The following is a 57,671-nucleotide window of genomic DNA, read 5'->3' on the forward strand; positions in this document are numbered from 1 at the left end:
TAACTCTATTACACCGGACCTCTCTCTTCATCCTCTTATTTTGGCTAAGGTATTGAGTGGTAAATCTTATTTGGTAATTTACTGTTATAATAAAGACTATTTTAGTCAAAAAAAACTGTATATATACTGAATGTAAAAATTAGTTAAAACTTCAATAAATTGAAAACTGGAACAGCAAGTTTTGTTACTATGGCGGCGAATTGCGTTGTTAGGGTTCAGAAAATGCGTAAGTAAGTGTAGCCCGTCGTATATATCGCCATCTTTTGTATTAAATATTTAGCCTAAATATGTATAATTATGCGATTCCTTTACTCGAAATCAGTAGAGGTAAGAGTAGCAAAGCTGACACGGGCTGCCTTGCAATGGCTGAAATTCCTGCTAAAAAAGGATTATAAAAATAAAATTACTATTTGACCCACAATTACTTAAAAAAGCTTTTTTGGTGTGCCATTTAAAATGTACGACAAAAGTAGGATGAGACAACAAGAGTGTGGTGTGACAGTATGGTTCACTGGTCTCAGTGGTGCGGGTAAAACTACTATCTGTCAATTCGTGGAGAAAGAGCTGCGGATACAAGGATACAGAGTTGAAGTTCTGGATGGTGATGCGGTACGTCAAAACCTATGCAAAGGATTGGGTTTCAGTAAAGAGGATCGAGTGGAGAATATTCGGCGCATTGGTTTTGTAGCTCAACTTCTTGCCAGAAATAATGTGATTGTATTGGTTTCAGCTATTTCACCGTACCGTCAAATTCGGGAAGAAGTGCGCCAAATTACTCCATTTTTCATTGAAGTTTACGTCAACGCATCATTAGAAGTTTGTGAACAACGAGACGTAAAAGGGTTATATAAAAAAGCAAGAGCAGGGGAGATTAAGCACTTCACTGGTATTGATGATCCTTATGAAATACCACTCTGTCCAGAAGTCGAATGCAAAACGAATGAAGAAAGTGTTGCCCAAAGTGCAACTAAGGTCTTAAAAAAGCTGGAAGAGTTGGGTTATATAGTTGCTAGAATGAATGATTTATGAGTTAAAGAAAGTTTTTAACTCATAACTTTTACTAGGATGCCAATAATTGCCGAATTAATCTGGACGGCATTACCCCGCAATTTTTGGAGCAGCAAGCCGAGCCAGCAGAACATTGACGACAATCGCTGGAGTTGCAAAACCAAGACTTAGCGCAACGTTCCAAGGAACTTGGAAGCTTGTCATGAACAAATTCAAGCCTTAGAAGAAAGCCTTAAACTGGAGAAAAATGGTTATCCCCAAGATGAGGGATGAGAGGCTAGAAATTATTCTCCCCTACTCCTGTGCGCCCATTAACAGGAATCTTAAAACGAAACGGGATTAGTTAGTTGAGGGTTGATTTCAAATTCAGGATTAGTTAGTTGAGAGTTGATTTCAAATTGTACAAGTTCTGGTTTACTATCCTTCACCAACCAAAAAAAGTTTCCCGAACAGATGATTTAGAGAATACTGTCATCTAGCGAAGGAGAATGTACTTATCAGAGTCCTTGTCAGTAGGTTGTCCCCACCAATCAGTTATTTGAGGCGAGTTTACAGTTCCAATTTGCTGTTTTAGTCTTGCACAAACACTGAGCATTTCTGACTGACTTAAACTATTCTTAAACATCTCATTTGCTTGGTCATAAATATCTTGACATTTGCCTTGTCCTAGTTGGGTATGAAATTTTTGTACACCTTCCTCAGCGAGTTTCTTACTGGACTCCAAATCAGTTAAGTAGTTATTGATAATTTTTTTTTGATCAATTGGATTTTTACCTAGCACAAAACCAAAGCTACCAACCCTCATTAAAACTCCTCCGCCAAAGAACATTGAGTCAATAAAAGTCCAGAATATTAAAGTACCTAAACAACCAAGACAACCAGATCCTTTATTAGACATAATTGCTCCTAAGAATCACTGTTTTAAACTATTACTTGGTGCTGCTGAGTTATGCACAGGGCAATTCCCTTCTCGTAGTAAGCCGCTTCGTTAATAAAAACCGGATAGATTGTTGAGGTTCCTTCATAGGCGATCGCTTCCCCTTCAAATGTTAAAAATATCGGTTCGCCGGGAGGAAGTGGTTGATAATCTTTAAACTGAAGTTGGGGATGAATCATTGCTTGAATCTCACCAGACTCATTTCTGGGATAATCAATCGTTCCACTATGCCGATAAAAGGTTAGTTTGTTATCGAATAATAGAATTTCTCCCCGATTATATTGCTCAAAATAATTCAAAGCAGTGTCAATCAACGCTTCAGTTTCCTGAAAGAGATCGGCTTGCAAAACCCCTTGAGGTACTCCTCCCACCTCAATCGTGCAGCCTAATTCACAAATCGATGGCAAACTAGAAGATTCTTTCGATTTTGGGATAATATAAACTTTTACTAAGGGATTTACGCTCTGAAGATAAGTAACTAATTGCAAATTAAAAGGATGCTCATTGGTCATTACAGTTAAACCCATATTTGCAGTAGTACTATGGATATCTACAATCACATCAACTGGAGTTTTACCATTTGCACCAAATAAATTATTGATTTCTCTAGCTCGAATATCTTCGTAACTAGAACGCGTCAAATCTTGCAGATCCACTTGTCGAAAAGAACGGTTGAGGTCTTGATCAATGTATCGACGCACTACTGCAAATGCTTTCGGATTTGCCAGCAAAGTTACAGTTTCAAAGTTTGCGCGACGCACCAGATTAGGATGCCGTTCAAGTTTTTTGATGATATAAGCACCAGTGAACTCATTCCCATGAGTTCCTCCAACAAGCAAAACTCGTTGAACTGGAGGTATTGAATTTGTAATCAAGTCTCTTGCTCCTAATGATTGATATAACGAATCTTAGGAGATCACAGACTATAACTCAATGATCAAATTAGACATCGTACTATATGTAAATACATATAATAAATCTGTTCTATTATGAATCTGGAACGTTTAGCCCGTTTTGTTTTTTTAGCTACACTCAAGAATGATACTGGACAAAAAGATATCAATGTAAGTCGTGCTGCGGAAAAACTGCATATTCCTCAGCCGCATCTCAGCAATCAAATTAAACAACTAGAAGAAGAATTAGGAGTAGAACTGTTTGTGCGTAAGCCTCGCTTGGAACTCACACCATACGGCAAGGTTTTTCTCCAAGAAGCACAACACCTTCTCGAACAAGTCGAGCGAATTCATATATCTGCAAAACAAGCAAGTCAGGGCGAGATTGGACGGTTAATTGTCGGCATTAATACTTCAATTTCTAACAGCTTGCTGCCAAATATCCTACGCGTTTTTCGCCAGAAATACCCGAATGTAGATCTAGTATTACAAGAGCTTTTGTTTGAAGATAGTCGCCAAAAACTTCAAGCTCGCACACTAGATGTAGATTTTGAAAATTTTTACAATCTCCAAGACGTAGATGATCGCCATTTTCTCACCTACGAAGTTATCAACCAACAGCCTCTGGTGATGGTACTTCCCAAAGAACATCCCCTAATCCATTACCCACAAGTTCAACTTCAAGACTTTAAGGCTGAACCATTCGTACTTCCTTGCTATGAGAGAGTATCAGGATTACATACACTAATTCGTATGGCTTGTTTGTCAGCAGGATTTCACCCCAAGGTGGTACAGGAAGCCGCCTGGATGACAACAATTCTGGGTTTGGTTGCAGGTGAAATTGGAGTAGCATTACTACCTGCGAATGTGATGAATCTTCAACGCACAGGAGTTGTTTATCGAAAAATCCAAGGACAATTACCTGTATTTAAAATAGCGATCGCTTGGCGACGAGATAATCAATCGAAAATCTTGTCTAACTTTCTCAACGTGGTCAGAGAAGTTTCCCGCAGTTAGCTTCAGTAGTGTTGAGTGCATAGTTAAAAAACTCTTAACTCCTAGCCTTTTCAAGGTGGGTAAACTTTTTTGACAATAATTTTTATTATCTCTGTAGAAAGTAAAGTAGATGTAAGTTGGGTTGAAAAACGAAACCCAACCTACTAAACTAATCCGCCTTTAAGTTGCGTAATCTTTAGTCTTAGAAAGACGCAAGAATGCAATTTGAATGATTATTACCTTATTCAGGGTAACTGAACCGTATTGACTCCTAACTCTTACTACGATGCCAACAATTGCCGAATTAACCTGGCTACAGCCTTTTGCGTGAAGCGGTTGGCAATTTGTTGACCCAAACGCTGTACATCAGAATTTACCAATAACTGGGCAATTTGGGATGCAAGTTGCACTGGATCAAAGCCTCTTGTTTCTCGGAGAATACCTAATATACGTTTGATATGCTCCAAGGTTTGTTGTTGTTCAACTGTGGCTGCTGGAGTTTTATTCACTGCTGTCAATCCTACCCGTTCTCGCAATAAGGAGGTAAAGTTATGCAAAACATTTTTACCTAAAGCATCAAGTCCGTTAACAGATTCATCTACTAGTTTGTCACGAATAAAAGCACCGCGTTCAGATGACAGAAATTCTATTCCCTGATTTAGCACTAAATTAAAGTCGTAGTCTTGACTATTGCGCGCATTTTTTAACAAGTTTTCTAAGCGATTCCAGCGAAATCTGCCATCTTTAAATAACAAATCTTGCAATGATGCTCTTAATTGCGGTGCTGGATCTGTTAACAGGCGTTTAGAAACGTAGGGATAAGCTTCGCTGAGAACTTTAAAGTTTGGATCTATATATATTGCAATACCTTCAAGCGTCACAAGGGAGCGAATAATTAAGGCGTAATAGGGTGGTACGCGGAAAGGATACTCATACATCAAAGCTGATAGTTCATCGGTGATGCTTTTAATGTTAAGTTCGGCAACACTGGCTCCTTGGGCATCAGCAAAAACTCTCGCAAAAGCTGGGATAATTGGTGTTAAATCGGTTTCTGGTGATAAGAAATCTAACTTAACATAGTCTTTTGCCAATCCTTCAAAGTCGCGGTTGACGACGTGGACGATCGCTTCAATCAAACCATAACGCTGAGGTGGCTTAATCTCGCTCATCATCCCAAAGTCAAGATAAGCTAATTTGCCATCAGTTGTTGCTAACAAATTACCAGGGTGGGGATCTGCATGAAAAAATCCATGTTCTAGCAGCTGGCGCAGGGAACACTGCACACCCACTTCAATTAAATAACGAGCATCTATCCCTTGGGCGCTAATTTCTTCTGTCTGGGTTAATTTAGTGCCGTTAATCCACTCCATCGTCAAGACGCGACGATTGGTATATTCCCAGTAAATCTTCGGTACATATACGTCTTTTATATGACCGTATAACTCAAAAAATCGCTCGGCATTTTCACCTTCATGGATGTAATCCATCTCTTCAAAGATGCGATCGCCTAATTCATCGAGAATCCCAACTAAGTCACTTCTTACCCGTTTAACCTTTTTCTGCACCCAGGCGGCGAGGTTACGCAAGATATACAAGTCAATAGTAATCCCCTCTCTTAAGTCGGGGCGTTGAACTTTAATCGCGACTTCTTCGCCAGTTTTTAGCTTACCTTTATACACTTGCCCCAATGAAGCCGCAGCAATTGGCTGGGCCGAGAGTTCGGCGTAAACCTCTTCTGGAGGTGCGCCTAATTCTTCTTTGATAAACTGGTAAGCAATTTCGTTGGCAAAAGGCGGTAATTGGTCTTGTAGTTTAGTTAATTCTTCTAGGTATACAGGAGGAACTAGATCCGGTCTGGTGGATAAAGCTTGTCCAATTTTGATGTAAGCAGGCCCCAGTTTAGTCAGTAATACTCGTAGCTGGGTAGCTCGGCGGCGGTCGTTTTTGACGACAATTCCCCGTTTACTATCCGACCACAACCCAAAAACAAAGGATAGAACTGGCTGCAACACGGCGAAAATCCGCCGTAGAACTTGCACTTTTCTGTTTTGGTAATGCGCCGCTATGCCCACGGGATCGTAAAGCGTCTCAGGTTGGGCTGTTGTCCTCATCTTTTGGGCTGCTAAGAGCCTTGGCGAGCGCACAACTAAGTTTGATGTACCATCTTCTGGTACTACATCAATAACGTCCAGTTCGCCTCGGCTATTTGTGCCGTTGCGACTGTCCTCCTGAATTGGTCGGGAACTAGGGGGAAGTGTCTTAACAATCATGAAGAATGACCACCAGTCAGAACGATCACATTAAGTATTGTAACAATATGTTTAGAAATTGGGAATTTGGAATGGGGCATTGGGCAAAACAGTTCCGTTAGCGTCAGCGGGGCGTTTAGCCCGTTTCGAGTTCCTCGGCAAGCGAGTAAAGAAGTGAGATTCCCCACTCAACACTCCTGAAGGGCATTGGGCATTGGTTATTTCTTCCTGATCTTTCCCTGCTCCACCTACTCCTTAGTACTAATAGGTCTGCTACACTTAAACGGGCATACTAGTTCAATAGTAGTAGGTATTGCTAGTTGCTGAAAGATCATATTTATTGTCTTGTAAATTAGAAGTATCTGGCATCTGCCCTCATGGAGAATTTGGCTTGATGTTGCTTTGCCTGCGAATCGAAAACTTTGCCCTAATTGACCAATTGGAATTGGAATTTGGTGCGGGACTAAATGTGTTGACAGGTGAAACCGGCGCTGGAAAATCTATTATCTTGGATGCCATTGATGCCGCTTTGGGCGGTAAAGTCTCTAGTCGAGTCATTCGCACGGGGACAAGTCGGGCGATGGTAGAAGCTACTTTCACTTCAAACGCCCCCCTAGCAGCTTGGTTGACCGAACAAGAAATAGATTTGCTTGATGAAAATTCTGTAGTCATTAGCCGAGAAATCACAGCCACTGCTAGTAATGTCCGCAGTCGATCGCGGGTGAATGGTGTGTTGGTAAATCGGCAGATTATGGGAGGAATGCGCGATCGCTTGGTGGAAATTACCGCCCAAGGTCAAACGGTACAAGTTGGACAATCTGCCCAAGTTCGGGACTGGTTAGATTTGTATGGCGGCGACTCGTTGATGCAGCAGCGCCATAAAGTCGCTACGAGCTTTAGTTCTTACCAACAGGCGCATTTAGCATTAGAAAAACGCCGGACATCAGAACGGGAACGATTGCAACAACTCGATTTGCTTGCTTATCAAGTACAAGAATTGGGAGCAGCCAATCTCAGCGAACCTAATGAGTTGGAACAGTTGGGACAAGAACAAGAACGCCTGAATCATGTCGTTGATTTGCAACAAATGAGTTACAAAGTTTATCAGGCTTTATATCAAAACGATAATGAAACTCCCGCCGCAGCAGATTTATTGGGAGACAGTGAGGCGACATTAAATGACATGGTGGAATACGATACCCAACTACAACATTTATTGGAATTGGTGCGGGACGCGCAAGCTGCGGTAATGGAAGTGGGAAGGCAGATTAATGCTTATGGAGATGGTTTGGAAGCCGATCCGCAACGGTTGGAAGAAGTGGAAGAACGGATTCAGGAATTAAAGCAAATTTGTCGTAAGTATGGGCCGACACTAAAAGAAGCGATCGCTTATTTCCAAAGTATCCAAGCAGAATTAGCCCAACTTAATGACAGCGAACAATCTATCGAAAGTCTGGAACAGCAAGAAAAGGCGTGTTTTGAGAAACTTACCCAAGCAAGTAATCAGTTAACTCAATTGCGGAGTAAGGCGGCTGCTAATTTAGAATCACGTTTGATAGCTGAACTCAAGCCCCTAGCGATGGAAAAGGTGAAATTTCTGGTTGAAATATTACCAGCTTTCCCAACTGCGATGGGAGCAGATAAAATTACCTTTACATTTAGTTCCAATCCCGGAGAACCACTGCAACCTTTAACAGAAGTTGCCTCTGGTGGAGAAATGAGCCGTTTTTTACTAGCGCTGAAAGCTTGTTTTTCTCAGGTTGATGTTGCTGGAACTATGGTATTTGATGAAATTGATGTCGGGGTTTCGGGAAAGGTAGCCCAAGCGATCGCGGAAAAATTATACCAGCTAAGTCAACGCAACCAGGTGTTATGTGTTACGCATCAACCTTTAGTTGCGGCAATGGCGGATCGGCATTTTCGCGTAGATAAGCAAATTATCAATCAAGGTAAAGGTAAAAAATTTAACGATGACAATGCCGAACAGCGTACCGTTGTTAGAGTTACTACCTTGGATAATTTAAACACCCGTCGGGAAGAACTAGCGCAGTTGGCTGGTGGTAAATCTGCAACTGATGCGATCGCTTTTGCAGAATCTCTGTTATTACAAGCTGCTAACCACCGCAGTGGTAACCAAAGTTGATTAGTAGTATTATTAAATACTTAACCACAGATTTTCTGTAAACTATTTTTTTAAGTAAGTAGTGATGTAAGTAATTATATTATATTTGTTATATCCAGCTAATCTTTAAGATTCTATATTGTACTGTACCAGTGCAATTTTTGGTAAACCGCTACTTGCTTTGAGTCTTAACTTATCAATCAGAGCGATCGCATAGAAATTAGATGCCAAGAAAATATGGCGTGATCGCTTGTGCAAATACTTATGCGATCACAGGCTTGTGATTAACCTTCGTAAATAGTGATTTCTACTCCAGAAACTGTATACGTAATTTGTGCAAATTCACTCACGTCCAAGAATTCTTTCATTGTGGAACTCAGATACAACTTACCAAATTGCCCTTTGTCTTGAGCCATTTTGGAAGCAACGTTCACCGGGTTCCCAGCAATATCTTTACCGCCAACGGACAAATCGAAAATTAAAACTTCACCAGCGTCAATACCTATACGAGAGGCAACGTCTTGTGCGGCTAACTCCTGACGAAATGCTTGAGCAAAGTTGAGAGCTGTGGTAGCCTCATCAAAAGCATAAATTCCTATAGTACCAACTACCTTGATTTCTGCACCATTGTTTTGCTTAAGGAGGCGCTGTCCCATGTCTTTCAACCTAGCAGAAAGGGCGAAGTTAGTGAACATAGCAGTCTCATGAGCTTCGGCCTTTTGACTTTGCCGCTCAATTAGGACAATCACCTTGTTCTGTAAGTACTTATCTGTTAGCTGTTTACCTAATTCAGCATCAGTTAGTCGGTTTTCATAAACAACTAAGTCAGCATAAAAAATTTCGGAATAAGGAATAGGATAATTCGTATTCAAAGGCGGCACTTCAGATAAACTTGGCCCGTCTAACACCCGGAAAATATTGCCAATCTTTGTAGTTATTTCGCCTTTTTTCTCAATAGTAAAATTGTGGTTAGCTGGTAATAACTCATAAATGTCTTGGCTAATAACTATCTCACCGCCTTCTGTATCATTTTCAGCAATTTCTTCGATAACATCGGCTTCCAATCCATACAAACCACCGTTAATGTAGTAGAATTCGCCTAAGTGTGCGCCGAGGCCAATTTTAATCTGGCAACGTTTACTGATTTCACGTTGGATTGTTAGCAGCGCAGACACAAGAGTTTCGGAACTAACTGATGCCGGATAAAACATTTGCGTATTGTCAGCAGCCCAAATACCAACTCCCTGTCCGCCAATGGCAGTACCAAAGCTATAGACAATTTCTTTTGGCTGGTTAATAATTGCCAAAATTTCCAGCAAGCCTTTTTGCTTTGTTAGCTTGGTTAGTCCAGCAGAATCAGAAGATACGCTATAACCTTTGACTTTATACGGTTCCAGTAACTGCAAGGTCACTTCTTGGGTTTGCTCACTATCCAGCCACTGTTTTATTAGTCTTAGTGGCAACGACCCAATGATGTCCTGGGTAATGTCAAATAAGGTTGGGGAGTATTGATTTATGCTATATTTATTAGTCATCTTCTATAAGGTAGACTTTTAACTAAAGTATGAATAATCTACCATTTACTATCTATTTACAAAAGAGGTTTCACTATAAAAATTAATAGTATATAAGAGGATGTTTTAAAAGTGTTTGGCTGTGATTTTAGACACTTATTTATCCCCCCTAACCCCCCTTAAAAAGGGGGGAACCGGAATCAAAGTCCCCCAATTTATCGGGGGATTTAGGAGAATCTAGAACGTTTTGATACCGACAATAGGACTTTTAAAACATCCTCTAAGTAAGTAGGCGTGAATAATTAAAGATTTGTAATAAGCGGCTCTAGCCCTAAAAAAAGGGATAGAGCCGTTACATTGCGTAACATAGTTTTATTTATCGTAAACAAAAGGGTTTGAGACCCCTTTATCTATACGTAGATTCAGTTTCAGTCCTTCGACAGGCTCAGGTATTTCTAGTAGGGGTAATTCATGGATTGTCCCTACAATGTTCTGGACTTCACTAATTGAAAACTATTATCAGCCTACAACAAAGGCGATCACTGCTATTTACAGTGACTAATCATCAGCAAAAAATTAAAGGTAAATCTACACTGTTGATGCTTCTAGTAATGACTGACCGAGATAACCTCCTTCAGCTTTGACACCAGGTAAAGCGAAGAAATATCCACCACCAATGGGCCGAATGTACTCCTCCAAAGGTTCTCCTTTCAAACGATTTTGCACTGTCACAAACCCTTTCTCTAAATCAGCTTGAAAACAGACAAACAACAAACCCATATCTAACTGTCCAGATTTGTCAAACCCACGTGAATAATTGAAACCACGCCGCAGAATCAAACTCGACTCTGATTTTCGTGGATTAGCAAGGCGGATATGAGCATTTAGGGGAATTTGTTGACCTTTAGGGTCCCGATCGTAATTGGGAATATCTTTCTCGTGCTTCATCCCCAAAGGTGCGCCAGAGTCCTTATTGCGCCCAATAATTGTTTCTTGCTCCTGTAGTGGTGTACGATCCCAGCGTTCGACTAAGTTGCGGATCACTCGTACCACTTGATAGCTTCCTCCTACTGTCCAAGCGGGTTCACCATTATTTGGCTGTACCCAGACAATCCGGTTCATCAATTTGTCGTCACTAGCATTTAGATTTGCCGTCCCATCTTTAAAACCAAGCAGGTTACGCACCGTAGATTTGCCTTGTTTTTTGTGGGTATTCGGCGGCAGAAACCCCGCTATTTGCCAACGCAAAGTTATCAAGTCTGGCAAGTTCTTAATGATGTCGCGTAAAGCATGGAGATTCGATTCCTCAGTATTCGCACAGAATTGCAACAGTATATCCCCATGACATAAATCTGGGTCAAGCTGGTCATTGGGAAAATTGGCCATCGTATCTAACCGCTTGGGTTTCAAGTTACCGAGTCCAAAGCGGTTATCAAACAGTGAGTTACCCACAGCTAGGGTAATTGTCAGGTTATTGGGAGCGATCTCCGGGCCCATAATCCCCGAATCACTAGGGGAAAATTTGGGGTCGCGCGGCTTGGGTGTTCCCCCTGCCATGAGAAACTGGATGCGCTCAGTTAAAGTTTTGAACAACCGCACTAAATCTGCTTTATTTGTAGCAGTTGTATCAAATGCAACCATCAAACCAGCAGCCGGAGTCGGGGTAAGAATACCTGCTTGGTGAAGCCCAAAGAACGGCACGACCTCTTCAGATGGGTCAAGAGGTCTTCCCAGAAGAGTACGATAACCCAAAGTCGTCAAAGCTGCTATTCCACCTGCTGCTGCCATGCCGATTAACAAATCACGACGGCTGATGCGGGGAGTAATGCGTAAACTTGGTTGCTTTGTGATAGACATAATTTACTCCTCTAGGAATTCTTCATCAATTAGTTAACGCCCAGAGTGCCGCGTAACTGAGACAAATCTTCAGAAAGGGCGGCTATTGCTGTTTTCATGTCTTTTTTGTCTGCTTCACTCACCTTGTCGTAGGTAGCAAAACCACCATCAGGGGTTTTGTATTTAGCAAGTTTTTGGTTAACTTTGGTGAAATTTGTATCCACACGCGTCAGCAAATCTGGGTTGGCTTTTTGGATGACGGGGCGCAATAACTCCACAATCTTTTGGGAACCATCCACATTAGCGCTGAAGTCCCAGAGGTCAGTATGGCTGTAACGATCTTCTTCCCCAGAAATTTTGGTAGCAGCCACTTCTTCAATCAAGCCAGCAGCACCGCCAACCATATTTTTCGGTTCAATGGTCAAGGTGGCAATGCGCTTTTGCAGTTCCAGACCATCTTTCTGTAGCTTTTCGGCAAAGGGTTTCATGCCTTTTGTAGTTTTGTCTTGGAATAAAGCTTTCTCTATGCGATGGTATCCAGTGAATTGTGGGTCAGCCTCTTTTTTAGCAAAGTCATCAGCACGGGAATCCATCGTTTTATCGAGATCGGAGAAAAGTTCAGCTATCGGTTCTGCACGTTCCCAGTGGGCATGAGTAGGGGCATAGAGTTTCTGAGCTTTAGCAAGGTCTCCAGCACTCACGGCATCCGTAAAGGTCTTGTTGTCTGCCACTAGTTGGTCAGTTTCTTTAGTGACGTAGACTTTGTATTCTGCGATCGCACCGACTAATTGGCCTTGATCTACGGTTGTCTTGGCTTGAGAATCTCCTTGTCCAGGTTTTACACTGAGTTTCCCTTTGGGATTGCTGCGTAAACCGCAACCCATGTCATACTCACCTGGTTCTAGATTAATTTTGACTTTCTGAACAAAGCCAGGAGCAATATTTTCTCGTTCCTCTACGACTTTCACCCCAGACAAAATTTCCCACTCCAAAGGTTGGCTGCTTTTATTGGTAATTACAAAACTGTTTTGCCCAGATGCTACTGTCAGCTGATTGGGTTCGCAACCTTTATCTGTCACAGTCAAAGCAGTTTCCGTAGAATTGGTAGCAGAGGTATCGTTAGCTACAGTTTTAGCTTCTGGAGAATTACTTCCGGAAGTGTCACTTGATTTATTAGATTCACAGGCAGCTACTGTCAAGGCAATCAGACAGATAATTGTTGAGTGCTTTAAAAAATTTTTCATTGTTGTATTTTCCTAAAAATTATTGAAGTTGCTAGGAATGACTTGCGGTAGTCTTCTGTCTAGCGTTACCGCCTAACAAGAACAGCAGCATGGTAGGAATTAGGTAGCCAAAATAAACGATCACCTCACTTACAGTAGGGGCATCGTTATAGCCAAAAAATCCTGCCAAAAGTGAACCAACAAACCCGTTATTGGGAAGTATCCCACTAGCATCAAATACTACTGTTTGCAATGAATTCCACACTCCCGCTTCATGAAAAGCTCTCACCCCACTGGCTAAGAGTCCAGCAGCAACCAGGATAATGAAGGCTCCTGTCCATTTAAAAAATCGCCTCAAGTTGATGCGGATACCACCTTGATAAATGCCTACACCGACGGCTACTGCGGCTGCATATCCAAACAATGCCCCCACAGGAGCTTGAATTCCCAAATTTTGCTGAAACGTGGCCAGCAGAAACACTACTGTTTCCAGACCTTCCCGCAGTACTGCAAAGAATGCCATCCCCACTAGTGCTATGCCTCCCTTATCACCCGATTGAATGGCAGCTTCAACTTGGGACTGTAACTCACCTTTAATCGAACGAGCAGCACGACGCATCCAGAAAACCATCCAGGTGAGAACCCCAACCGCCACGATGGAAATTACACCTGCAAATAATTCCTGTTCTTGTTGGGGAAAATCTTGACTGGTTATTTGCAAGAAGATCGCCGCTGCTAGACATACAAAAGTCGCTAGTACAATTCCGATCCAGACTGACTTCATCAAATGGGTACGACCAGTTTGCTTGAGATAACTGGCAATGATACCCACGACAAGCGCAGCTTCAACGCCCTCTCGGAACATGATCAAAAAGGGAAAAAGCATGAATAAACTTATTAACTATAATTACTATCAAATCATCATGAGAATAATAACTTACTTGAGAACATTTGTATATAACTGCAAGTAAAAAATCTCTAAAATTCTGGAGGAATAAATTTTCGGCTGGAAGAACTCCTACAACGCATTGCTAGGAGTTGTTTATAGCCTATTTTGTCGCTAGTCAGAATCTTCTATATCCTAATCAGCAGCATAATATATGTGCGATCGCCTGGATGTAACTCTTGAAGTTGAGTTTGAGTAACAATAGTAGCGATAAGCATTTCAGTAAATGATGTTCTCTAACTAAAATGAATGGAATAAATGGTTGGTAAGACTTTTGGAAAACTTTTCGATTTAGTGAGAGTAGTGTTCTTTGTACAACTTTCGCTAAACAAAAATCCCACCCATGTAAAAGCTATAAGATTGTGATTATTATCTCTTGCTAGGGTGGGATTTTTATTATCTGATGTCTAATAGATAAGTACTTCTATTTATACTCTTGCAAAGCCCCTAACTTGCGAATTCCTGGCCAAATCATAGCTGTAGCAATCACTACTACAATTGTGCCGATTCCACCACCTACAACGGAAATTACCGGGCCAAATAAAGCAGCAGTCAAGCCTGATTCAAAGCCCCCTAATTCATTCGAGGCACTAATAAACACGCTATTAATAGCAGCAACCCGACCACGCAAATGATCCGGTGTTCTGATTTGAACTAATGTATGGCGAATCACAACACTAATACTATCTAGTGCGCCACCAAGGATCAGCATCAACATAGACAGCCAAAAGGAATGAGAAAGTCCAAAGATAATTGTGACAACCCCAAAGCCAACCACTGACCACAATAAGGCTGGGCCTGCTTTGCGTAGTGGTGGTAAATACGCCAGGGTAATCGCCATAGTCAAAGCACCGATGGAGTGGGCTGCTTGTAAGTATCCCAACTCCACTGGCCCCACATGTAAAATATCTTTGGCAAAAATCGGGAGGAGCGCGATCGCACCACCCAACAATACAGCAAACATATCCAATGTAATCGCTGCTAAAATCAACTGATTCTGCCAGATAAATTTAGCACCAGCTGCAAGTGCTTTAAATGAAATTGGTTCGGTTGAGCGAATACTTTTTCGCTCTTTGATTGCCAGCGTTAAAATAAAACACAGCAAGGCTGCGATCGCTGCTGCTATATACACTCCTGTAGCACTTCCCAACAGCGCAATCCCAAATCCTCCCAAAGCTGGGCCGATGACTGCGGCTAACTGAAAGCTACTACTATTCCAGGTGGCTGCATTGGTAAAAGCACTAACAGGTATTAATTGCCACATCAGAGCATCACTCGCTGGTTTGAGGAATGCTCTAGCGACACCTGTTAATACCAAAGAGGCGTAAATTAGAAAAACTGCACCATGAGTATAGGAAAGCAGTGCTAAAGCTAGCGAGCAGAGAGCTAGCAGCATCACTGACAGTAACATAGTGAGTTTGCGATCGCGACGATCAGCAACATCTCCAGCAATTAAGGTGAGAACAATCATCGGCAAGACTTGCGCCAGTCCTACACCACCTAAAGCGATCGCTGAGTTAGTCCGCTCATAGAGTTCCCAGCCGATAGCTACAGTTTGCATTTGCGATCCTACGAACAGCACCAGCCGTCCAATGGTAAATAGCCGATAGTCTCGAAACTTAAAGGCTGCAAAGGGATCGTGCTGTGCAACCTCAGAGTTATGGGGCTTTGAGTTCTGTTTTCTCGAAGACATTTTTTAGTAGAGTTAAGCCTTCTTCAATATTGGAAATTTGGTCTTCTGTAAGACCTTTCAGCAAGTCGGTAATATGAGCGCGAGTTTGATCTTGGGATTGCTTGAGATGGTGCTTTCCATCTTCAGTTAAATTGAGCAGCACCCGCCGCCGCTCTTGAGGATGAGCGATGCGTTGCACGAAGTCACGTTGTACCAAGCGTTCTATGGTTGCTGATGCCGTGGCAGAGGTGACACCTAAATGCTCTGCCAAATCAGATAATGAAGCACCAGGATTGCGATTGATAAATGCTAGCGATCGCAACTGAGGTATAGATAAAAAGGCGGCACTATGGGCACGCATATCCGCTCGGATAAACCGCATCACTAATGGAACTGTGTCCATTACTCTAGCGGCACATTCTTCGGAAGTTGCACCTTGATTAGGCTTATCCAAGGTCATGGGCTTGTTGTTCTCCTGATTACATGGCCACCCGTGGATAAAGTTTTCCACCAATGATCGCCAAAATTATTAATGTTAATAAGAGAATTGTACAATCCAGACCAAAGCCATAGATGCTAGTGCCGTTTAACAGCATGGTGCCGCGTAAGGCATCAACCTCATAAGTCAAGGGATTTAAATGGGAAATGAACTTTAACCAACTGGGCATCAACGAAATCGGATAGATGGCATTGCTCGCAAAAAATAACGGCATGGTTAACAATTGTCCAATACCCGTCATCCTTTCTCGGCTTTTTACCAAACAGCCAATAATTAATGAAAAAATACAAAATGAACCTGCCCCTAGCATGACTACCAATAGTACTTGGAGGATAGCTAAGGGATGAAGATTTAGTTTGACACCCAATAGAAATGTCAATCCGTAAATGAATACTACCTGAGATAAGCATCGCACCCCACATGCCAGGGCTTTGCCCAACACCATTGCCATCCGGGGTGTGGGACTAGCTAAAAATTTATGTACGATCCCTAAATCTCGCTCCCAGATTAGCGTCATTCCACCACTAAAAATTGCCACAAACAAAATACTCTGAGCCAAGATACCAGCAGAAATGAAGTCCAAATAGTGTAAGTTTCCTGTAGGAATCATGCGAGTGCGGGCAAAAACTTGCCCAAAGATCAGCAGCCATAAGGTTGGTTGCACAGCTCGAACTACTAAATCAGTAGGATCGTGGCGGAGTTTACGTATTTCCAATTCTGCGATCGCCAGGGTTTTTGTAACTAGCTCTTTAATTGCAGAGATTAAATTTACTCGGACAGTGGGTGGTGCTTTAACCTAACCGTTGAGCAGTACGTCTGGTTCTTGCCGTGTCACGGTAGTTGACTCCTGATGTTAACTGGTCGCCTGTATAGTGAATAAAGACATCATCCAAAGTTGCATTTGGGTTAGATAAAGAAGCTTTTAAGTCGCTTGGTGTACCTGTGGTAACGACTTCACCTTGCTGCATAATTGCCACTCGGTTACATAAGCTATCGGCTTCTTCTAAAAAGTGGGTTGTTAAAAATATAGTTGTGCCGTAATCAGCACAGAGTTGTAGTACAAGCTGCCATACTTGAGTTCGAGCGATGGGATCTAGTCCGACAGTCGGCTCATCAAGAAACAGAATTTGGGGTTGATGTAGAACTGATATGCCAATTTCCAGCTTGCGGATCATCCCACCAGAGTAGTTTCGTACCAAGCGCTTCGCCGCATCTTGCAAACCCATGTATTCTAGAATTTCATAGATGCGGCGATCGCGTCCTTTGGCAGGTATTCCATACAGCTTGGCGAAGATTAACAGGTTTTCGTAACCCGTAAGACTACCATCAGCAGAAAGCGCCTGGGGGACATAGCCGATAGCCCTTCTCACAGGATTAGATTGACGAGTCACGTCATAACCAGCTAAGGTTGCTTTCCCTGCACTGATAGGCAGCAAGGTTGTCAACATTTTAATAACTGTACTTTTCCCTGCGCCATTGGGGCCAAGCAGTCCAAATACTTCGCCCTGTTTCACAGATATGCTCAGGTTATTAACAGCAGTTAACTTCCCAAAACGGCGTGTGAGTCCCTGAGTTTCCAAAATCAACAGTTTTGGTTCGCTAGGAGGTTGCAATCGATTTATTTTTCCCGTCAGTATTGTCACAAATTTGATGCACCAGTATTAATTAGTAAAACTAACTATTAGCTTCTCAATATAAGTGTCAGAAGTCAATAGACTCTGGCATAAATTTGAATCAGAGTAAAAGGAAACTCAGTAGAGTGGCGACGAGGTTATTGATGGGCGAAGTATCACTGACAACGATCGCAGTCTACCCAGCGGCCGCAAGTTCTTTATATCTTGTTCAAAATCCTCGACCCTGTAATGCACTGAAATTTGACGACTTACGAGTAGATGCTGAAATGATATGCGATTCATTCCTGCAAATCGGCTAGCTTGAGCAAGGGTTAACTTTTCTTTTTAAAAGAGCATCACCGCAATTTCCTGCTTCATTCATTATCCTGAGTTCTTCCATTACCAGAGCCGTTTTTCCTGGTAATTCTTGGTTGGTGATTTTTGCTTCACCAAAAAGGTATCAGTGTGAATACTGTGGCAAGTTTATTGATGGGGTAATTACCATAAATTAAATCTACCATCCAGTATTATTTTAACAACTAGGATAAATAGCTAATGGATATTCAGGAGTACTTTAATGGGGTAATTAATAATCAGCAATTGAATGAGATGCTCAATCAGCAGCACTATACCTTTGCCCATAAAATAATGCCTTATATTGTAGAAAATAACTTTCAAGAGTTAGTCAGTAAAGTTATCGATAAATCCGCTCAAGACTGGATTTTACAACTTTGGAATAAATGTTCTGGCATCCAAAATTATAATTATACATCATTGATTTATCCGATATGTAATTTTACTAGGCATTCTGAGGATATTGGATTAATTTACATTGCTATGCCAGCACCTAGAGTAAGTCCTGAAGCAGCATATATAGCAGTTATATTTTTAATTGATGATGATTTACCATCTGATTGGTTACGAAGCTACTTCACTCTTGAATTAGGACTGGCTGCATCTGCATATTGGACACTTGGAGAGTGGGATAATTCCAATCATATTAATTTAGGAAACTTTAAAGCTCAACCCAATTTAAATAATTTCCTTACAACAGTTATTGCAGAAATTCAAAGCAGATGGTGCTAATTTTAAATATTAAGATAATACAAAAAAATGTAACAATAAATATGTTTAAAAACTAATTTATTGTTCAATTAGTTTTTACTGAGATTAAATTTGAATCAACTGAATTTATTTATCCTAATTTAAAGATATTGAGAGGAAGTATCACATCGTCCTGTCCTATTCAGAAGGAGTATGGCATCAAAGAAATACTACGCCGTTTTTAAAGGTCGAAAAACAGGTATATTCACAAGTTGGGACGAATGTGAAGAACATATCACAGGTTTTAGTGGTGCGTTGTACAAATCTTTTAAGACTAGAGAAGAAGCAGAAGCAGCATTGGAGGTTGCAGAGCAGAATTTTATCATTACAACTGAGCATAAAGAAGTAAACCAGCAGGAAGCAAAAACCAAAATATTTCCTGCAAAAGAGTTAATAATGGATAGCGTTTCTGTTGACGCTTCATGTTTAGGTAATCCTGGGTACGTTGAATATAGAGGTATTAATACAACAACACGGAAAGTGATTTTCCATAAAAGCCCAATGCCAAACGGAACGAATAATCTTGGAGAGTTTTTAGCTATTGTTCATGCTCTTGCATACCTCAATAAACAAGGTATGGATATACCTATTTATTCTGATTCGGAGACAGCTATTATTTGGGTAATAAATAAGAGAACCAGAACAAAGTTAACCCGAAGTATGGACAATGAAGAAATATTTAATTTGGTAGATAGAGCATTGAAGTGGTTGGAAAATAATGAGTATACCAATCCTATCCTCAAATGGAATACTGTCTCTTGGGGCGAAATTCCAGCAGATTTCGGTCGTAAATGATACAATTTTTACCGTGGTCAATTTGGCACAGTAGTAGAATTATTAGCTGGTGGCGCTGCATTTGAGGTTAAATTTAGCGATGCCTCCGGCGGACTACGCCTACACAATGGCCGCACTTATGAATCTGTCGGTTTACGCCCAGAGCAAATTATGGTGTTACATTTTGAGCCAGCATTCCCTGATCCAGTTCTGGAAATGATGCCAGTGTAATCGAGATAAAAACGCAGATACTAATCATATTTATGATGGTCTATCCTTATGCACATAAATATAGAGAATCTGGCGATCGCTTATTGTATATTATAGTTTTGAGAGCGATGCCAATATAGATAGAAATTACAGAGTGAAATAATGTTAAAAACATTCAGAGCTTGGTTGAAAGGAAGTCGTTTAGAGTGGATTGATGATGTACCTTTATTGGGAGAGCAACAAATCCCGGTTCATGTTACATTACTGGAAAATGAATCAGTCATAGATAAACAAGCACGGGGAAGAAGAATGGCTGAAATATTAGAAAAACTTGCTGTGAGTGAAGCTTTGACTGATGTTGATCCCGTTATTTGGCAGCAAGAAACTCGTCAAGACCGTTCACTTCCGGGACGATAAAACGTGCTGCTTGATAGCAATATTATTATATATTCTGCTCAACCAGAAAACGTCCAATTGAGAGAGTTAATTGCTAAATATGCACCTGCGGTATCAGCACTCAGTTATTTGGAAGTGTTAGGCTATCATCTGCTTAAAGAGGAACAACGCCAGTATTTTGAGGAGTTTTTTCAAGTTGCTCAGGTTTTACCAATCTCTGAAGATGTGTTAAATCAAGCGGTAATTCTGCGACAACAGAAACGAATGACTTTAGGTGATGCAATTATTGCCGGCACTGCTTTGGTGTATGGACTAACTTTGATAACAAGAAATACTGATGATTTCCGTTGGATTCCACAAGTGAAATTGTGGAATCCGTTTGAGTCTGATAAACCCAGTTAAGAGAAAAGTGCGTAGGCGTAGCCCGTCGTAGACATTGCATCTGGTAGTTGTGAGAGCGATCGCAGCACGAAAATTAGAAAAAAATGATATATAAGCTAAAATTTGTTTCTTTATGCAATGCAGCCAGTTTGATTATAGTGCGTAAATATTGGTTGTTTTACAATGGTCTTATGTATATTTTATAAGCATTTAAAAATTACGAATTACGAATTATATTAACATCTTTGGTTATCTTCAACATTTTATTTCCACCAGGCTGTAGTTCGTATTCAACCTTTTGAATATCTATGTTATAACCCTTTGAAGTGTAATATTTAACTACTTCATCTAAATGTTGTGAATGTTTCCACATTAAAGTTATCAGGGGAAATATTCTAACTTCTTTAGCAATACGCAACATCTCACCTACTGAATTTAAGTGAAAATCGTAATCGAGATGGTCTGAATATAAAAATAATAAATGCGAACAAAGAGCTATATCAAACTCTTGATTATCATAAGCTAATTTTGGCAATTCACCGACTCTGTATCTGTTGCTCTTTTTGCCAGTCTCATAATCAGACAAAAATTCTCGAATAACTTTGACTCGATTGTGCCTCAAATCATCCGGGGATTTATGATAGCTCCATACCCAATCATTTGATGTAGCCTTAACTTGGTTAATGATGTTATCTACCACTTCATTAAATCTTTTCAATATTTCATCACTGGAAAATTGGTACAGTGGATCAATAGAAACAACACTTTTACCCTGACGCGTCATTTCTGCATTAAAGCTTGCTGGACCATCCCCAATCCCAATGATGCTTTTATTTAAATCCGCATTTGTTAAATTGAATATTTTTATATATTCATCCATTCACCTCCCAAAAAGAACTACTTTCTCTAGAATCATTGCCATAGGATTCACCTCGTAACTGATTAAGTAGGATAATAGTAAACTCAAAATATTTGATGGATTGCTAAACGGCAATCATTTAGAAGCACGTCAAGTTCTTTTACAACTGTCAAGGGATTTCTACCTCTAAAGGTAGCAGCGATCGCAGCTTCATAAGGATTTCTACCTGTTCTCTTGACAGCATTTATTGCAGCTTGATTTGATAATCCTCGGGCATTAACTAGCCACGCCGCTAACACATGTCCAGTACGTCCAATTCCACCAGAACAGTGTACAACTACTTTCTCATTTTGTTTATCAGCTTCTATTAAGAAAGGAAGTATTTTCTGTGTGAGGGTTTCTAAATCGGATAAATGAAAATCTATAATTGGTGCCCAACAAACTAGCTGATTCCCAAATTTCTGTTTGTATATGTTTAGAAGATCGGAGTAAGAAGCTAGCTGTTGTTCAGCAAGAAGACAGCAAACACGCTTGATATCTTGGCGCTTCATGAATTCTATCCAATCCTGAACGTTCTTGTCAGTGTATCCAGGTCGCGCAGCACCAAAAACTATTTGCTCTTTCTCCCAAGCCGGTGCAAACTTGTACATATTTAAGAGTCTATAGTCGAGGTTGGTAAATCTCACCAATGGCAAAAAATGGCGATCGCAGCGCCAACGCTTTCAGCGAACGCAGTTTAAAAATCCCTTTACACCCAATGCTAGCTAAAGTCACTAATGGCTACGTAAGTATACCCCAGTATCTTGCTGTAGGGTGACACTACGCTCTGGAAAATCCTAATATAATAAGCTAAATGGAATGGTAAGAATAAAGTTTTTCAATAAATTTTAGATTTTTGTGAATTATCTTGCTGGCCATACCACCTCTAATGCTTATTTTTAGGACTTTTGCAGCTTACTTAGCAAGCTTCAGTAGTTACCTTGACTAATCAATGAGGTTAAGAGAAACTAACTAAATATTGATGTGTATGCTTATAATAATAATAAGTTTTGTAAAGATTCTGAGATATATATGTTGAAATATGGAACATTAGTTAACTAAAGTGGCAAGTTTGTATCTAAAAATGTTCCTACGGCTATATTTGTAGCCTTCTGCTAAGGCAGTAAAATTTAAGCGTACTTTTCCTGGTTGGCCAAAAGAATGGAGACATTAGAGTTCATAATCTATCCAGACGGTCGGGTACAAGAGAAAGTCACTGGCATTGTGGGTGCTTCTTGTGCTGAAGTTACAGCAGCAATAGAGGCACAGTTGGGGCAAGTACTTAATCATGAGCCAACCTCAGAATATTTCGCCGCGAAGGTGCAGCAATCTAATGTGGCGAATACACACACCACTTACAGCGATTGGTAAGTTTTCACAGTAGTTTAATGTTATTAATTCACAACCACCATGTCACACTTTAGCCAAATTAAGACTCAAATCCGTAACCTTGATTCTTTGAAAGATGCTTTGACTGAATTGGGCGTCGACTGGAAACCCGGCCCACGCGAAGTCCGTGGCTATCGCGGTCAAACCCATCCTGCGGAAGTTAGTATTGAGCAGGAAAATGGCTATGACATCGGTTTTAGATGGAATGGCAAAGAATATGAACTGGTGGCTGACTTGCAATATTGGCAGCAAGGCCTGTCTGTAGACGGATTTTTGCGCCAGGTAACACAGCGTTATGCTTATCAAACAGTTGTGAAAGAAACCGCTCGTGTTGGTTTTCAAGTATCTGAACAACAAAAAAATGAAGATGGTTCAATTCGCCTGGTAGTACAGCGCTGGAGTGCCTAATGGCTGATTTTCTGCCGTCGCCGGAAGAACAAGAAGATAACCGTTCCGGTTTGGAACCAGAATTAGGGGGTTTTTTACGGGATGCCCCAGAACGTTCTGGTTTAGAACCGGAATTGGGTGGTGTATTTCGCCAAAATGGTGTTTATGTTGACGAAATCACCTGTATAGGTTGCAAGCATTGCGCTCATGTTGCGCGTAACACCTTTTATATTGAACCAGATTACGGGCGATCGCGCGTAGTTCGGCAAGATGGGGACGCTGAAGAAATTATCCAAGAGGCAATTGACACTTGTCCGGTTGATTGCATTCACTGGGTTGATTACACTGAACTGAAAAAGTTAGAAGACGAGCGCAAATATCAGGTAATTCCTTTAATAGGTTATCCGGTAGAACAGGCAGTTGTTGCTAGCGAACGTCGGCGTAAAAAGCAAAAGTTAAAAACCAAAAAATCCCGTTATTAAGATAAAAACGTTAAATCAATATAATAAAGGACTGGTATATCCAGTCCTTTTGTTTTTCGTTATGTAGTTAATTTCTGATGCAGGGATAATTTGGAATTCCCTGTAAGGGTTAACTTCCTTCATTTTAAATTTAGAGGATCGTGTTGTGAAAGTAATTTTTCTACTTTTGCCTCGTCTAACCTAGCAGTTAATCTTCTAGTTTCATGCAAGTCTCTAGTAGTTTTTGCCAAAGTAAAAGTTGAACCAACAGAGAAAGCCATACCCATACCCATAAAGCCTTTCACCCAGCCATTTACAGGTAAGTTTACAATGCCGAAGGTGGTCATAGAAATAGAAATCACAAAAGCTGCCCAAGTTTGAATAACCCAAGCTGCACTGTCTTTTTGGCTATTAATTGTTTGCATATTTCCTACCTTTGATATGACTTATTAATATCAATTCTTGATTTGTAATTAAAAAGCGTAAGATTTCATCTGGGTTTCCAAACTTGTATCTATAGTTTAGTTTTGGAGAATTGATGTTAACAGTAATTATATTTATTGGTAGGTTTACTAGTATCAATAATAAGACCAGTTTTAGAACTGGACTGCAACAGGTGAGCTTAAGAGCAATGTAGTCAGTAGAAACTGGCACAAGATTTGTACCAGTTTTATAAGTGGCATTAAAAGGATGAGTTTACTTATTGATCTGGAAAGGTCTGTACCTTGCCATCAGGGCTGAGAACAACTCGAATTCTGACATTTTGTCCATTTTTATTGGCGGAAACAAAAGGTTTACCAACTTCAGGCATCCCAGCGTTATCAACGAATTCTCTTGCTGCCTTATTAAGGGGGAAAATTCGTTCAATTGTGCCGTCAACACCAACTATCAAACTGTACTCTAATGTTTGTCCCAGTCCAGTAGGTGGTTGCCAACGCTTTGTTAGGTATTCTCTAGCTTCTGCTATTTGAGGTGTATCAAATAATGTGCCAGTAGCTACTTCTCTGGATGTGGGGTTTTTACCTGCGTCCCCTAATTGATCGATAAAGGGATTATTCTCCGCAGTCCTAGAGGAGGGAAGTTGTGAAGCAGGTTTTTCTCCAGCAGAAGATTGCTGTAAGGAGCGGATTCTTTCGTCTAGCTGTTGTGAGGTTAGTGGGGAGGGTTGGGTTGGAGTATTGACACGATTATTATTGGGTATGGTGTCAAGAGATGGAGGCAGGACTGGTGAGATATTAGTTGGTAAGCTATTGGCGTCAGAAGATAGTCTGGGTGGTAAATTCCGCAGTTTAGGGATAGTACCTACTTGGGGACTTGACCCGGTTGGATTCTGTCCCAGATTTGGTAATATGGCAATTTCCTGGCCTGGGATTTTGCTGGATGGTGCAATCGCTCGATTACTAGGAAGGGTTGCAGTCGTCCCTTGAGGTATTGTCAATGTATTTGGTGGCGGTGCAGAGAAACTACTAGAACTAGGAGCTGTTAGAGGTGCTTGGGGTAAAGTGGATGTGGAAAGTGGAGGAGTAGAACCTAGCAAATTATTTGATGGAGAGGTTAGCCCAGGTTCAGGCGTGGGAAAGTTTAGTGAGGATGAAGGTTCTAGAGCAGTCTTTACTGTTGCTGAATCTGATGTTTTGGCTGTCTGCTGTTGCTTTTCTCTAATATTGTTAGCATATTGCCAAGTAACTGGTAAAAAACCTATACCTAATACTAAGACTGCGGCAACAGGTGCCCAAGCAGGGAATCTCAGAGTCAAACCTGTGCTGTTGAGAGTTGGAAGTGCCATGACATCAGTTGAGTATTCATCTAAAGCACTTGCCAAATCAAATAGTTGTAGCAAACTGAGTTGAATTACAGGGCCAGATGAATGGTTGGCAAGAGAACCAAGAAATAGGTTGTGAGTTAAATAGCTGCTTGGTTCTAAGTGGATATTTGCCCCTGGAATCTGGTTACTAAAGGCATTTAATGTTTTTGTTGAAGACTTTAATTCCGGCTCATCCAGTGCTGTGCTTGACTCTTGGGTACTGGAGAAACTGACCCAAAAGTTTTCTGGAGACTGTTGGAGGAATTGCTGTACATAGTTGGTGACAGCATCACATAAAGCTTCGAGTTGCTCGCGATCGCCCCGAATTGGAACTCTGTATTCTTCTGGTAGTCGAGGATCGTCAAAACGTAGCTCAAAACTCAGATGTTTGAGGACAGTTTTCCCCATCCAACGAGACAGAGGTGAGCTTTGCGCGAATACTTCTAGCGTGCAAGTCGGTGGTGTGTAGCAACGAATAACTGAATTTGATAGAGGCATGACAGGAACTACGAAGAAGACTATATTGGGATTTTGCAAAAATTGAGCCAGTTGCTTGCAAAGAAAAGTTGGAACGGTGGATTTTTCCACTCAGAAATTTGTCAGGTTCCTTCCGTTATTCAAACTGGCGTGCAAGGAGGAAGCATTGCTGATAGTGCATCGCCCAAGAGCTACTGACCATCAAAAAGGAATCCTTACCTAGCAAACTTTCACGAGCAAATTTTGGTTGAAGAATTTCAAATCTAAAATTTAAAATTTTGTTGAACGGTCTATAAGTGCTAGCCAGAGACGGCGATGCCCACCAGGAGCGCTGTAAAAAAGTAAATCTACAAGCAGTTTTAGGGCCAAGTTGGTTAGTAAATCCGTTGAGATTTGCTCGTCCTCTTCCATCCGCTCTTGGTAGGTGTTGCAAAAAGCATCAATATAGTCTCCAAGTAAAGCAGCCTGGTGAGGTTCTCGGTTATTTTCTGCCATTTGTTCTAACAGACCGACAGCGCGGCGAATCAATTCCTGGTGCTGTTTGGCTAAGTAGCAGATGATCAAAACAAGCGATCGCGCTTCTTCGACATCTAGCTTTTTTCGCCCTCCTTGACCTTTGCGTAGAGGATTTGATTGGCGCAATCGCCATAAAGCTACGCGGTCTGGCACTCTTGACTCTAAATTCAGATCGGTTGCCGCCGAAAGCATTGCCTCTGAACCAATCCCAGTTAAGGTTTCTAGCGCCAACAGCACCAAGTCTAATTGGGTTTTGATATTGTCCCATTGAACTGTGTTTGGGGCTGGAAGCTTGATTAAGTCCTCCCACTGGGAATTAGGAGTGGCTGAGTTGGCGGCCGAGTGCATAACTTTTAGCATAGGTGATCGAGCTGATAGGGGATGTTGCTGTTACCCATTTTGAAACCAGACTCTTAAGAATCAAGCTTGGTTTCCCATAGCTATGAGCCAGAGGCTTCAGCTAGCTTTTTTGTATGTGGTAAACAGTAGGTATCTTTGTCCTACTCTAGATGAAAATTTATTTTCGACAAAGTAAAAAATTATCAATTCTAATTAAGGTTTAGCCGAGTTTCGCTGCTAGCTCCGTATCAGAGTATAAATAAACTATTGTTTTGAATGCTAACCGCTAGGGATCGCTAAGTAATTATGTAGAATACCTCCTAATTTGTTTGTGGTTTAAAATTTTGAAATTTCTTGATATTTATTACTTGGTCTTAATGTATACATAATTACTCTACAAATATTTTACCTGTTTGCTCAAGGCACTTTTTGCTGCTGGAGATTATCTCAACTTAGTTTTACTTGTGTGCAGCCTGTTATTTAGTATAGGCTGGGCAACATCAGGACGATTGACGCCTCCATGAATAAAACTGATCACAAACTTAAAAATTTGATAAAGTCAGCGTTTGAAGATGTTGGCGATTGATTTATTCCAACTTAGTTGGTACTATAACTCTAACCACAAACCACGCACATATCAGAACTCATTTATAAAGTTAATGAGCAGAGTTAATACTTTAGATACTTACCAAAACCCATGCTTTAGTATGGGTTACAGGTCATTCACTCAGTAAGAATAGCAACGCAATAATATAACAACTATGAAAAAGCATTTTTTTGCCTTTTCACTGATAGCTTGTGCTATCAGTGTGACTCTGCCAACTCAGGCATTTGCACTTAAGCTATACGGTGCTGGAAGTTTGCGCGATAGTCTCACAGAAGTAGCTGAATCTTTTAACGAAAAATATGGAATTCCAGTAGAAACGCGATTTGGCCCGTCTGGTTTAACACGAGAATTTATAGAACAAGAATTCTCTGAAACTGGAAAATCCGCAGATGTTTTTGCCAGTGCAGATATTGATAACCCTCAAACATTGTTTGAAGAAGGTTTGAGTGAACCTGTAGTCAACTTCACTAGCAACCGTATGACTGCTGTTGTTAGATCGGGACTTGGGATCACATCAGATAATTTGTTGGATTTTTTGCTAAAACCCGAAATCAAGGTGGGAACCTCTACACCTGTAGCAGATCCATCTGGTAACTATGCATGGGAGATATTTGACAAGTCCGATCAAGTTACACCTGGTAGCTCTCAAATTCTGAAGAATAAAGCTTTACAGTTAGTAGGTGGTAATCCTAATGCTCCGATAGTTCCTAATGGCAAAAATAATTTAGTCTACTTTTTAGAAGAAACAAAACAGGCAGATATATTTTTAGCTTATTACACCAGTGGCAAGACTGCCCAAGCAACAGAAGGTGGTGACAATCTGCAAATAGTAGAGTTACCTGACTATTTAGCAACGAAAGCTGATTATGGATTGACTACACTGAAAAACGCCGATCCTGATAGTGAAAAGTTGGCCGAATATATCCTGTCACAAAAAGGGCAAGAAATTTTAGCAAAGTATGGATTTAGCTCACCCTCTACTTCTGTTCCCGAACATCAAGGGGCGGGTGGAATTTTGCTGGCGGTAGGGGTAGCTTTTATCTTGAATAAAAAGCAACTAATTAAATTAGACTACCACAGGTAGAAAACTTCCTAATTTATTTCCTCAATCAAGATGGTCAATCTTTGGACACAGCATTGATTACTTCTCGCACTCCAGACGAAAGAAATAACACAATAGGTTGATTATTCAAGTCCACGAAGGGCTTTGTTCCCGTCGGTGCAAGACAAATTAATGTTGCTCTAGATATGAACTATGTTCGCAGGCGCGTGAATGATGGCTATACCGATAACCTCTCGTTAGTAATCACCAAAGTTCCAGAACCAAGAATCTCATGTTTCTTGTTAGTTAGCTCATCTTGTCTGATGGTATATAAATTACGTAGAAACCGCCAATTATTGCCGTAGATTTGATTATCTTCATCCTAACTTTGGGTGATTAAATCATAAATGCGTGACAAGGAATAAGAAAAGACATTGACGTTGTGTTGAAGAAGCAGCTAATAATACTTTTATCCCACTACCCATAACCTTTTTGAGTAGCCATTTCTGACAATTTCAACTAAATCTGGCTACTAATTTGCTGTCTTATCCATCCACGAAATGCTTTCATTGTCGCATTTCTGCCATTGGTTTTACTCAGTATTAAGTATTCGGGAATTAGTTGGGAAATTGAGAAGTTGGGGAAAATAGAACTGGTATTTGATTCTATATATTTACCATTAAAAAGCACGTTTATTTCCAGCTTTATTCCATTCCATCGCCACAGTTCCGGTACTTTCAACGCTTGATAATTATTGAAACGAGTGCGGGAGGTAATATCAATTTCAATAGCCAAATCTGGAGGCGGGTCAGTATCTAAATTTATTCTATCTTTGCCCCTAATTTTAGCTTCATTTTGGATATAGAAACAATCATCGGGTTCTACTCCAGCATCCATACTTTCCTTATCAAAAGTTGTGGAACCTAAACTCCAAAATTCCAGCTCGAGTTCTTCTAATAAAACTTTTAGCAAGTCCCCAATAATAACTTTAGCTACTTCATGCTCTGGTAATGGAGCCATTATTTCCAACACCCCTTGACTGTAACCTATCCGAGAGCTGCGATTGTCTCCCAATTCTGCTAAAATGCGTTTATATGCCGACCAGGAGACATCTTTAATCAACAACTGATGACCAGATCTAACAATTAGTTGATTGAGTTCAAGTAACATCGCAAATTTCCTTCTCTTTATTAATAGCAATACGCTTGGTGTTAGTGATATTTTGCTCCCGAAGATTCCCCTAACACAATACAGTTTACTCTTAAGGCTTAAGTCTTTGTGGAAGTCAATTTTTTTAACGAACCGCCTTCACGCAGCGTCTCTTAGACAAGGACGCAAAGGAAGACAAGGAAGAAATGCTTAATTGAACTGTATTAGATTGTAGATAATTCACTGAGTACAATACCTTCGCCAAAAAAAGCACCTATATACTCAGCACAAGCTGGGCTATTAGTAGAAAAACTAAAAGCTGCAATGAAAGGTAAAATCTTAGTCTTCATACTGTTTTTATTCTGTAACTTCTGCTTCATCCTAACTTTGGGCGATGAAATATAGTAGTTTTCATTTGAATGCAACACATGGTTAGGGCACAGCATTCCTGTGCCCTTACAGTGGTCTGTATTCCATGCAATTCAGAACCGCTATAGTTACTATTGCTACTTTATTTTATATGAACAACGGTAACACCACTGCCACCATCTGCTTGTTCTGCTGGTTCATAATTGTTCACTCTGGAATGCTGTTGCAAAAAGGCGTGAACTCCTTGTCGTAGCTTACCAGTACCGTACCCGTGAATAATCCAGATTGGGCCTGTAGCTTCCGAAATGGCTTTGTCTAAAATGTATTCAGCATCAGCCACCCGTTTACCACGCAAATCGATCGTATTTTGGGAAGTCCGAATTTCTGGGACAATTTGCGGTGGCGGGGTTACTGCTGCTGGGGCTGGTTTGGGTTTGACAACTGGTTCGGCTTTTTGACCATCTAGAGATTCTACGTCTTCCAACTTCACAGTCATCTTCATTAGCCCAAAGCGAACGCTTAACTCGCCATCTTCATTAGGGGCGGTGATTACTTCCGCTGTCTGTCCCAATTTGGGAACGCGGAGGCGATCGCCTATCTTGGGCATAAACCCAACTTTTGGTTTTGCTGGCGTTACTGGCTGATATTGCTGGGCAATTTGATTCAAAGCATTGGTGGCTAGCTGGGCCTCTTGGGCTGTGGGCGTACCTTTCTGCAAACGGCGGATAACTTGGGCAATTTCACCTTTTGCTTGGGCGATCGCTTGCTGCACTGCTACTTCCTGTGAAGCCCGCAAACTGCTTTCCCTTTCCTCTAAACTTGTGGCTTTTGCAGATACTTCTTTATATAAACGTTCCGCTTGCTGCAACAAAACTTGGGCTTCCGCAGCTTTGGTTTCTTGGCGGCGACGTTGCGCTTCTAAACCAGCAATCACCTGGTTAACTTCATCTGTGGCTTCTCCAACTTGGGTTTTTGCCTGTTGTACCACTTCTGGTTTTAATCCCAAGCGCAGGGCAATGGTTAGGGCATTAGAACGTCCAGGTATGCCCCACAGCAGACGGTAAGTAGGCGACAAAGTACTTTCGTCAAATTCTACAGAGGCATTTTCAAACCGATCGTCTTCGTATTTCAGGGCTTTTAGTTCGCCGAAGTGAGTGGTAGCGATCGCTAGTTGGGCATGGTTGGCGAGATATTGCAACAAGGCGATCGCTAAAGCACTACCTTCTACTGGATCGGTTCCTGCGCCGACTTCATCGAGTAAAACTAGAGAATTGGGCATAGGGCATGGGGCATTGGAATCTCTCTCATCTCTTTGTACTTCCCCAGTTCCCAATGCTTCTAAAATCCGACTAATCCGGCGGATGTGTCCAGAGAAGGTAGACAAACTTTGCTGTAAGGATTGTTCATCGCCAATATCTGCCAGCACCTTATCAAACCAAGGCATTTCCACTGGTTCGCGGGCGGGGACAAATAAACCCACTTTGGCCATTAATGCTGCTAAACCCAAAGTTTTTAAGGTTACAGTTTTACCGCCAGTATTTGGCCCGGTAATTGTTACTACTCGAATTTGCGGACTAATCAGTAAATCTACAGGAACTACTGGTTGCCCTTGTTCGTGCTGTTGCTGCCACACTAACAGAGGGTGTCTTAAGTTCCGTAAGGTAATGATTTCCCTATCTTGTCGCTGGATAAATCGCGGCGGATTCGCTCCTAACCAGTAGCTATATCGCGATCTAGCGGTTGCCAGATCCAAAGTGGTAGCGATCGCTAACAACCTTTCCAAATCTGGTTTGACTGCGGCTACTTGTTCTGTCAAAATGCGGCGAATCGTTTCTTCTTCGGCTTGTTCTCTTCTAATTATCTGCCGCAGCTGGTTGCCTAGAGGTACTACTGAATTCGGTTCCACATACAGGGTGGCACCACTCGTAGAGGTATCGTGGACAATACCGGGGATGGCATCTTTTTGGGGTGCTTTTACAGGGATAACAAAGCGATCGCTCCGTTGCGTAATTAGCTGTTCTTGAACTGCGCCGGATTTTGCCTGTAAGATATTTTGCAGCTTTTGAGTAATTTGGCTGCGTAATCGCCGTAAGTCTGTGCGAATTTCTCCCAGTTTTTGACTCGCGCGGTCAGTTACCTGGGCCCGTTCATCAATACAGCGGTGAATTTCCTGTTCTAGTTCGGGATAAGTCCGCAAATCGGCAACCAAATCAGTCAATACCGGCAAATCTTCTTGATTGTCGATCACACGGCGCAAATTTCTGGCACCAGCGAGGGTGGTGGCGATCGCTAACAGTTCCTCCCCTGCCAAAACTCCACTACGTTCTGCCCGTTCTAAGGAATCGCCAATATCTTGAATTCCTTCAAATGACAGTCCTGTGGTCAGGCGAGTTTCCAGTTGGTAGATTTCTTTGGTTTGCTCTAATAACTGTTCGCTTTGGGTCTGAGAATCAGGTATTTTCAGATGACGCGCAGCTGTCGCCCCCAGTTTCGTTGCCGCAAAGGTGGCAAGATGCTGGCAGAGGCGAGGCCATTCTAATAATTCTAAGGTTTCAGATTGGATCAAGGTTTCAACATCTAATCTGAAATTATGGTAACAATTCTAGCTCCTAGATGGCTAAATATTAAAGGAGAAAATTTTGCTTTAGTCAATAGTCAATCCATTTTGGATTTTAGTCTGATACCTGCGCCGACACCTTAAGCCGACGCACCCTCCGGATCTTGGAACAGACTTTCAGATATAAAAGTTCATGTTGAAGATGAGTTAGTCGAAAGTGTTCGGTGCGACTTGTTTAGTGTAAGGCTAGATCACAAAATGAAAATGTACTCTCAACGACTCTGTTTAGAACCGCTAGAACCGTATCATGCCGAACTGCTTTTTGATGGATTACAGAGTGCCAGTATATACGACTTTATCGAAGATGTGCCGCCACAAAGTGTTGAATCGCTCCGCGAACGCTACATGGTACTGACGCGTCGTCAATCACCAGATGGAACGGAGATTTGGTTGAATTGGGCTGTCTGGTCACTTGTAGAGAAATACTACGTTGGATACGTTCAAGCAACAATTACTCTAAATAAAAGCGCAATCGTTGCCTATGTGTTTTTCCCTAATTCATGGGGAAAAGGTTATGCACGCGAAGCTGTGACGTGTATGATTAATTATTTAGTTGAGACATACCAAATTCTGGATTTTTGTGCTTACGTTAATGTCCAAAATCATCGTTCTATTGCTTTATTGCATAACTTGGGATTTGTCAGCTCGACTTTTTTTCAAAATGTTGAGTCTAACCAAAATGAATTTAATCACGAAGTACAGTATCGAAAACAACACATAAACTAATTAAGTGGCGGCTATTTCTTGTACCAAAACGTAAGGTTGAACGATGAGAGTATTAAATCGCTTACTGCGATCGCCATTCTATTCTCCCACCTGTACTATCGTGGGTTTGGTAATCAATTGTTTATCAATCCACTGTTCCACTGATCGAATGTTATCACTGGCGATCGCTACTCCAACATCCACCAAGTCTAGCTCAAGCGCCACCAAAATTACTGCATCTCGTTGTACATGAGGAATTAACCATTCCCACTCTGCCTCATCCAAAATTTCTGTTAATTCCGCTCTTAAATCCGACATTACTTCCCAATGTTTATTTGTAAATGGCTATTTTTACATTATTCACTAGTTCCGAGTTCCTGACAAATGACCAATGACAAATGACTAAACTTCAGATTTCATTTCATCAATTTCAAATAAAGACACAATTACTCCAGCGATGGGAATAGATATAAAAACACCTAATAATCCTGCTACTCTAGCCCCTACTAGTAAAGCAAAAAATACCACTACAGGATTAAGATTCAGCGCGCCCTGCATAATTCGAGGCGCAATCAAGTTGTCTTGTATCTGCTGGAGGACAATACAAGCCATTAATACTTTTACTGCTAACCAAACACCTTGAGACAACATAAATAAAGTAACTGTGCTTACTGCTAATGTCGCGCCTATACCAGGGATTATATCAACAATTCCGATTATTATTGACAAGCTCAAAGCAAAAGGTACTTTTAATAGTACAAACACTAAGAATGTTGAAATTGTTAAAAATGCACTTAATAGTAATTGACCTCTAAAAAATCCTAAAAAAGAATTTTTTATTATATTTGTAAATCTATTGCGACGCTGTTTGGGGACTATTTTCAAAATAAAATTCCACAGGTTCTCTCCATTTAACAGCATAAAAAAAGCCACCACTGCAATCAAGATAAAAGTTACAAAGTTCGTCATAAAACCTTGTAAAATAGCTAAACTATTAACAAGAGTTGATACAGCCTGATTCCGCAATTGTTCTTCAATAAAACTTAAATCTATCTGTAAATTACGATTTTTTAACAAACCTTCTAGTCCCTCTAATAAAGGCACTAAAGAATTTAAAAATGCAGTGATACTATCGATTAATTGTTGTCCTTGAGATAAAACCGTTAAACTCACAGTAATTATCAAACCGCCTATAATCACAATACTGAGCAAGAAAACCACACCAACAGCTATACCGTGAGGCAAAAAACGCCGCAACCCTTGTACAGGATAACTGAGCAAAAAAGCTAAAATTGCCGCAAATGTAAAAATAACAATGACCGATTCAAAATAAGCTAAAAGTTGTACAATTGCCCAGCCAGAAGCAACTAAAAGCAAAAATCGAACTAATGCCAGATTATTTAGTCGCTCCCAAAAATTCTTGGCTTCAAAGCCGCTCATAATAATTTGTAATACTCGCCAAAGGCGAGAAGCAAGTTACGTAATTCGTAATTCATAATGAGGAAATTATCCACCCCGGAAGATGGATGATTTATTTGTTAGAAGTCCCTTAGTTAATTCCTAAAATGAATTGACTTTAAGATTAGATCAACCTAATAGCGATCGCTATCTCTTTAAAGCATACATCTCTTGCGTGTCTAACTCATCTTCCTAAATCATGCATTTCGTTTATTACTTTGGTACACTTTTGTGTTAACCCTTCCAATTCCTCTTTCTTAGTAGAACTGGGAGCATCAATCAAGTTACCAATTCTTACTGTAATCGGAACTGCGTGAGGTAGGGACGATCCTTTTTGTAAAATCTTCTCAGTACCCCAGACACTCACCGGCAATATTGGGGCTTTTGCTTTCGCCGCTAGTAGCAATGCGCCTCTTTTGGGGTCTGTAATTCGACCATCTGGGGTGCGAGTACCTTGCAAGAAAACACCGACAGCCCAACCATTATCGAGATATTGTAGAGCGGCACGGATGGCATTGCGATCGGTATTTCCCCGACTTACCGGGTAAGCACCATACAATCTAATCGCTTGCGCCAAAATGGGGATATTAAATAACTCTTCCTTAGCCATGTACGCCACTGGACGACGTACACAATTAGAGACAATGGGCGGATCGAAGTAACTAGCGTGATTACTCACTACTAGTAGCGGCCCTGAGTTGGGGACATTTTCCGCACCATAAATCTGGCCCCGAAAGTAAGCGTGAAGCATGGGGCTGACGACTGACCATTTAAAGGCGTGATAAAGTGCCAGACTGATCGACGGTTCGCGGTTTTTATCCACAGAAGATAATGCAAATCAAACTGAATTTAGCATACGCGATCGCAACACCCAGATCAAACGCAAAAAAGCTATATAGATGAATTGCTTCACCCATCTGGGAACACTAAATCTGGAAATCTTTAGGATTTAGCAGTATGGTTAACACTACAGTCAGTATTCCTGGATACAAGGTTAGCGAACAACTCTATAACGGTTCTCGAACAATGGTTTATCGCGGTTATCGAGAAACCGATCAAAAACCTGTAGTGATTAAATTACTGAAAAATCCTTATCCGAGTTTCAGCGAACTCTTGTCGTTTCGTAATCAATATACCATAGCTAAAAATCTCAACTCACCTCTGATAATTCAAACTTACAGCCTCCAAGCGTATCAAAATAGCTATGCATTGGTGATGGAAGATTTTGGAGGGATTTCTCTTAAAAATTATTTCACCTCTGTAGAGAGGGGATATATTACCTCTTTTCAAGAGTTTTTAGAAATTGCGATCGCACTATGCAATATCTTAGATATACTATACCGCGATCGGATTATTCATAAAGATATTAAACCTGCAAATATTTTAATTAATCCAGAAACAAAACAAGTAAAATTAATTGACTTTAGTATTGCATCTCTACTACCACGAGAAACTCAAACGCTGATCAGTCCCAATGTGTTAGAAGGGACACTCGCATATATTTCTCCAGAACAAACAGGAAGGATGAATCGGGGGATTGATTACCGCACAGATTTTTATTCTTTAGGTGTAACTTTTTATGAGTTAATCACAGGAGATTTACCCTTTAAATCAAATGATGTGATGGAGATCGTGCATTGTCATATTGCAAAACAAGCCGCTCCTTTAGAGGAATTCCAAACTCCGCAATTCATTTCAGATATCGTCAGAAAATTGATGGCGAAAAATGCTGAAGACCGCTATCAAAGTGCATTAGGACTGAAATTTGATTTAGAAAATTGTTTACGTCAGCTAAAAGAAACTGGCAGAATTGAGAGTTTTCCAATTGCCCAAAGGGATGTATGCGATCGCTTTATTATCCCCGATAAACTCTATGGACGAGAAACCGAAGTAGAAATTATACTGCAAGCATTTGAGCGAGTCAGCCTTGGTGCAACAGAAATGATGCTAGTTGCGGGTTTTTCCGGTATTGGTAAAACTGTTGTAGTTAACGAAGTTTATAAACCGATTGTCCGTCAACGCGGTTATTTTATCAAAGGGAAATTTGACCAATTTCAGAAAAATATTCCTTTTTTGGCATTTGTACAAGCGTTTCGGAATTTGATGGGGCAATTGTTAACTCTAAGCGATGCAGAAATTCAACAATGGAAAAGTAAGATTTTAGAGGCTGTAGGTGAGAACGGACAAGTAATTATTGAAGTAATTCCCGAATTATCAAGAATTATTGGTGAACAATCACCTGCTCCAGAATTATCAGGAAGTGCGGCACAAAATAGATTTAATTTATTCTTCCAAAAGTTTACCCAAGTCTTTACTAGTAAAGAACATCCATTAGTGATGTTTTTGGATGATTTGCAATGGGCAGATTCGGCATCGCTGAAATTACTACAATTGTTGATGGAACAGGCTGGACATTTATTAATCTTGGGTGCGTATCGGGATAATGAAGTATCATCGGCTCACCCGTTCATCCTAACCGTAGATGAGATCGTCAAAACTGGGGCAGTGGTCAATACCATTACGTTGCAATCGTTAAGTCTAGTTGATATGAATCAGTTGGTGGCAGATACGTTAAATTGCGATCGCTCCCTGGCTCAACCGTTGACCGAACTGGTATACCAAAAAACCAAGGGTAATCCCTTTTTTGCGACTCAGTTTCTCAAGGCACTCTATGAAGAGGAACAAATTACTTTTGACTGGGAAGTACGGCATTGGCAGTGTGATATTGCCCAAGTTAGAGCTTTAGCGATCACCGATGATGTTGTCGAGTTTATGGCACTGCAATTGCAGAAGCTGCCGACACAAACTCAGGATGTGTTGAAGTTGGCAGCTTGTATTGGAGCAGAGTTTGATTTGGCGACATTGGCGATTGTGTCCCAGCAGTTTCCTGAAGATACGGCTGCGGCACTGTGGAAAGCATTACAAGAAGGTTTAATTATTCCGAATACGGAAATCTATAAGTTTTTTATTCAGTCTGACAGTGCGTCGGTTTGTGATGCCGCAGCTAATCCAACTTATCGCTTTTTGCATGATCGTGTTCAGCAAGCAGCGTATTCTCTGATTCCAGAAGAGCAAAAGCAAATCACCCACCTCAATATTGGACGTTTGCTGCAACAAGCAACCAGTGGGAGTGAACAGGATAAGCAGATTTTTGCGATCGTTAACCACCTTAACAAGGGGATATCTCTAATTGAGGATGAGACGGAGCAACAAGAACTCGTGCAGTTAAACTTGATGGCTGGACAGAAAGCTAAGGGTGCAACAGCTTATGGAGCGGCTTTAAACTATTTCAACACGGGCATTTCTTTGTTGAGGGGCAATTGCTGGCAGAACCACTACACTCTCGCCCTCGTTCTGTATGAAGGTGCAGCTAATTCTGCTTTCCTCAGTGCTAACTTTGAACAAATGGAGCAGTTCGCTGAGGTTATACTCACTCATGCCCGCTCTTGGCTCGATCGGGTTAATGTTTATGACACGAAGATTCGGGCTTGCATGGCTCAAAACCAGCTTTTAGAAGCGTTGCAGTTGGCACGGTTCGTGCTGGAACCTCTAGGGGTGCATTTGCCAGAGCAGCCTACCCCAGCAGACATTGGGCAGGCACTCCAGCACACCCAAATCCAACTTAGTAACAGATCGATGGAATCTTTGCTGCATTTACCCGAAATGACTGCGCCGGACAAAAAAGCCGCAATGATGATTCTGTCCACCATAATGTCGCCTGCCTATCAAGCTGCCCCAAACCTGATGCCCCTGGTCGTCTTTGCCCAGTTTGATCTATCGGTGCAGTACGGAAATGCACCAGAATCGATTCATGGCTACGGTCTGTATGGGTTAATGTTGATTGCCATATTGGGTGATATTGAAGCGGGCTATTGCTTTGGACAACTGGAGATAAACCTCTTGCAACACCTTCAGTCACCCAAGCTTGCTGGTGCAGCCCTTTTTGACTTTAACTGCTTCTTCAAACACTGGAAAGAACCTGCAAAAACGTCCCTGGCAGGACTACTGCAAGCCTATGCCGGTGGATTAGAAGTTGGTGATTTCAATCTTGCAGCACTCAGCCTGCTCGTGTATGACCATAATACTTATTTTACTGGTCACGAACTGTCTTCCTTCAAGCTAGTGCTAGAAGACCATCGCAAAGTGATGCAGCAACTGCGCCAGCATACCTATCTCTACACGCAAAGTCTTTACCATCAGGTAGTCGTGAATCTGTTAGGAGCGTCAACAGAGCCAGATCAGTTGGTTGGTGAATACTGCGATGAGCGTGAAATGATTCAGCTTTACCAGAAAACGGGTGAAGTAACCGCACTGCACCAAGTTTATTTAAATAAGCTGATACTTTGCTACTTGTTCCAACACTATGAACAAGCGTTGGAAAACGCGAATAAAGCAGCTCAGTATTTGCGTGGAATGGCAGGACTGATGAGTGTTCCGCTTTTCCACTTCTACGATGCGCTAGTGCAATTAGCGCTTTATCCAGATGCCAGCGAAACAGATCAATCAAGCATTCTAGAACGGGTAGCTACCAACCTGGAAAAACTCACTGGCTGGGCAGCTTATGCACCGAGTAATCAGGCTCACCGTTGCACCTTGATTGTCGCAGAACGGTGTCGGGTCTTGGGGGCTAGAGGCGAAGCAATAGAAAACTATGATCGCGCGATCGCCCTTGCCAAGGAACACGAATACCTCAACGAAGAAGCTCTCGCCAACGAACTCGCCACAAAATTCTATCTCGAATGGGGCAAAGAACGCATTGCCAAAGATTATTTGATTGAAGCCTACTATGCTTATTCCCGGTGGGGAGCAAAAGCCAAAGTTACCAATCTAGAACAACGCTATCCCCAATTACTTCAAGTCATCCTGCAACAGCAACGACTCAACCTCAACCCTCAAGAAACTCTTGGCTTTGATGAGACTTTTTCATCTACCCGCACAAATACCACTGGCAGCACCAATATTTCCGACGTTTTAGATTTTACCTCTGCCCTGAAAGCGGCTCAAGCTATTTCCAGTTCTCTGGAATTAGATACACTCATTGCTGGTCTCACCCGGATTATCTTAGAAAACTCTGGCGCCAAAAAAGCTGTACTACTGCTTCCTCAAGAAAATACTTGGCAAGTCCGAGCAATTACCTTGATTCATCATCAGAAAATACAAACCATACTTGACCCACAATTACTAGATACTTGTCAAGATATTCCCAGAAACATTATCAATTATGTCAAACATACTCAAGAAACCATTGTTATAAATAATTGCCAAACAGATATTCCTGGGGTGATTGGGGAATATATGCTAGAGTATCAACCCAAAAGTATTTTATGCACACCAATTATTAATCAAGGGCATTTGGCAGGTATTCTCTACTTAGAAAATAAACTCACAAGCGAGGTATTTACTAACGAACGTCTGCAAGTTATCAATCTACTTTCTTCCCAAGCTGCAATCTCCCTAGAGAATGCTCGACTTTATCAACAAGCTGGGCAAGCATTACAAGATTTACAACAGGCACAATTACAAATCGTCCAAAGTGAGAAAATGTCGGCACTGGGTAACTTAGTAGCAGGGGTAGCACATGAAATGAATAATCCTTTGGGATTTATTTATGCCAGCCTTCAACAAGCTAAACCCAGCCTTGTGGATATTGTTGAGCACTTGAAACTCTATCAAGAAAGTCTCCCCAATCCAGGTGAGAAAATTATCGATCATGCCAAAGCAATAGACTTGGATTATAGCTTAGAAGACTTACCCAAGATGATTGATTCAATGGTGATGGCGTGCGATCGCCTTCACAATATTAGCACTAGTTTAAGAACATTCTCCCGCGCTGATAAAGATTATAAAGTGCAGTTTAATATCCACGAAGGTATTGACAGTACGATTTTAATTCTCAAACATCGTCTCAAAGCAAACGAACAACGCCCAGCGATTGAAGTGATAACTGATTATGGTAATTTGCCCCAGGTTGAATGTTTTCCTGGACAATTGAATCAGGTATTTATGAATATTCTGGCTAATGCCATTGATGCACTAGATGAATCAAATAGGGGACGGAGTTTTAAGGAAATTAAGGCCAATCCCAACCGAATTACAATTAAAACCTCCCTGGAAAATGAAGGCGTGAAAATTGCCATTGCTGATAATGGTCAGGGGATGACTGAATCAGTTAAACAAAAGATTTTTGACCATTTGTTTACTACAAAAGGTGTAGGTAAAGGAACAGGATTAGGACTTGCGATCGCAAAGTCTATCGTTGAAGAAACCCACAATGGCAAATTGAGTTTTAACTCTGTTTTAGGTAAGGGTACAGAATTTGTAATTGAAATTCCAGTATAATTTTTGGTTCTTTTTAGTAAATGACTTCAGATATCTGGACCTTGTAGTGCCACTGTTAGCACTACAATTTTTCCAAAATGAGAAATTTTAGCTAGCACGGTCGTTAGGGGCGTTAGCGTAGCTCACCGTAGGCATCGCAAGCACTCATAAATAATAATTCCCAATTTTAGAAAAAGCCCAATGAGGCTAAACTGCTTGGTGCTGCTGTATTTGATACTGATCCAAATTCATGATTTTTGAATAATACTGAACATTCTTTGCTCTAAATGAGCTTTGTTTTGCATAAGTGGGTTCTCCTGCGATTGCTTCGGTCCCCTGAAGGGCAAAAATTGTTCCGCCTGAAGACGATGAGTATTTTAATAGATATCGACGCTTCAGTCAAGCTGCTAACTCTCTATCCAAATATTGCTGGGGTAAAACAACAGGGTGAATGCATCTAAATATTGATGCCCTAGCTATCTAATAGGTATGTCAAAGCTTGAAACTCAAGCTCAGTGAGAAGAGCAACAGCAATACTTAGAGGCGATCAATACCGTGAAAGCACTCTCTGATGTATAAATAAAAAATCGGTAAAAAAACTTTGTCTTAGTAATATGCCAAAACAATTGAGTGATTTTCAGGTTTTCCCCAAACATGTTGGCACTTGGTCAGGTTACTGGATCAGAATGGATGCGAATGCTCAAGAAACAGAACGTTTTGAAGCAGAAATTACACAAAAGATAGTTGACAATCAATGGCTACAAACCAATACTTACCATTATGATGATGGTAAAATTGTCACTAACAATTTTGTTGGTCAAGTAATTAGTGATGATGAAATAGAAATAGAAGCGATAGATGTTCCTGCATGGGCAAATTTCACTACTATTGCACGGGAACATGGAGATAGCATTATCATTTTTAATGTCTGGAATAAAGCTACGGGTCAATTATTCGCAACGGAAATGATTAATCTGGTGAATAACGATAATAAATGTCGCACTAGCCAAAGCTTTACAGAAGATGGGAAATTGAAAGGCTTAATGTTAATAGTTGACAAGCGGATTGATAGTTGAAAAAAATGTTGTGCCGTTGAGCTTTTCGGACTGGTTGTATCTTTTTTGGACTTTGGACAAAAAAGAAGTGTTCGCGTAAACCATACCCGAATAAGCTCTTTTGTCCAAAGTCCAAATCTCTTGTGTATGATGTGAAGTAACCCAATGGGGTCTTACAGCTATAAAAAACAATTTTTGTACTTGATTTTATTCACATTTATAAGCCACTCAAAAAAGTAGCTTATAATTTTACCCAAGAACTTCAATGTCCAGTAAAAAGGTCGAAAAATTGCTTAATCAAATGGCGAGATGATTATGAAATTATCAGATTTATCAGCACAGACTCTAGAAAAAATTAAGTTAGTGAGGTGGGATAGAATTATTGAAAAACATGAAGGACCAGAAGATTGGGACTCAGTTTTTAGATATGAGGAGCCAGAATTCATTGAAATTGAAGGATGTGCAGTATTATTGCCTGTGGATAAATCACATCATCCTAATATCAGTATAATACGTTGTATCTGGAGTGCGGATAAGAATTCTGTGACATTATTCTTATCTGACACTACTTATGACGACGATCTGTTTTTTTCAGGATTTATGGCAGTATGCGATCGCCCCAAAGATGAAGAATTTTTTTTAGCAATCCTGTACCATGAATGGTTCATTATTGAAAGAGCCACTGTTTTTGAATAATTAATGTCAAGAATCAGTAATTTTTGAAAATCTAACTAAAATTAAAGAAATATCTTATTTTCAGAATTGGTCAAACAAAGTCATTGTTTACTACAAAAGGTGTGGGTAAAGGAACAGGATTAGGACTTGCGATCGCAAAGTCTATCGTTGAAGAAACCCACAATGGCAAATTGAGTTTTAACTCTGTTTTAGGTCAGGGTGCAGAATTTTTAATAGAAATGAAGTTCTAAAAAAATTAAACAGGTAAATCAGCAGCACTCTGGATGTTTTTTAATGTTAAGTCAGGGCTATTACGTTTAATCAAGCCAGTTAGGACTTTACCAGGGCCAATTTCCATTACTCGCTGGATACCGTTGGCTGGTAATTGTAAACAAATTTCTCGCCATCTTACAGAACCAGTCATTTGTTTGTTCAGGCGTTGCTTTAAAATCTCAGCATCAATAGATGGAATTGGTTCGACATTAGACAGCACCGGCACAATAGCTGGCTGAAATTCTACAGATTCTAGAATGTCTTGGAATTCCGCAGCTGCTGGTGTTATTAAATGTGAATGAAATGCTCCAGAAACTTTTAGGGGAACCGCACGCTTCGCTTTAACTTGAGTCATCACTGCTTGTACAGCCTCAGTTGTGCCTGAAATTACCACCTGAGCCGAACTATTATCATTTGCTATCACTACATCAGGGGTTTGAGAAATAACTTTTTCTAACTGTTCGCGGTCAAAGTTCATCAAAGCTGCCATCATACCATCGACGGAACTATCCATAAGTTCTGCACGACGCTTCACCAGATATAAACCAGCCGACCACTCAAAGACACCCGCTATATAAAGGGCAGTATATTCTCCTAAACTGTGACCAGCAACTAAATCTGGCTGGTATCCTCGTTCTCGAAGCAGGTCAGCAAGAATGCTTTCAACCACATAAAGACTTGGCTGAGTATACAGCGTCTGTGATAACTTCTCTTCTTGAGTTTGACAAATTTCAGTTACAGACCAGCCCAAAATATCCTCAGCTTTGGCAAGCTTGTCTTTAGCGGATGGTATATCTAGTAAATCCATTCCCATTCCCAGCGTTTGGGAACCTTGTCCGGGAAACACCCATGCAGTTTTTGTCATTTGTCAATAGTCATTTGTCATTGGTCATTTGTCATTGGTCATTTGTCATTGGTCATTAGTGAATAACAAAGGACAAATGACTAATGACATAGACGCGCCAGCGGTGAAGCAGCGCGGTCTTCTCCCAAAGGGAGAGGCTAGCGCCAAGGGGGTTTCCCCCATGAGCGACTGCTGTTAGCGCAGCGTTAGCGACGCAGGAGCATCACCCGAAGGGCTTCCCGCAGGGTAGGACAATAATTATCTTCCCCATTGAAAGATTGCCGCGCCCCAGGTAAGACCGGCACCAAAGCCGGATGTAGCAACGATGTCATTGGGTTTAATTTTACCTTGTCGTACTGCTTCATCTAAAGCTAAGGGGATGGAAGCAGCTGAGGTATTGCCATAGTGGGCGAGATTACTAATAACTTTATCTTCTGGGATATTCAAGCGTTGGGCAACGGCATCGATAATCCGCTGATTGGCTTGATGCAATATCAGCCAATCTATCTGGTCAACGCTGATGTTAGCTTGAAACAAGGCTTTATCAATTATTTCTGGCACTTTTTGCACAGCAAAGCGGTAGACTTCTTTGCCGTTCATCGTAATCGGTTGGTAAGTGCCTTTGGTGATATTTATATCAGTCAATAGTTCTTGGGAATTACCTGCATAAGCAAGGTTGAGGTAATGGTTTTGAGTACCATCACTTTTAAGGGCAAATCCTAATAAGCGATCGCTTTTGGCAGCCTGTAATACCACTGCTCCGGCGCCATCACCAAACAACACACAAGTCCGCCGATCTTCCCAATCTACCCAGCGAGACAGGATATCTGCCCCGATCAAAAGTACATTTTTGTAGATACCGGTTCTAATATATTGGGCTGCTGTAACCAAACCAAACACAAAGCCGGAGCAGGCAGCGGTCAAGTCAAAGGCTACTGCGTTGGTAGCTCCCAATTTAGCTTGGACTTGACAAGCACTACCAAATAAATCATCAGGGGTGGAAGTCGCCAGCAGAATCAGGTCTAGGTCTTCTGCTTTAATTCCCGAAGCGGCGATCGCCTGACTGCTGGCGGCAGTAGCGAGTACACTCAAGGACTCAGATGGCAGAGCTAATCGACGCTGACGAATTCCCGTTCTTGTAGCGATCCACTCATCTGATGTTTCAACTAGTTCGCTCAATGTCTGGTTGTGTAAGGAAGTTGCTGGTACTGCCGAGCCACTTCCAATAATTGCTACGCCTAAGTTTTGCACTCCTAATCTCCCAAGCTATCAGCTTTTTGTCCTTTGTCTTTTGTCCTTTGTCTTTTGTCCTTTGTCTTTTGTCAGTTGTCCTTTACAAATGACCAATGACTAATAACTAATGACTAATGACCAATGACTAATGACCAATGACTAACCGCTCTCGCGCTCTAGGATATATTGGGACTGAATTCGTTGTATCACCTGGTTGTCAACAGCTTCTTTTGCCATGCGAATTGCATTAAAAATTGAAGGTGCTTGGGAGCTACCGTGACCGATAAAACATACTCCTGCCACGCCTAGCAGTAAAGCGCCACCATGTTCTGCGTGATCCATTCGCTGCTTAATCCGCTTCAAGTTGGGTTTTAAGAGTGCTGAACCGATTTGACCGTGTAATCCTTGGGGTAATTCTTCCCGCAGAATTTGTAAAATCACTTCTCCAACAGCTTCGGCAAATTTTAATAATACATTCCCTACAAAGCCATCGCAGACAATCACATCAAAGCGACCGGAAAGCACATCACGCCCTTCAGCATTGCCAATAAAATTAATTTGGGAATTTTCGCGTAGCAGTTGGTGGGCGCGGACGGCTGCATCATTGCCTTTAGAATCTTCTTCACCGATATTCAGCAAACCCACCTTCGGTTCAGTTGTACCCAAGACATACTGACTGTAAGCCGATCCCATAACGCCAAACTGCTCTAAAAACTTGGGGCGACAATCTACATTTGCGCCAACATCAAGTACCAGCACTGGCTTACCAGCAATAATTGTCGGAAAAACTGTCCCGATCGCTGGGCGATCGATTCCTGGCAATCTTCCTAAACGGAGCAAAGCTGATGCCATAGCGGCTCCAGAGTGACCCGCAGAAAATACCGCATCTGCCTTTTGTTGCTTGACTAAATCCATCGCCACATTGATAGAAGCCTTGCGTTTGCGTCTAACTGCATTTAAAGGCTCCTCATCCATAGCGATCGCTTCTTCAGCATTCACGATCTCTACCTGCCCTAAACTTGTTTTTGATGGCAAGGCAGCTTCTATTTGTTGGGCATCGCCAACCAAAAATATATCTACACCCAATTCTTCTCTTGCTCGCAATGCGCCAGCAACGATTTCACCGGGTGCATGATCCCCTCCCATTGCGTCAATTGCGATCCGTACACGAGTCGATCCCATTGCTCACAGCTTCTAGAAACCTTACAAATTTTACCAGATGGCAATGCCCGAAAAAGCTTAATTTTCTGACCGCCAAATTAATTCTGTTACTATTGCAACAATTTTTGCTGGCAAGCTCAAGATAGCACGAATTGTTGAGTATTGGGCATTGGGCATTGGGCATGGAGAAGAGACAAGGTAGACCAAGAAGAGTGGAGAGATAAGGGAGAGACTGGTTCAATAATTCCCCTTGTCCTCCTTGTCTCTCCTGCTCCCCTGCTCCCCTGCCTCCCCTACTCCCTATTCCCCACTTCCCAGCACCCAATCAACTAGCGTCCGAACGCCGTAGCCAGTTGCCCCTGCGCCGTTGTAGCCATTTTCTTTATCTGTCCACACTGGGCCAGCAATATCTATGTGCGCCCAAGGGGTTTGTTTGACGAATTCCTTGAGGAAAAGGGCAGCGGTGATTGCACCACCTGGACGCGGCCCTGTATTTTTCATGTCCGCAATACCAGACTTTAACCCTTCAAAATATTTTTCTTCCATTGGCATCCGCCAAATCTTTTCCCCTGAAGTTTGGGCAGCTTTTTCAAGCTGGGAGGCTACAGCATCATCAGGAGTGTACAAACCAGCAATATCGTCACCCAAGGCAATGACGTTGGCACCAGTCAGTGTGGCTAAATCAACGATCGCATCTAAGCCCAATTTGTCGGCATACACCAAGGCATCTGCTAAGGTCAAACGTCCTTCAGCGTCGGTGTTGTTTACTTCAATTGTTTTGCCATTTGACGCTGTGAGAATGTCTCCAGGGTGCATGGCGTGACCGCTAATCATGTTTTCAGCCGCCGCCGAAATAAAGTGAACTTCAACATCTGGCTTAATTTGAGCAACTGCTTTTGCTGCCCCCAAGGTAGCAGCTGCACCCCCCATATCCATCTTCATGGTTTCGATGCCGCTACCAGCACCTTTAATGTTGAGTCCGCCGGAGTCGAAGGTTACACCTTTGCCAATAATTGCTAATTTCTTTTTGGGTGTACCTTCTGGCTTATAAGTTAGATGAATGAATTTCGGTGGCAAATCGGAAGCTTGGGCTACTCCTAAAAATGCACCCATGCCCAACTTTTCACAGTCTTCTCGTTCCAGAATTTCCAGTTGTAAACCATAATCTTTAGCGAGCGCTTGAGCAGTTTCCGCTAAAGTAATTGGTGTGACTGCGTTGGCTGGCGCTGCTACTAATTGCCGTGCTAAATTTACCCCGGAAACAATTTGATTGGCGCGGGTAATGGCAGCTTCTTGTCCACCGAAACCTAGTAAATCTACGGTTTCTATTTGTGAACCTTTATCTTCTGGTTCGGATTTAAAACGAATATCTTGATAAAGTGCTAATTCCACTCCTTCTGCGATCGCTTGAGCACTCGCGGCTGGATCGTTGTTCCACAATGGAAAGCTAAATCCGAGAATTTTGCTTTTTTGCTTTTTTCCTACCCTGGCTACAGCCGCAGCAGCACGACGCAGAGTATCTAGTTTTAGTGCTTCTGGTTTGCCTAAACCTACTAAAATCAATTTCCGCACTGGGCTACCAGCATTTACACGGGTGAAAATAGTGCTATTGGCTTTACCTTTAAATTCTTCTTCAGTAATCAGTTCTTTTAAGACCCCAGAAAACTTTTGATCTAAAGTAGCTAGTTCTCCGGTTAACTCTACTGCATCTTCAAATAATCCAATTGCCAAACTATCGCCTGCCCACTCTAGCAAAGGCTTATCACTAGGTTGAATTGTCATTTTGGGATTTTGTGTAAATATTCCTTCTTGTACCAGTATTGCTCAAAATTCTGGTTTCATGGTGAGGGGAGTGGGGATTGGGCATGGGGAATTGGGCATTGAGCATTGGGGAGAAAGGGTTAGTAAGTATAAGTCTAACGAATTAATATAAATAGCACTCATTAAGAGTCTTTGAGCCTGATTAATCCACCTCAGAACTCCATTAATGAGTCTTTGATACTCATTAATCCACCTCAGAACTCCATTAATGAGTCTTTGATACTCATTAATCCACCTCAGAACTCCATTAATGAGTCTTTGATACTCATTAATCCACCTCAGAACTCCATTAATGAGTCTTTGATACTCATTAATCCACCTCAGAACTCCATTAATGAGTCTTTGATACTCATTAATCCACCTCAGAACTCCATTAATGAGTCTTTGATACTCATTAATCCACCTCAGAACTCCATTACTGAGTCTTTGATACTCATTAATCCACCTCATAACTCCATTAACGAGTCTTTGATACTCGTTAATCCACCTCAGAACTCCATTAATGAGTCTTTGATACTCGTTAATGAAGCTATGAACTCTACTCTTTTACCTCCTGCCCCATGCCCCATGCTCTATGCCCCAATTTTATTTGTGTCAATGTCAAATTTGCTGGCGATCGCTTCGATTATTTTTTGCTCAGGTGCTGTAATCTGATTATCAAGCTGGGCAATTTTGTAACATTGAGCTAACAAAGGTATGGCAAAGTCACGATTCAGTTGATTGAGCAATACATTTAAAGGCTTGGGCGATTTGATATTTTGGGCAATGGCATCCAACGAAGTCGGACTGAGGTTTAGAGCTTTTAATTCTGGTAAAATTTCTTGCCAAGTCTTTTCTGGATGACTAGCTAGGATCATGTGAACTAAGATTTGATCCATGAGAGCTTGTTGAGCGATCGCACTTTCTAGATACTTTTCACTTTCGGCTTTTAATGTTGCTAATGTCTGTGGCGATGCCAGGGAAGTAGATTCATCCAGCTTGGTTTCGTAAAATCGACAAGCAGCGTACCCCAATGAATAGATCATCGTTGCATTTGAACTAGCTCCAATTACTGCACCCGCTAAGGGCACATTTCGCAGCAAGCCTAACCCCGCAGCTTTTAACAAACGCCCTCCACCCAAAGCCAAGCCAAAAATTGCTAAAATTTCACCTTTACGGGCAGGATCTTTTAAATCTAACCCGTAGACAGATGCAATTTGATAAAGCATTTCTGACTGCAATTTTGTTGTGGCTGTTAAATCAATTGCCAACAATGCCACTGCGATTCCTGGCAAAAAACTAGTGGCTAGTCCAACTGTGGCTGCTTGAGTGGCTTTTTCCACCATGATTCGGTGAGCAATCTGGCTGGGTGATTCATTTGGATACTGTTTCTTAAGCTTGTTTACCGCTGCTTCTGCTTTTTCCAAATCAACAAGGTTAGTATCACTAATCAGCCAATTGAGATTTAATACTCCAGATAGTTTTCTAATCAGCCAATTTTCGCTGAGGTGATTCACAACCTGACCGCTGGTTTGAGTTGTTTGCTCAATTAATTTGTGTGTTTCTTTTGCCCTTGCTTCTCCCACCCCTATTGCTGTGTCTAAAATTGCTTTGCCAGTCTGAGCAACAGTTTTAATCAAAGACTCTAATACAGACGGTTCATTTTCTACTGATGATTGAGCCTCGATTTTTACTTCTGAAGTTTCTCTGGGTGAATTAACTAATTTATTCACTTCTATTTCTTGGGGTTTGTCTGCCATTGCTTGACACCATCTTGTAAAGCCTCTCTATTTTGGTTGTAGCGAAGTTTGAGGGGCTTTGACATCTCTCGATAAGTACAATTCTTCAGAGTAAATAGGAATTATTCTAAGCCTTAATTATAGACATAAGATGGATGACAGAGGTTATAATTTTACAACTGATAACCTAATGTCAACAACACTTTACCTTCCAAAATAGTGAGTATTTCTGGAGTCATAACACCCACTTTTATTTGCAATCTTGTTTTATCAATTACCCGCAATTGGTGGCAAAGAGCAACTGAATCCCGTTCTAATCCACCTTCACTACTTTGAATTAATAAACAGGTTGGCAAAGACGCACGACGCAAATTTGTTGTTAAAGGAATGGTGATGATAGTGGTGGAGAATTCGGCGACGATATTATCTTGAAAGAGAATAACTGGTCTTATGCCTCCTTGTTCAGAACCCTTGGTAGGGTCTAAATTGGCTAGCCATACTTCACCTCGTTGAACCCTCATTTCAAATCTTCTTGTATAAGTAGTTCTGCATATTCATCTAATCCTGCCTCAGCTAGTTGACGATCTTCCTGTGCAAATTCACTGTAAAGAGCAGCCATTTGATTTTTATCTATTTGCCAGCTAATATTTCTGCTGCGGAATTTGAGGAAGGCAATAAAATCACTAACTTGTTTGAGTTGTTCTTCATTCAATTTGTCTAATTCTAGGCTGAGGAATTCTTTGAGAGCAACCATTTAAGAGTCTCCAAAAATATGTAGTTAAGTTTTTTCAGGACGCAAATATTATTTGAAGGTGACGAGATATTAGCTGTCCTTGACTTTACCTTCTTTGGTAAGAAGGTAAAGTCAAGGTTGTAAACTCTCTGAATTTATGTATGGCACACTTTTTACTTTTTAAGTCTACCTTTATCAGCTTTACTTTCTAAAAAGTCGTTATCCTTAAGAATTTCATAGAGATTAGTATCTTGCTCTAGCAAGCAAGCGTGTCCACAATTGGGCAACACTACAATCTTGTTATTTGGTAGGATATTCGCTATCCGGTTGACTTCACTTACAGAAGGCAAAAGGCGATCGCTAGCACCAGCAATCAACAAAACTGGTTGAGTTAAACGCCTTAACTGTTCCTCATCAACATGAAACTCTCGCAGTAAAGACAACCGCCAAAGAACGGTTTCTACTGGGACAGAACGCATAGTTTTCAGCAAATCGTGGCGATCGCTCTGAGAAATGCGTGACAAAGATGCTAAAAATGGCAATAACCCCAGTGCGCCAACATCATACAATCCTGATGGAATTAAGTAAGTTAGCTGGGATGCCCAACTTAACCAAGGGCGAAGCTGAAAGGCTGAAGCTGGGTTAATTAGGATAATTCGCTTAAATAAATCGGGTGCTTGGATTGCCACTTTCATTGCCAAGCAACCACCAAAGGACTCACCACACAAGTAAACTGGCCTGTGAGAGCTTTTTTCTAATTCGGCGTCGATCAAGTCCAGTACACTCTTGGTGAGTACATCCCAAGTGTTCAGGTCTTTCCGGGGGAGCGCCAAACAACGGACATCAAAGCCAGCTTCTAATCCTGCGGTTTGCGATCGCAATAGTTGACCAGTTCCATCCATTCCTGGCAAATATACCAGCAACGGATACTCTGGCTGTACTCGTTTGGGAGTCAGAAAACAAGGGTTTAGCTCAACTTCTGTGATAGTCATTGGTCATTTGTCATTGGTCATTTGTCATTTGTCATTGGTCATTGGTCATTAGTCAATGGTATAAAACTTTTGGACTGCTGATTGTTGCATTTACGAGCTTCGGTATTTTTGACCAAAAACAAAAAAGTTTCGGAACAAGCTACTGAAAGTCGTGGAGACAATCCAAAATCCCAAATCTAATGGCTCTAATAGCAACCTTGACGCAGTAAATTGCTAATTTCGCCGTGACAGTGTTCTGTCAGTTCAGCTACAACAGTTCTGGCTTGTTTGCCATGATATTTTTTATGATGTTGGGGCGTAATCCAATAAGGACGACCGATTAACACCGCAACTCGACGATAAATTACCAAAGGATGCCAACCACCTTGATTAAATAAAGGTTCTGAAGGGTCGAATACACTCAAAAGTCTTAATGGGAAGCCATTAGTGTTTACTTCTTCTAAGGATGCGATCGCGATCGGCAAAATAGCTAAATCTTGCACATTCGCTCGCAATGCCAAATGGGCAAATCCCCGCTGGAACTCACCCAGTTGGTTTGGCTGAGTAAATTTCACCATTGGTGCAGTCCCTTCTGGAAATACTCCCACCATCTGCTTGGACTGCAATAGCACCTGTGACTGCGAAAAAAAGCTTTGCTGGCGGTTTTGAGTATCTTCCAAAGGAAAACACCCCAATTGACCGGTGACAATCTCTCGCATGACTGGAACTTGTCCCATGTAGTGATGGCAAGCAAAGCGAATCGGACTCGATAACGCCGCCATTAAAATCAGTGCATCCATAAAGCTGCGGTGATTGCTGACTACCAAAACGCTCGCATCCTGGGGAATACGGTCTTCGTAATAGCGGAACATTTTCGTTGAGAATGCCGCCACCAAAGCGCGAGAAATCTCTAGGGGGCTATTTCCACTCATACCTAATCAATATATTTTCCGGTAAATATGGCAATTTGTCTTAATCTAATTTTTACATTTCTTTACTAATGACATGACCGTCTTAAGATAGAAATATCTAATCTACAAAATTAACTAGATTTTCCGGGTTTTCAATTATGTATTTTTGAACACAAGAATATCTAATAGAAACTATTCAAAAAAATTATGATTAGTTAATTTCCATTTTTTAGGTAAAAATGAATTTAATTGATGCATATTACCAAACAATTCTGGACTTGATAAATTTGCTAGTATGAAGATGTTTTTGGAAAAAATAGTAATAATATTGTATAATTACGTGGTTTTGTCCCTCAAAGCTAAGATGTAGAACGTTTTAATAAGTTAATTTTGATTTTGCATGAATCTAGTGAATAAAAAAAAATTGACATTTGCGCTGACTACACCCCTATATTATGTAAACGATGTCCCTCATATAGGCAGTGCTTATACGACGATCGCAGCCGATGTAGTGGCGCGATTTCAGAGGCTACTGGGACATCAAGTATTACTAATTACAGGTACAGATGAACATGGGCAAAAAATTCAGCGATCGGCAGAAAGTTTAGGGAAAGCGCCACAAGAATTTTGTGATGAAATTGTCCCTAGTTTTGTGAGTTTATGGCAATTATTAGACATTCAATACGATCGCTTTAGTCGGACTACTGCGCCTCGTCATGAAGCGATCGTTAAAGAATTCTTTGAGCGAGTCTGGGAATCTGGTGATATTTACCAGGGACAACAACAAGGATGGTACTGCGTATCCTGCGAAGAATTCAAAGAAGAACGGGATCTGCTAGAAGGACACCGTTGCCCAATTCATACTAACAAAGAAGTGGAGTGGCGAGACGAACAAAACTATTTTTTCCGCTTATCCAAATATCAAACTAAGCTGACAGAATTTTATCAATCTAAACCGGATTTTATTCAACCAGAAAGTCGGCGTAACGAAGTCCTGAGCTTTGTCAATCAAGGACTGCAAGACTTTTCCATTTCACGGGTGAATTTAGATTGGGGTTTTCCCGTACCAGTCGATCCCAAGCACACTCTTTATGTCTGGTTTGATGCGCTGCTAGGTTATGTCACAGCATTACTAGAACCAGATGCAGAACCGACTTTAGCAAATGCTTTAGAAACATGGTGGCCGATTAACCTGCACCTAATTGGTAAAGATATTCTGCGCTTCCATGCAGTTTACTGGCCAGCAATGCTGTTGTCAGCTAGCCTACCCTTGCCAGAAAGAGTATTTGGGCATGGCTTTTTGACTAAAGATGGTCTAAAGATGGGCAAAAGTCTGGGTAATACCCTTGATCCTGTGGCATTAGTTAAGAGCTATGGTAGTGATGCCGTTCGTTATTACTTCCTTAAGGAAATCGAATTTGGCAAAGATGGAGATTTTAATGAAGTTAGGTTCATTAATGTTCTGAATGCAGATTTAGCAAATGATTTAGGTAATTTGCTTAATCGCACTTTGAGCATGGTGAAAAAGTACTGTGGTGAGAATAAAGTACCATCAATCGGCAATGAAGCGATTCCTGACGAAAATCCTTTGAAAGCCATTGGTTTACGTCTAGGGGAACAGGTGAAACAAGCATACCAGGAGCTAGCTTTCAGTCAAGCTTGTGAGGCTATTCTTTCACTGGCGCAAGCCAGTAATAAATTTATTGATGAACAAGCTCCTTGGTCATTATATAAACAGGGACAGCAGGAGTCGGTGGAAAAGGTTCTCTACGCAGTTCTAGAATCAGTTAGACTAGCAGCTTATCTGCTATCCCCAATTATTCCGAACATTAGTAGCGATATTTATCAGCAGCTAGGCTTCAGAATAGATTTTAACGATCAAAAACAAAGTTCAGTTACTGCTCCTTTTGCAACCCATTCTACATGGGGTCTACTATCGAGCAAACAACAGTTGGGTACACCCCAACCGATTTTTAAGCGAATAGAACCCCCGAAAAACGATTAGTCCTTATCAAATTCTGATTTTGTTCAATCTTTTATTTTCTCACAAAATTTATCGTGGCTCAATTTAAATTAGCCGCTGAACATTATCATAAGCCGCTGTGACTAGCATCTAAAAGTTGGTAATTTGTATCAAAAATAACAGGGATAAAAATTGAGGTATCACAATGATGTTGAATAATTTGGAAAACGATTCAATATTTACGCCAGAACAAGTTTTAGAGAATCGGGGTAGGGTCGCCATATTTATTGATGGCTCAAATTTATTTTATGCTGCACTGCAACTAGGTATTGAAATAGATTACACGAAGTTATTATGTCGATTAACAGGAGGTTCTAGATTACTGCGTTCCTTTTTCTACACTGGTGTAGATCGGACAAACGAGAAGCAACAGGGGTTTCTGCTGTGGATGCGTCGCAATGGCTATCGAGTCATTGCTAAGGATTTAGTCCAGCTACCAGATGGATCGAAAAAAGCTAACCTGGATGTAGAAATAGCAGTAGACATGATGGCACTAGTAGATTCTTATGATACCGCAGTTTTAGTTAGCGGTGATGGGGATTTGGCTTATGCGGTAAATTCAGTCAGCTATCGTGGCGTGCGGGTAGAAGTAGTGAGCTTGCGGTCGATGACCAGCGACAGCTTAATTAATGTAAGCGATCGCTACATTGATTTAGAAGCTATCAAAGAAGATATTCAAAAAACCCCTCGCCAAAGCTATCCATACCGACCGTTATCTGGTATCGGTTTTTTGGAAGACCCCAGAACTAGTGATGGACACCTAGAAATCCAAGAATAATGGCGTATCAATTTCATAAAAGAGGGAGATGGAGAAAAAGAAAAATTCAAAATTTCTCCTCCACTCCCTCGTTTCTTATTTTACTTTTATTAATATTTGGTTTAGTCGCCTGCGGGGGCAAATCCCCACCAGCTTCCCAACAAAACACTGCGGATTCATCTAATCCAGATAGCAATTTGACTTTCTTTGATGTCACTCTAGAACAAGCAGATGAAGTGGGAAGACCAATTTGGAAAGTCAGGGCTAAACGGGCAAAATATACCAAAGAAAAACAAATTGGTCAGGCTGAAAGTCCTTATGGTGAACTATATCAAGATGGCAAAATTGTTTACCAAATCAAGGCAGATGTAGCAGATATTGAACAAGATGGGAAACAGTTGTTTCTTAAAGGTAAAATATTTGCCACAGATCCTAATAATGGGATTGTGTTGCAAGGTAATGAATTAGAATGGCGTCCCAAAGAAGATTTGTTGATTGTTCGTAACAAGATTAACGGTACTCATAAAAAATTACAAGCAGTAGCGCAGGAAGTGCGAGTTAAAACCCGCGAACAGCGGATGGAATTTTCTGGAGGAGTAGTAGCAAATTCTATCGATCCCCAGATGCAAGTGAGAACTGAACATTTAATCTGGAATATTAAAGAAGAAAAACTGATTGGCGATCGCCCCCTAGAAATTGACCGCTACAAAGATAATAAAATTAGCGATCGCGGTAAGGGAAATTCTGCCGAAGTCAACTTAAAAACAAAAATTGCCACTGTCCAAAAAAATGCTCAACTAGAATTGCTAGACCCACCACTGCAAATAGCTAGTAACTCTATGACCTGGAACATGAACGCAGAAACTGTCACCACAAACTCGCCGACGCGAATGTTCCAGCGTGCCGAAAACGTTACAGTGACAGCTAATCAAGGTGAAATGAAAATACCACAAAAAACCGTTTATTTAACAGGTAATGTCAACGCCGTTGGTCAGCGTCGCCAGTCTCTAAGAGCCAATACACTAACTTGGTATTTAGACAATAAGTTAGTTGAAGCTCAAGGAAATGTTGTTTATCAACAAATTGACCCACCATTAAATTTTGTGGGTGAAACAGCAGTTGGTAATCTGCAAACAGAAAATATTCTTGTCAAAGGTGGCAGTTCTAGCGGTAGGGTAGTAACGGAGATTATTCCTCAAGAAAGAGCCAAGCGTCAGTAGTAAAGTTAGGGTGAATGGGGCCCACCTTCACCCATAAATTTTGGGTTAGTCGAGTACTAGACTAGGATCTTAGTAATACAAGTCTTTTGATAGCCCATGAATGGATCAAACCGATTAGGTAAGGAATCCTTGCCAACATCCCAGCAAGTAGAACATTCCCACCATCACGATACAGACCACGAGCATACAGATCGTACTCATGGAACTGGAGAGTCAGCTCATCCTCATATCCATAGCGAAGAGTCTTTACGGCGAATTGTCAATCGATTATCGCGTATAGAAGGACATGTTCGAGGTATTAAGTCAATGGTGCAGCAAAGTGCCCCTTGTCCTGATGTTCTACTGCAAATTGCCGCAGTGCGAGGCGCGTTGGATCGGGTAGCGCGAATTGTTTTGGATGAACATTTAACTGAGTGTATTGGTAGAGCCGCACAAGAAGGTAATATTGACGTTGAAATTAAACAGTTAAAAGCTGCTTTAGATCGATTTTTGCCTTAAAAATTAGAAAAATAATGTAAAATGCATTTGCCAAATTGCTGATGCACTAGCAGCAATACATCAAAATTTAATAGTGCATCGTAACATTCACTCTAGCAACATCAGATTGCAAACTAGTAAACAACCTATTTTTATAGACTTTCTTTTGTTCACTTTTTCTAGGAGTGAAGGAGGTAAAAGCTTATTTTATCAGATAATATGTTGTGCAATTACGATGGTTTTTAGCTAGACTATGATTTTAAAAAATTATCAATTTCATTATTCTTTAACTGGCACTTTAGATCAACCACTAATTTTTTTCTTGCATGGCTTCATGGGAAACATTGATGAATTTGATGAAGCCATAAAATTACTATTTAATGAATTTTACTGTTTAACACTTGACCTCCCCGGACATGGCAAAACTCAAGTTTTGAGTGAGGACGAGTACTATACAATGGCAAACACTGCTGATGCTTTAATCAACTTATTAGATGAATTAAAAATTTATAAATGCTTTTTAGTTGGTTATTCAATGGGTGGAAGATTGGCTTTATACCTAGCCCTGCATTTTCCAGAACGTTTTCATAAAGTTGTGCTAGAGTCAGCTTCCCCAGGTTTACCAACAGCAGCAGAACAATTAGAACGGATTAAATTTGATACACAAATAGGTAGAAAATTAACAAGAATTTTTGAAAAAAGTGATTTTGCCGTTTTTTTATCAAACTGGTATAATCAACCAATTTTTGGTTATATAAAAAATCATTCAGAGTACGATCGCATGGTAGAAAGTCGGTTGCAGAACAATCCACAAGAATTAGATAAATCACTGCGCTTTCTGGGTACTGGATGCCAACCTTCTTTATGGGAAAAGCTAAAATGCAATACAA

The 57,671-nt window shown here is 41.1% G+C and carries 52 protein-coding genes and 4 pseudogenes (1 of these 56 running past the window's edge); 23 read left to right on the forward strand and 33 right to left on the reverse strand.

The genetic code is table 11. The features are described from left to right. Nucleotides 1–474: 474 nt before the first annotated feature. Entirely contained in the window at nucleotides 475–1,029 is a 555-nt protein-coding gene (gene cysC / locus HWQ58_RS19735; RefSeq protein WP_366838271.1) for an adenylyl-sulfate kinase, read from the forward strand. A gap of 65 nt (nucleotides 1,030–1,094) precedes the next feature. Then, a pseudogene (locus HWQ58_RS19740) lies at nucleotides 1,095–1,281 on the forward strand (hypothetical protein); the annotation flags it as partial. 202 nt (nucleotides 1,282–1,483) lie between these two features. Here the strand turns inward: HWQ58_RS19740 and HWQ58_RS19745 are convergent. Both HWQ58_RS19745 and HWQ58_RS19750 read right to left on the reverse strand, forming a co-directional pair. After that, entirely contained in the window at nucleotides 1,484–1,906 is a 423-nt protein-coding gene (locus HWQ58_RS19745) for a hypothetical protein (RefSeq protein WP_292866249.1), read from the reverse strand. Nucleotides 1,907–1,929: 23 nt separating this feature from the next. Beyond that, nucleotides 1,930–2,805, reverse strand: coding sequence for an aspartoacylase (locus HWQ58_RS19750; protein WP_292866642.1), 876 nt, complete (start codon nucleotides 2,803–2,805; stop codon nucleotides 1,930–1,932). 129 nt (nucleotides 2,806–2,934) lie between these two features. Here HWQ58_RS19750 and HWQ58_RS19755 point away from each other — a divergent pair, with 129 nt between their 5' ends. After that, entirely contained in the window at nucleotides 2,935–3,855 is a 921-nt protein-coding gene (locus tag HWQ58_RS19755; RefSeq protein WP_292866252.1) for a LysR family transcriptional regulator, read from the forward strand. 260 nt (nucleotides 3,856–4,115) lie between these two features. Here the strand turns inward: HWQ58_RS19755 and HWQ58_RS19760 are convergent, their stop codons facing one another. Beyond that, entirely contained in the window at nucleotides 4,116–6,104 is a 1,989-nt protein-coding gene (locus HWQ58_RS19760; protein ID WP_292866255.1) for an AarF/ABC1/UbiB kinase family protein, read from the reverse strand. A 373-nt stretch (nucleotides 6,105–6,477) separates the two neighbouring features. On the opposite strand from HWQ58_RS19760, the gene recN reads away from it, so the two are divergent. Continuing rightward, on the forward strand, nucleotides 6,478–8,226 hold the full coding sequence (gene recN / locus HWQ58_RS19765) for a DNA repair protein RecN (RefSeq protein WP_292866644.1): 1,749 nt from the start codon (nucleotides 6,478–6,480) through the stop codon (nucleotides 8,224–8,226). A 105-nt stretch (nucleotides 8,227–8,331) separates the two neighbouring features. Here the strand turns inward: recN and HWQ58_RS19770 are convergent, their stop codons facing one another. From HWQ58_RS19770 to HWQ58_RS19815, 10 genes and pseudogenes are all read right to left on the reverse strand, one after another. Beyond that, complete coding sequence (locus HWQ58_RS19770; RefSeq protein WP_292866259.1) at nucleotides 8,332–8,463, reverse strand: hypothetical protein; 132 nt, start codon at nucleotides 8,461–8,463, stop codon at nucleotides 8,332–8,334. Between the two features lie 26 nt (nucleotides 8,464–8,489). Further along, entirely contained in the window at nucleotides 8,490–9,740 is a 1,251-nt protein-coding gene (locus HWQ58_RS19775) for a family 3 adenylate cyclase (RefSeq protein ID WP_292866262.1), read from the reverse strand. A 567-nt stretch (nucleotides 9,741–10,307) separates the two neighbouring features. Continuing rightward, nucleotides 10,308–11,576, reverse strand: a complete 1,269-nt coding sequence (efeB, locus tag HWQ58_RS19780; protein ID WP_292866265.1) for an iron uptake transporter deferrochelatase/peroxidase subunit — start codon at nucleotides 11,574–11,576, stop codon at nucleotides 10,308–10,310. Nucleotides 11,577–11,605: 29 nt separating this feature from the next. Next, nucleotides 11,606–12,799 (reverse strand): iron uptake system protein EfeO, encoded by a 1,194-nt coding sequence (gene efeO / locus HWQ58_RS19785; protein WP_292866268.1) that lies wholly within the window; start codon nucleotides 12,797–12,799, stop codon nucleotides 11,606–11,608. Nucleotides 12,800–12,830: 31 nt separating this feature from the next. After that, a complete protein-coding gene (efeU, locus tag HWQ58_RS19790) occupies nucleotides 12,831–13,664 on the reverse strand; it encodes an iron uptake transporter permease EfeU (protein WP_292866271.1) in 834 nt (277 codons plus the stop codon). Nucleotides 13,665–14,148: 484 nt separating this feature from the next. After that, entirely contained in the window at nucleotides 14,149–15,417 is a 1,269-nt protein-coding gene (locus HWQ58_RS19795; RefSeq protein ID WP_292866274.1) for an MFS transporter, read from the reverse strand. Further along, entirely contained in the window at nucleotides 15,383–15,856 is a 474-nt protein-coding gene (locus tag HWQ58_RS19800) for a MarR family transcriptional regulator (RefSeq protein ID WP_292866277.1), read from the reverse strand. The genes HWQ58_RS19795 and HWQ58_RS19800 overlap by 35 nt, the downstream gene beginning before the upstream one ends. A gap of 19 nt (nucleotides 15,857–15,875) precedes the next feature. Beyond that, the gene (locus HWQ58_RS19805) at nucleotides 15,876–16,658 is read right to left on the reverse strand and encodes an ABC transporter permease (RefSeq protein ID WP_292866646.1); all 783 of its coding nucleotides are present in this window, start codon (nucleotides 16,656–16,658) and stop codon (nucleotides 15,876–15,878) included. 28 nt (nucleotides 16,659–16,686) lie between these two features. Then, nucleotides 16,687–17,538: an ATP-binding cassette domain-containing protein gene (locus HWQ58_RS19810; RefSeq protein ID WP_292866280.1), complete on the reverse strand. Its 852-nt coding sequence runs from the start codon at nucleotides 17,536–17,538 to the stop codon at nucleotides 16,687–16,689. 108 nt (nucleotides 17,539–17,646) lie between these two features. After that, nucleotides 17,647–17,886: pseudogene (locus tag HWQ58_RS19815) on the reverse strand (UPF0175 family protein). Between the two features lie 177 nt (nucleotides 17,887–18,063). Here HWQ58_RS19815 and HWQ58_RS19820 point away from each other — a divergent pair. The 5 genes and pseudogenes from HWQ58_RS19820 to HWQ58_RS19840 all read left to right on the forward strand — a co-directional run bounded on the left by HWQ58_RS19820 (nucleotide 18,064) and on the right by HWQ58_RS19840 (nucleotide 20,394). Then, a complete protein-coding gene (locus tag HWQ58_RS19820; RefSeq protein ID WP_292866286.1) occupies nucleotides 18,064–18,594 on the forward strand; it encodes a hypothetical protein in 531 nt (176 codons plus the stop codon). Nucleotides 18,595–18,765: 171 nt separating this feature from the next. Beyond that, nucleotides 18,766–19,407: a ribonuclease H family protein gene (locus tag HWQ58_RS19825; RefSeq protein ID WP_292866289.1), complete on the forward strand. Its 642-nt coding sequence runs from the start codon at nucleotides 18,766–18,768 to the stop codon at nucleotides 19,405–19,407. Beyond that, nucleotides 19,408–19,617 (forward strand): annotated as a pseudogene (locus tag HWQ58_RS19830) (DUF4926 domain-containing protein); the annotation flags it as partial. Nucleotides 19,618–19,758: 141 nt separating this feature from the next. Further along, a complete protein-coding gene (locus HWQ58_RS19835) occupies nucleotides 19,759–20,013 on the forward strand; it encodes a hypothetical protein (protein WP_292866292.1) in 255 nt (84 codons plus the stop codon). A 3-nt stretch (nucleotides 20,014–20,016) separates the two neighbouring features. Continuing rightward, complete coding sequence (locus HWQ58_RS19840; RefSeq protein ID WP_292866295.1) at nucleotides 20,017–20,394, forward strand: type II toxin-antitoxin system VapC family toxin; 378 nt, start codon at nucleotides 20,017–20,019, stop codon at nucleotides 20,392–20,394. Nucleotides 20,395–20,590: 196 nt separating this feature from the next. Here HWQ58_RS19840 and HWQ58_RS19845 read toward each other — a convergent pair whose 3' ends face one another. After that, the gene (locus HWQ58_RS19845; RefSeq protein WP_292866298.1) at nucleotides 20,591–21,253 is read right to left on the reverse strand and encodes an SAM-dependent methyltransferase; all 663 of its coding nucleotides are present in this window, start codon (nucleotides 21,251–21,253) and stop codon (nucleotides 20,591–20,593) included. A gap of 83 nt (nucleotides 21,254–21,336) precedes the next feature. Next, nucleotides 21,337–21,882, reverse strand: coding sequence for a dual specificity protein phosphatase family protein (locus HWQ58_RS19850; protein WP_292866301.1), 546 nt, complete (start codon nucleotides 21,880–21,882; stop codon nucleotides 21,337–21,339). 550 nt (nucleotides 21,883–22,432) lie between these two features. On the opposite strand from HWQ58_RS19850, the gene HWQ58_RS19855 reads away from it, so the two are divergent. From HWQ58_RS19855 to HWQ58_RS19865, 3 genes are read left to right on the forward strand one after another with little or no spacing between them, the layout of a single operon-like run. Further along, nucleotides 22,433–22,642, forward strand: a complete 210-nt coding sequence (locus HWQ58_RS19855) for a DUF2997 domain-containing protein (protein WP_012406943.1) — start codon at nucleotides 22,433–22,435, stop codon at nucleotides 22,640–22,642. A 39-nt stretch (nucleotides 22,643–22,681) separates the two neighbouring features. Continuing rightward, entirely contained in the window at nucleotides 22,682–23,068 is a 387-nt protein-coding gene (locus HWQ58_RS19860) for a DUF1257 domain-containing protein (RefSeq protein WP_292866304.1), read from the forward strand. After that, nucleotides 23,068–23,529 (forward strand): ferredoxin, encoded by a 462-nt coding sequence (locus tag HWQ58_RS19865; protein ID WP_292866307.1) that lies wholly within the window; start codon nucleotides 23,068–23,070, stop codon nucleotides 23,527–23,529. The genes HWQ58_RS19860 and HWQ58_RS19865 overlap by 1 nt, the downstream gene beginning before the upstream one ends. A 119-nt stretch (nucleotides 23,530–23,648) precedes the next feature. Here HWQ58_RS19865 and HWQ58_RS19870 read toward each other — a convergent pair whose 3' ends face one another. The 3 genes from HWQ58_RS19870 to HWQ58_RS19880 form a co-directional block, all read right to left on the reverse strand. Next, nucleotides 23,649–23,933, reverse strand: a complete 285-nt coding sequence (locus HWQ58_RS19870) for a YiaA/YiaB family inner membrane protein (RefSeq protein ID WP_292866309.1) — start codon at nucleotides 23,931–23,933, stop codon at nucleotides 23,649–23,651. 275 nt (nucleotides 23,934–24,208) lie between these two features. Beyond that, nucleotides 24,209–25,810, reverse strand: coding sequence for a DUF4335 domain-containing protein (locus HWQ58_RS19875; protein ID WP_292866311.1), 1,602 nt, complete (start codon nucleotides 25,808–25,810; stop codon nucleotides 24,209–24,211). 249 nt (nucleotides 25,811–26,059) lie between these two features. After that, nucleotides 26,060–26,665 carry a DUF3038 domain-containing protein gene (locus tag HWQ58_RS19880; RefSeq protein ID WP_069069205.1) on the reverse strand — a complete coding sequence of 202 codons (606 nt, stop codon included), beginning with the start codon at nucleotides 26,663–26,665 and terminating at the stop codon, nucleotides 26,060–26,062. Between the two features lie 740 nt (nucleotides 26,666–27,405). Between HWQ58_RS19880 and HWQ58_RS19885 the strand changes: the two genes are divergently transcribed. After that, nucleotides 27,406–28,335 (forward strand): molybdate ABC transporter substrate-binding protein, encoded by a 930-nt coding sequence (locus tag HWQ58_RS19885; protein WP_292866313.1) that lies wholly within the window; start codon nucleotides 27,406–27,408, stop codon nucleotides 28,333–28,335. Nucleotides 28,336–28,812: 477 nt separating this feature from the next. Here HWQ58_RS19885 and HWQ58_RS19890 read toward each other — a convergent pair whose 3' ends face one another. From HWQ58_RS19890 to HWQ58_RS19900, 3 genes are all read right to left on the reverse strand, one after another. Continuing rightward, nucleotides 28,813–29,463: a Uma2 family endonuclease gene (locus HWQ58_RS19890; protein ID WP_292866316.1), complete on the reverse strand. Its 651-nt coding sequence runs from the start codon at nucleotides 29,461–29,463 to the stop codon at nucleotides 28,813–28,815. A gap of 203 nt (nucleotides 29,464–29,666) precedes the next feature. Next, nucleotides 29,667–29,792, reverse strand: a complete 126-nt coding sequence (locus tag HWQ58_RS19895; protein WP_292866319.1) for a hypothetical protein — start codon at nucleotides 29,790–29,792, stop codon at nucleotides 29,667–29,669. A 161-nt stretch (nucleotides 29,793–29,953) separates the two neighbouring features. Further along, nucleotides 29,954–32,377 carry an endonuclease MutS2 gene (locus HWQ58_RS19900; RefSeq protein WP_292866322.1) on the reverse strand — a complete coding sequence of 808 codons (2,424 nt, stop codon included), beginning with the start codon at nucleotides 32,375–32,377 and terminating at the stop codon, nucleotides 29,954–29,956. Between the two features lie 249 nt (nucleotides 32,378–32,626). On the opposite strand from HWQ58_RS19900, the gene HWQ58_RS19905 reads away from it, so the two are divergent. Further along, nucleotides 32,627–33,154, forward strand: coding sequence for a GNAT family N-acetyltransferase (locus tag HWQ58_RS19905; RefSeq protein WP_292866324.1), 528 nt, complete (start codon nucleotides 32,627–32,629; stop codon nucleotides 33,152–33,154). On the opposite strand, the pseudogene HWQ58_RS19910 reads toward HWQ58_RS19905, so the two are convergent. The 3 genes and pseudogenes from HWQ58_RS19910 to HWQ58_RS19920 all read right to left on the reverse strand — a co-directional run bounded on the left by HWQ58_RS19910 (nucleotide 33,155) and on the right by HWQ58_RS19920 (nucleotide 35,414). Further along, nucleotides 33,155–33,451, reverse strand: a pseudogene (locus HWQ58_RS19910) (DUF2288 domain-containing protein). It lies immediately after the preceding gene. Between the two features lie 84 nt (nucleotides 33,452–33,535). Beyond that, nucleotides 33,536–34,573: an AI-2E family transporter gene (locus HWQ58_RS19915; RefSeq protein WP_292866327.1), complete on the reverse strand. Its 1,038-nt coding sequence runs from the start codon at nucleotides 34,571–34,573 to the stop codon at nucleotides 33,536–33,538. A 202-nt stretch (nucleotides 34,574–34,775) separates the two neighbouring features. Continuing rightward, entirely contained in the window at nucleotides 34,776–35,414 is a 639-nt protein-coding gene (locus HWQ58_RS19920; protein ID WP_292866330.1) for a lysophospholipid acyltransferase family protein, read from the reverse strand. Nucleotides 35,415–35,548: 134 nt separating this feature from the next. Between HWQ58_RS19920 and HWQ58_RS19925 the strand changes: the two genes are divergently transcribed. From HWQ58_RS19925 to HWQ58_RS19940, 4 genes are all read left to right on the forward strand, one after another. Further along, entirely contained in the window at nucleotides 35,549–40,930 is a 5,382-nt protein-coding gene (locus HWQ58_RS19925; protein WP_292866333.1) for an ATP-binding sensor histidine kinase, read from the forward strand. A 593-nt stretch (nucleotides 40,931–41,523) separates the two neighbouring features. Then, nucleotides 41,524–41,985, forward strand: coding sequence for a DUF3598 family protein (locus HWQ58_RS19930; RefSeq protein WP_292866336.1), 462 nt, complete (start codon nucleotides 41,524–41,526; stop codon nucleotides 41,983–41,985). 294 nt (nucleotides 41,986–42,279) lie between these two features. Beyond that, nucleotides 42,280–42,660 (forward strand): hypothetical protein, encoded by a 381-nt coding sequence (locus HWQ58_RS19935; RefSeq protein ID WP_292866339.1) that lies wholly within the window; start codon nucleotides 42,280–42,282, stop codon nucleotides 42,658–42,660. A gap of 83 nt (nucleotides 42,661–42,743) precedes the next feature. Further along, a complete protein-coding gene (locus HWQ58_RS19940) occupies nucleotides 42,744–42,890 on the forward strand; it encodes an ATP-binding protein (RefSeq protein ID WP_292866342.1) in 147 nt (48 codons plus the stop codon). Between the two features lie 5 nt (nucleotides 42,891–42,895). Here HWQ58_RS19940 and fabD read toward each other — a convergent pair whose 3' ends face one another. From fabD to HWQ58_RS19985, 9 genes are all read right to left on the reverse strand, one after another. Continuing rightward, nucleotides 42,896–43,777 (reverse strand): ACP S-malonyltransferase, encoded by an 882-nt coding sequence (fabD, locus tag HWQ58_RS19945; protein ID WP_292866345.1) that lies wholly within the window; start codon nucleotides 43,775–43,777, stop codon nucleotides 42,896–42,898. A gap of 237 nt (nucleotides 43,778–44,014) precedes the next feature. After that, nucleotides 44,015–45,007, reverse strand: a complete 993-nt coding sequence (locus HWQ58_RS19950) for a beta-ketoacyl-ACP synthase 3 (protein ID WP_292866348.1) — start codon at nucleotides 45,005–45,007, stop codon at nucleotides 44,015–44,017. 141 nt (nucleotides 45,008–45,148) lie between these two features. After that, entirely contained in the window at nucleotides 45,149–46,171 is a 1,023-nt protein-coding gene (gene plsX, locus HWQ58_RS19955; protein ID WP_292866351.1) for a phosphate acyltransferase PlsX, read from the reverse strand. A gap of 279 nt (nucleotides 46,172–46,450) precedes the next feature. Beyond that, the gene (locus tag HWQ58_RS19960; RefSeq protein WP_292866354.1) at nucleotides 46,451–47,932 is read right to left on the reverse strand and encodes a leucyl aminopeptidase; all 1,482 of its coding nucleotides are present in this window, start codon (nucleotides 47,930–47,932) and stop codon (nucleotides 46,451–46,453) included. A 611-nt stretch (nucleotides 47,933–48,543) separates the two neighbouring features. Then, nucleotides 48,544–49,710 carry an EcsC family protein gene (locus HWQ58_RS19965; RefSeq protein ID WP_292866356.1) on the reverse strand — a complete coding sequence of 389 codons (1,167 nt, stop codon included), beginning with the start codon at nucleotides 49,708–49,710 and terminating at the stop codon, nucleotides 48,544–48,546. 152 nt (nucleotides 49,711–49,862) lie between these two features. Further along, nucleotides 49,863–50,210: a type II toxin-antitoxin system PemK/MazF family toxin gene (locus HWQ58_RS19970; protein ID WP_292866359.1), complete on the reverse strand. Its 348-nt coding sequence runs from the start codon at nucleotides 50,208–50,210 to the stop codon at nucleotides 49,863–49,865. Further along, complete coding sequence (locus HWQ58_RS19975) at nucleotides 50,207–50,443, reverse strand: hypothetical protein (RefSeq protein ID WP_292866362.1); 237 nt, start codon at nucleotides 50,441–50,443, stop codon at nucleotides 50,207–50,209. The genes HWQ58_RS19970 and HWQ58_RS19975 overlap by 4 nt, the downstream gene beginning before the upstream one ends. A gap of 152 nt (nucleotides 50,444–50,595) precedes the next feature. Further along, the gene (locus HWQ58_RS19980) at nucleotides 50,596–51,414 is read right to left on the reverse strand and encodes an alpha/beta hydrolase (protein WP_292866365.1); all 819 of its coding nucleotides are present in this window, start codon (nucleotides 51,412–51,414) and stop codon (nucleotides 50,596–50,598) included. Nucleotides 51,415–51,599: 185 nt separating this feature from the next. Continuing rightward, nucleotides 51,600–52,325 carry a 1-acyl-sn-glycerol-3-phosphate acyltransferase gene (locus tag HWQ58_RS19985; protein ID WP_292866368.1) on the reverse strand — a complete coding sequence of 242 codons (726 nt, stop codon included), beginning with the start codon at nucleotides 52,323–52,325 and terminating at the stop codon, nucleotides 51,600–51,602. A gap of 379 nt (nucleotides 52,326–52,704) precedes the next feature. Here HWQ58_RS19985 and metG point away from each other — a divergent pair, with 379 nt between their 5' ends. From metG to menH, 5 genes are all read left to right on the forward strand, one after another. Next, nucleotides 52,705–54,309 (forward strand): methionine--tRNA ligase, encoded by a 1,605-nt coding sequence (gene metG / locus HWQ58_RS19990; RefSeq protein ID WP_292866371.1) that lies wholly within the window; start codon nucleotides 52,705–52,707, stop codon nucleotides 54,307–54,309. Nucleotides 54,310–54,475: 166 nt separating this feature from the next. Next, nucleotides 54,476–55,105, forward strand: a complete 630-nt coding sequence (locus HWQ58_RS19995) for an NYN domain-containing protein (RefSeq protein ID WP_094348455.1) — start codon at nucleotides 54,476–54,478, stop codon at nucleotides 55,103–55,105. Beyond that, entirely contained in the window at nucleotides 55,105–56,304 is a 1,200-nt protein-coding gene (gene lptC, locus HWQ58_RS20000) for an LPS export ABC transporter periplasmic protein LptC (RefSeq protein ID WP_292866374.1), read from the forward strand. The genes HWQ58_RS19995 and lptC overlap by 1 nt, the downstream gene beginning before the upstream one ends. 96 nt (nucleotides 56,305–56,400) lie before the next feature. Beyond that, on the forward strand, nucleotides 56,401–56,802 hold the full coding sequence (locus HWQ58_RS20005; RefSeq protein WP_292866377.1) for a metal-sensitive transcriptional regulator: 402 nt from the start codon (nucleotides 56,401–56,403) through the stop codon (nucleotides 56,800–56,802). Between the two features lie 232 nt (nucleotides 56,803–57,034). Beyond that, nucleotides 57,035–57,671 carry the 5' portion of a 2-succinyl-6-hydroxy-2,4-cyclohexadiene-1-carboxylate synthase gene (menH, locus tag HWQ58_RS20010; protein WP_292866380.1) on the forward strand. Its footprint extends 182 nt past the window's final position, so the window shows 637 of its 819 coding nt (coding positions 1–637); the start codon lies at nucleotides 57,035–57,037; the stop codon falls past the right edge of the window.

This window comes from Nostoc sp. LPT, from assembly GCF_017115165.1.
Lineage (GTDB): Bacteria > Cyanobacteriota > Cyanobacteriia > Cyanobacteriales > Nostocaceae > Nostoc.

What these genes read in the sequence shown, in the direction of transcription:
- HWQ58_RS19895 (WP_292866319.1), bottom strand. Translation starts at nt 29,792, where the DNA reads ATGAAGACTAAGATTTTACCTTTCATTGCAGCTTTTAGTTTTTCTACT.
- lptC (WP_292866374.1), top strand. Translation starts at nt 55,105, where the DNA reads ATGGCGTATCAATTTCATAAAAGAGGGAGATGGAGAAAAAGAAAAATT.
- HWQ58_RS20005 (WP_292866377.1), top strand. Translation starts at nt 56,401, where the DNA reads ATGAATGGATCAAACCGATTAGGTAAGGAATCCTTGCCAACATCCCAG.
- HWQ58_RS19795 (WP_292866274.1), bottom strand. Translation starts at nt 15,417, where the DNA reads ATGTCTTCGAGAAAACAGAACTCAAAGCCCCATAACTCTGAGGTTGCA.
- HWQ58_RS19925 (WP_292866333.1), top strand. Translation starts at nt 35,549, where the DNA reads ATGGTTAACACTACAGTCAGTATTCCTGGATACAAGGTTAGCGAACAA.
- HWQ58_RS19755 (WP_292866252.1), top strand. Translation starts at nt 2,935, where the DNA reads ATGAATCTGGAACGTTTAGCCCGTTTTGTTTTTTTAGCTACACTCAAG.
- HWQ58_RS19760 (WP_292866255.1), bottom strand. Translation starts at nt 6,104, where the DNA reads ATGATTGTTAAGACACTTCCCCCTAGTTCCCGACCAATTCAGGAGGAC.
- HWQ58_RS19845 (WP_292866298.1), bottom strand. Translation starts at nt 21,253, where the DNA reads ATGGATGAATATATAAAAATATTCAATTTAACAAATGCGGATTTAAAT.
- HWQ58_RS19915 (WP_292866327.1), bottom strand. Translation starts at nt 34,573, where the DNA reads ATGAGCGGCTTTGAAGCCAAGAATTTTTGGGAGCGACTAAATAATCTG.
- HWQ58_RS19995 (WP_094348455.1), top strand. Translation starts at nt 54,476, where the DNA reads ATGTTGAATAATTTGGAAAACGATTCAATATTTACGCCAGAACAAGTT.
- HWQ58_RS19820 (WP_292866286.1), top strand. Translation starts at nt 18,064, where the DNA reads ATGGATATTCAGGAGTACTTTAATGGGGTAATTAATAATCAGCAATTG.
- HWQ58_RS19970 (WP_292866359.1), bottom strand. Translation starts at nt 50,210, where the DNA reads ATGAGGGTTCAACGAGGTGAAGTATGGCTAGCCAATTTAGACCCTACC.
- HWQ58_RS19835 (WP_292866292.1), top strand. Translation starts at nt 19,759, where the DNA reads ATGTTAAAAACATTCAGAGCTTGGTTGAAAGGAAGTCGTTTAGAGTGG.
- HWQ58_RS19745 (WP_292866249.1), bottom strand. Translation starts at nt 1,906, where the DNA reads ATGTCTAATAAAGGATCTGGTTGTCTTGGTTGTTTAGGTACTTTAATA.
- metG (WP_292866371.1), top strand. Translation starts at nt 52,705, where the DNA reads ATGAATCTAGTGAATAAAAAAAAATTGACATTTGCGCTGACTACACCC.
- recN (WP_292866644.1), top strand. Translation starts at nt 6,478, where the DNA reads ATGTTGCTTTGCCTGCGAATCGAAAACTTTGCCCTAATTGACCAATTG.
- HWQ58_RS19985 (WP_292866368.1), bottom strand. Translation starts at nt 52,325, where the DNA reads ATGAGTGGAAATAGCCCCCTAGAGATTTCTCGCGCTTTGGTGGCGGCA.
- HWQ58_RS19885 (WP_292866313.1), top strand. Translation starts at nt 27,406, where the DNA reads ATGAAAAAGCATTTTTTTGCCTTTTCACTGATAGCTTGTGCTATCAGT.
- HWQ58_RS19825 (WP_292866289.1), top strand. Translation starts at nt 18,766, where the DNA reads ATGGCATCAAAGAAATACTACGCCGTTTTTAAAGGTCGAAAAACAGGT.
- plsX (WP_292866351.1), bottom strand. Translation starts at nt 46,171, where the DNA reads ATGGGATCGACTCGTGTACGGATCGCAATTGACGCAATGGGAGGGGAT.
- HWQ58_RS19865 (WP_292866307.1), top strand. Translation starts at nt 23,068, where the DNA reads ATGGCTGATTTTCTGCCGTCGCCGGAAGAACAAGAAGATAACCGTTCC.
- HWQ58_RS19800 (WP_292866277.1), bottom strand. Translation starts at nt 15,856, where the DNA reads ATGACCTTGGATAAGCCTAATCAAGGTGCAACTTCCGAAGAATGTGCC.
- HWQ58_RS19860 (WP_292866304.1), top strand. Translation starts at nt 22,682, where the DNA reads ATGTCACACTTTAGCCAAATTAAGACTCAAATCCGTAACCTTGATTCT.
- HWQ58_RS19875 (WP_292866311.1), bottom strand. Translation starts at nt 25,810, where the DNA reads ATGCCTCTATCAAATTCAGTTATTCGTTGCTACACACCACCGACTTGC.
- HWQ58_RS19890 (WP_292866316.1), bottom strand. Translation starts at nt 29,463, where the DNA reads ATGTTACTTGAACTCAATCAACTAATTGTTAGATCTGGTCATCAGTTG.
- efeB (WP_292866265.1), bottom strand. Translation starts at nt 11,576, where the DNA reads ATGTCTATCACAAAGCAACCAAGTTTACGCATTACTCCCCGCATCAGC.
- efeO (WP_292866268.1), bottom strand. Translation starts at nt 12,799, where the DNA reads ATGAAAAATTTTTTAAAGCACTCAACAATTATCTGTCTGATTGCCTTG.
- HWQ58_RS19930 (WP_292866336.1), top strand. Translation starts at nt 41,524, where the DNA reads ATGCCAAAACAATTGAGTGATTTTCAGGTTTTCCCCAAACATGTTGGC.
- HWQ58_RS19880 (WP_069069205.1), bottom strand. Translation starts at nt 26,665, where the DNA reads ATGCTAAAAGTTATGCACTCGGCCGCCAACTCAGCCACTCCTAATTCC.
- HWQ58_RS19855 (WP_012406943.1), top strand. Translation starts at nt 22,433, where the DNA reads ATGGAGACATTAGAGTTCATAATCTATCCAGACGGTCGGGTACAAGAG.
- efeU (WP_292866271.1), bottom strand. Translation starts at nt 13,664, where the DNA reads ATGCTTTTTCCCTTTTTGATCATGTTCCGAGAGGGCGTTGAAGCTGCG.
- HWQ58_RS19850 (WP_292866301.1), bottom strand. Translation starts at nt 21,882, where the DNA reads ATGTACAAGTTTGCACCGGCTTGGGAGAAAGAGCAAATAGTTTTTGGT.
- fabD (WP_292866345.1), bottom strand. Translation starts at nt 43,777, where the DNA reads ATGACAAAAACTGCATGGGTGTTTCCCGGACAAGGTTCCCAAACGCTG.
- HWQ58_RS19935 (WP_292866339.1), top strand. Translation starts at nt 42,280, where the DNA reads ATGAAATTATCAGATTTATCAGCACAGACTCTAGAAAAAATTAAGTTA.
- HWQ58_RS19975 (WP_292866362.1), bottom strand. Translation starts at nt 50,443, where the DNA reads ATGGTTGCTCTCAAAGAATTCCTCAGCCTAGAATTAGACAAATTGAAT.
- HWQ58_RS19905 (WP_292866324.1), top strand. Translation starts at nt 32,627, where the DNA reads ATGAAAATGTACTCTCAACGACTCTGTTTAGAACCGCTAGAACCGTAT.
- HWQ58_RS19870 (WP_292866309.1), bottom strand. Translation starts at nt 23,933, where the DNA reads ATGCAAACAATTAATAGCCAAAAAGACAGTGCAGCTTGGGTTATTCAA.
- HWQ58_RS19980 (WP_292866365.1), bottom strand. Translation starts at nt 51,414, where the DNA reads ATGACTATCACAGAAGTTGAGCTAAACCCTTGTTTTCTGACTCCCAAA.
- HWQ58_RS19775 (WP_292866262.1), bottom strand. Translation starts at nt 9,740, where the DNA reads ATGACTAATAAATATAGCATAAATCAATACTCCCCAACCTTATTTGAC.
- HWQ58_RS19960 (WP_292866354.1), bottom strand. Translation starts at nt 47,932, where the DNA reads ATGACAATTCAACCTAGTGATAAGCCTTTGCTAGAGTGGGCAGGCGAT.
- HWQ58_RS19965 (WP_292866356.1), bottom strand. Translation starts at nt 49,710, where the DNA reads ATGGCAGACAAACCCCAAGAAATAGAAGTGAATAAATTAGTTAATTCA.
- cysC (WP_366838271.1), top strand. Translation starts at nt 475, where the DNA reads ATGAGACAACAAGAGTGTGGTGTGACAGTATGGTTCACTGGTCTCAGT.